41 protein-coding genes (2 of these 41 cut by a window edge) are annotated in these 57,671 nt (G+C 41.4%); 25 read left to right on the top strand and 16 right to left on the bottom strand.

The annotated features are described in order from the left end of the window. Together H6H03_RS20535 and H6H03_RS20540 are read left to right on the top strand one after the other, a co-directional pair. Nucleotides 1–42, top strand: the final stretch of a protein-coding gene (locus H6H03_RS20535; RefSeq protein ID WP_190956937.1) for an SDR family oxidoreductase. It extends 732 nt beyond the left edge of the window; 42 of the gene's 774 nt are visible here — the last part of the coding sequence; its start codon lies off the left edge, out of view; it ends in the stop codon at nucleotides 40–42. Nucleotides 43–250: 208 nt separating this feature from the next. After that, nucleotides 251–1,291 (top strand): zinc-dependent alcohol dehydrogenase family protein, encoded by a 1,041-nt coding sequence (locus tag H6H03_RS20540; protein ID WP_190956938.1) that lies wholly within the window; start codon nucleotides 251–253, stop codon nucleotides 1,289–1,291. 258 nt (nucleotides 1,292–1,549) lie between these two features. Here the strand turns inward: H6H03_RS20540 and H6H03_RS20545 are convergent, their stop codons facing one another. From H6H03_RS20545 to H6H03_RS20560, 4 genes are all read right to left on the bottom strand, one after another. After that, complete coding sequence (locus H6H03_RS20545; protein WP_190956939.1) at nucleotides 1,550–2,467, bottom strand: YsnF/AvaK domain-containing protein; 918 nt, start codon at nucleotides 2,465–2,467, stop codon at nucleotides 1,550–1,552. Between the two features lie 96 nt (nucleotides 2,468–2,563). Further along, nucleotides 2,564–3,475: a DUF2382 domain-containing protein gene (locus H6H03_RS20550; RefSeq protein WP_190956940.1), complete on the bottom strand. Its 912-nt coding sequence runs from the start codon at nucleotides 3,473–3,475 to the stop codon at nucleotides 2,564–2,566. Between the two features lie 419 nt (nucleotides 3,476–3,894). Then, nucleotides 3,895–4,731 (bottom strand): YsnF/AvaK domain-containing protein, encoded by an 837-nt coding sequence (locus H6H03_RS20555; RefSeq protein WP_190956941.1) that lies wholly within the window; start codon nucleotides 4,729–4,731, stop codon nucleotides 3,895–3,897. Nucleotides 4,732–5,164: 433 nt separating this feature from the next. After that, a complete protein-coding gene (locus H6H03_RS20560) occupies nucleotides 5,165–6,829 on the bottom strand; it encodes an NAD(P)H-hydrate dehydratase (RefSeq protein WP_190956942.1) in 1,665 nt (554 codons plus the stop codon). A gap of 145 nt (nucleotides 6,830–6,974) precedes the next feature. Between H6H03_RS20560 and H6H03_RS20565 the strand changes: the two genes are divergently transcribed. Beyond that, nucleotides 6,975–7,163, top strand: coding sequence for a hypothetical protein (locus H6H03_RS20565; RefSeq protein ID WP_190956943.1), 189 nt, complete (start codon nucleotides 6,975–6,977; stop codon nucleotides 7,161–7,163). Nucleotides 7,164–7,196: 33 nt separating this feature from the next. Here the strand turns inward: H6H03_RS20565 and H6H03_RS20570 are convergent, their stop codons facing one another. Further along, nucleotides 7,197–8,018 carry a hypothetical protein gene (locus H6H03_RS20570; protein WP_242065744.1) on the bottom strand — a complete coding sequence of 274 codons (822 nt, stop codon included), beginning with the start codon at nucleotides 8,016–8,018 and terminating at the stop codon, nucleotides 7,197–7,199. Nucleotides 8,019–8,455: 437 nt separating this feature from the next. Between H6H03_RS20570 and H6H03_RS20575 the strand changes: the two genes are divergently transcribed. Further along, nucleotides 8,456–13,117, top strand: coding sequence for an Hsp70 family protein (locus tag H6H03_RS20575; RefSeq protein WP_190956945.1), 4,662 nt, complete (start codon nucleotides 8,456–8,458; stop codon nucleotides 13,115–13,117). A 245-nt stretch (nucleotides 13,118–13,362) separates the two neighbouring features. Next, nucleotides 13,363–14,418 carry a tRNA 2-thiouridine(34) synthase MnmA gene (gene mnmA / locus H6H03_RS20580; RefSeq protein ID WP_190956946.1) on the top strand — a complete coding sequence of 352 codons (1,056 nt, stop codon included), beginning with the start codon at nucleotides 13,363–13,365 and terminating at the stop codon, nucleotides 14,416–14,418. A gap of 32 nt (nucleotides 14,419–14,450) precedes the next feature. Here the strand turns inward: mnmA and H6H03_RS20585 are convergent, their stop codons facing one another. Further along, nucleotides 14,451–14,783 (bottom strand): hypothetical protein, encoded by a 333-nt coding sequence (locus tag H6H03_RS20585; RefSeq protein ID WP_190956947.1) that lies wholly within the window; start codon nucleotides 14,781–14,783, stop codon nucleotides 14,451–14,453. Nucleotides 14,784–15,165: 382 nt separating this feature from the next. Here H6H03_RS20585 and H6H03_RS20590 point away from each other — a divergent pair, with 382 nt between their 5' ends. The 3 genes from H6H03_RS20590 (at nucleotide 15,166) to H6H03_RS20600 (ending at nucleotide 18,536) form a co-directional block, all read left to right on the top strand. Next, nucleotides 15,166–15,393 carry a hypothetical protein gene (locus H6H03_RS20590; RefSeq protein ID WP_190956948.1) on the top strand — a complete coding sequence of 76 codons (228 nt, stop codon included), beginning with the start codon at nucleotides 15,166–15,168 and terminating at the stop codon, nucleotides 15,391–15,393. A 420-nt stretch (nucleotides 15,394–15,813) separates the two neighbouring features. Next, the gene (locus H6H03_RS20595; RefSeq protein WP_190957001.1) at nucleotides 15,814–17,460 is read left to right on the top strand and encodes a DUF1565 domain-containing protein; all 1,647 of its coding nucleotides are present in this window, start codon (nucleotides 15,814–15,816) and stop codon (nucleotides 17,458–17,460) included. Nucleotides 17,461–17,819: 359 nt separating this feature from the next. Further along, a complete protein-coding gene (locus H6H03_RS20600; RefSeq protein WP_190956949.1) occupies nucleotides 17,820–18,536 on the top strand; it encodes a hypothetical protein in 717 nt (238 codons plus the stop codon). Between the two features lie 143 nt (nucleotides 18,537–18,679). Here the strand turns inward: H6H03_RS20600 and H6H03_RS20605 are convergent, their stop codons facing one another. Continuing rightward, nucleotides 18,680–20,755, bottom strand: coding sequence for a tetratricopeptide repeat protein (locus H6H03_RS20605; RefSeq protein ID WP_190956950.1), 2,076 nt, complete (start codon nucleotides 20,753–20,755; stop codon nucleotides 18,680–18,682). A gap of 249 nt (nucleotides 20,756–21,004) precedes the next feature. On the opposite strand from H6H03_RS20605, the gene H6H03_RS20610 reads away from it, so the two are divergent. The 4 genes from H6H03_RS20610 (at nucleotide 21,005) to H6H03_RS20625 (ending at nucleotide 25,779) form a co-directional block, all read left to right on the top strand. Beyond that, the gene (locus H6H03_RS20610) at nucleotides 21,005–21,265 is read left to right on the top strand and encodes a hypothetical protein (protein WP_190956951.1); all 261 of its coding nucleotides are present in this window, start codon (nucleotides 21,005–21,007) and stop codon (nucleotides 21,263–21,265) included. A gap of 353 nt (nucleotides 21,266–21,618) precedes the next feature. Continuing rightward, nucleotides 21,619–22,011 (top strand): VanZ family protein, encoded by a 393-nt coding sequence (locus H6H03_RS20615; RefSeq protein WP_190956952.1) that lies wholly within the window; start codon nucleotides 21,619–21,621, stop codon nucleotides 22,009–22,011. A gap of 219 nt (nucleotides 22,012–22,230) precedes the next feature. Then, on the top strand, nucleotides 22,231–22,890 hold the full coding sequence (locus H6H03_RS20620; protein WP_190956953.1) for a class I SAM-dependent methyltransferase: 660 nt from the start codon (nucleotides 22,231–22,233) through the stop codon (nucleotides 22,888–22,890). A 375-nt stretch (nucleotides 22,891–23,265) separates the two neighbouring features. Beyond that, nucleotides 23,266–25,779 (top strand): CPBP family glutamic-type intramembrane protease, encoded by a 2,514-nt coding sequence (locus H6H03_RS20625; RefSeq protein WP_242057933.1) that lies wholly within the window; start codon nucleotides 23,266–23,268, stop codon nucleotides 25,777–25,779. Between the two features lie 306 nt (nucleotides 25,780–26,085). Here H6H03_RS20625 and H6H03_RS20630 read toward each other — a convergent pair whose 3' ends face one another. Next, a complete protein-coding gene (locus H6H03_RS20630) occupies nucleotides 26,086–26,868 on the bottom strand; it encodes an ABC transporter permease (protein ID WP_190956954.1) in 783 nt (260 codons plus the stop codon). Between the two features lie 135 nt (nucleotides 26,869–27,003). Between H6H03_RS20630 and H6H03_RS20635 the strand changes: the two genes are divergently transcribed. Together H6H03_RS20635 and H6H03_RS20640 are read left to right on the top strand one after the other, a co-directional pair. Next, entirely contained in the window at nucleotides 27,004–27,609 is a 606-nt protein-coding gene (locus H6H03_RS20635) for a DedA family protein (RefSeq protein WP_190956955.1), read from the top strand. An 810-nt stretch (nucleotides 27,610–28,419) separates the two neighbouring features. Next, nucleotides 28,420–30,147: an ABC transporter ATP-binding protein gene (locus tag H6H03_RS20640; RefSeq protein WP_190956956.1), complete on the top strand. Its 1,728-nt coding sequence runs from the start codon at nucleotides 28,420–28,422 to the stop codon at nucleotides 30,145–30,147. A gap of 240 nt (nucleotides 30,148–30,387) precedes the next feature. Here H6H03_RS20640 and H6H03_RS20645 read toward each other — a convergent pair whose 3' ends face one another. The 3 genes from H6H03_RS20645 to H6H03_RS20655 all read right to left on the bottom strand — a co-directional run bounded on the left by H6H03_RS20645 (nucleotide 30,388) and on the right by H6H03_RS20655 (nucleotide 32,682). Next, complete coding sequence (locus H6H03_RS20645) at nucleotides 30,388–31,845, bottom strand: protein adenylyltransferase SelO (protein ID WP_190956957.1); 1,458 nt, start codon at nucleotides 31,843–31,845, stop codon at nucleotides 30,388–30,390. 86 nt (nucleotides 31,846–31,931) lie between these two features. Next, the gene (locus tag H6H03_RS20650; protein ID WP_190956958.1) at nucleotides 31,932–32,507 is read right to left on the bottom strand and encodes a GNAT family N-acetyltransferase; all 576 of its coding nucleotides are present in this window, start codon (nucleotides 32,505–32,507) and stop codon (nucleotides 31,932–31,934) included. Between the two features lie 7 nt (nucleotides 32,508–32,514). Further along, complete coding sequence (locus H6H03_RS20655; RefSeq protein ID WP_190957007.1) at nucleotides 32,515–32,682, bottom strand: hypothetical protein; 168 nt, start codon at nucleotides 32,680–32,682, stop codon at nucleotides 32,515–32,517. Between the two features lie 209 nt (nucleotides 32,683–32,891). On the opposite strand from H6H03_RS20655, the gene bioB reads away from it, so the two are divergent. Next, on the top strand, nucleotides 32,892–33,902 hold the full coding sequence (bioB, locus tag H6H03_RS20660) for a biotin synthase BioB (protein ID WP_190956959.1): 1,011 nt from the start codon (nucleotides 32,892–32,894) through the stop codon (nucleotides 33,900–33,902). A 75-nt stretch (nucleotides 33,903–33,977) separates the two neighbouring features. On the opposite strand, the gene petL is transcribed toward bioB, so the two are convergent. After that, nucleotides 33,978–34,073, bottom strand: coding sequence for a cytochrome b6-f complex subunit PetL (gene petL / locus H6H03_RS20665; RefSeq protein ID WP_138503491.1), 96 nt, complete (start codon nucleotides 34,071–34,073; stop codon nucleotides 33,978–33,980). Between the two features lie 368 nt (nucleotides 34,074–34,441). On the opposite strand from petL, the gene aroB reads away from it, so the two are divergent. Next, nucleotides 34,442–35,554 carry a 3-dehydroquinate synthase gene (gene aroB, locus H6H03_RS20670; RefSeq protein WP_190957003.1) on the top strand — a complete coding sequence of 371 codons (1,113 nt, stop codon included), beginning with the start codon at nucleotides 34,442–34,444 and terminating at the stop codon, nucleotides 35,552–35,554. Nucleotides 35,555–35,623: 69 nt separating this feature from the next. On the opposite strand, the gene H6H03_RS20675 is transcribed toward aroB, so the two are convergent. Further along, nucleotides 35,624–36,694, bottom strand: a complete 1,071-nt coding sequence (locus tag H6H03_RS20675) for a hybrid sensor histidine kinase/response regulator (protein WP_190956960.1) — start codon at nucleotides 36,692–36,694, stop codon at nucleotides 35,624–35,626. 12 nt (nucleotides 36,695–36,706) lie between these two features. Next, nucleotides 36,707–42,517: a PAS domain S-box protein gene (locus tag H6H03_RS40440; RefSeq protein WP_242057934.1), complete on the bottom strand. Its 5,811-nt coding sequence runs from the start codon at nucleotides 42,515–42,517 to the stop codon at nucleotides 36,707–36,709. Between the two features lie 776 nt (nucleotides 42,518–43,293). On the opposite strand from H6H03_RS40440, the gene H6H03_RS20720 reads away from it, so the two are divergent. From H6H03_RS20720 to H6H03_RS20760, 9 genes are all read left to right on the top strand, one after another. Continuing rightward, complete coding sequence (locus tag H6H03_RS20720) at nucleotides 43,294–43,779, top strand: hypothetical protein (RefSeq protein WP_190956961.1); 486 nt, start codon at nucleotides 43,294–43,296, stop codon at nucleotides 43,777–43,779. 28 nt (nucleotides 43,780–43,807) lie between these two features. After that, the gene (locus tag H6H03_RS20725; RefSeq protein WP_190956962.1) at nucleotides 43,808–44,215 is read left to right on the top strand and encodes a hypothetical protein; all 408 of its coding nucleotides are present in this window, start codon (nucleotides 43,808–43,810) and stop codon (nucleotides 44,213–44,215) included. Nucleotides 44,216–44,535: 320 nt separating this feature from the next. After that, nucleotides 44,536–48,420, top strand: coding sequence for a PAS domain S-box protein (locus tag H6H03_RS20730; RefSeq protein ID WP_190956963.1), 3,885 nt, complete (start codon nucleotides 44,536–44,538; stop codon nucleotides 48,418–48,420). Between the two features lie 214 nt (nucleotides 48,421–48,634). Next, nucleotides 48,635–49,369, top strand: coding sequence for an ATP-binding response regulator (locus tag H6H03_RS20735; protein WP_190956964.1), 735 nt, complete (start codon nucleotides 48,635–48,637; stop codon nucleotides 49,367–49,369). Nucleotides 49,370–49,445: 76 nt separating this feature from the next. Beyond that, nucleotides 49,446–50,546 (top strand): hybrid sensor histidine kinase/response regulator, encoded by a 1,101-nt coding sequence (locus H6H03_RS20740; protein ID WP_190956965.1) that lies wholly within the window; start codon nucleotides 49,446–49,448, stop codon nucleotides 50,544–50,546. Between the two features lie 301 nt (nucleotides 50,547–50,847). Beyond that, nucleotides 50,848–51,960 (top strand): hypothetical protein, encoded by a 1,113-nt coding sequence (locus H6H03_RS20745; protein WP_190956966.1) that lies wholly within the window; start codon nucleotides 50,848–50,850, stop codon nucleotides 51,958–51,960. A 133-nt stretch (nucleotides 51,961–52,093) separates the two neighbouring features. Further along, nucleotides 52,094–52,396: a threonine dehydratase gene (locus tag H6H03_RS20750; protein ID WP_190956967.1), complete on the top strand. Its 303-nt coding sequence runs from the start codon at nucleotides 52,094–52,096 to the stop codon at nucleotides 52,394–52,396. A gap of 256 nt (nucleotides 52,397–52,652) precedes the next feature. Then, entirely contained in the window at nucleotides 52,653–54,182 is a 1,530-nt protein-coding gene (locus H6H03_RS20755) for an acyl-CoA synthetase (RefSeq protein WP_190956968.1), read from the top strand. Between the two features lie 21 nt (nucleotides 54,183–54,203). Then, nucleotides 54,204–54,371 carry a hypothetical protein gene (locus tag H6H03_RS20760; RefSeq protein ID WP_242057935.1) on the top strand — a complete coding sequence of 56 codons (168 nt, stop codon included), beginning with the start codon at nucleotides 54,204–54,206 and terminating at the stop codon, nucleotides 54,369–54,371. A 268-nt stretch (nucleotides 54,372–54,639) separates the two neighbouring features. Here H6H03_RS20760 and H6H03_RS20765 read toward each other — a convergent pair whose 3' ends face one another. Beyond that, entirely contained in the window at nucleotides 54,640–56,910 is a 2,271-nt protein-coding gene (locus H6H03_RS20765) for a DUF1796 family putative cysteine peptidase (RefSeq protein WP_190956969.1), read from the bottom strand. 510 nt (nucleotides 56,911–57,420) lie between these two features. Beyond that, nucleotides 57,421–57,671, bottom strand: the 3' portion of a protein-coding gene (locus H6H03_RS20770) for a hypothetical protein (RefSeq protein WP_199339014.1). The gene runs 79 nt beyond the window's last position; only the last 251 of its 330 coding nucleotides appear in the window; its start codon lies off the right edge, out of view; its stop codon occupies nucleotides 57,421–57,423.

Raw genomic sequence — 57,671 nt, forward strand, 5'->3', positions numbered from 1 at the left:
GGACACGCCTTGGTTGTCGATGGCGGTCAAACGGTGCAGTGAGTGGAGATCCCGCGCTTCCCTGAAAAAGGAACTTTACATTGTTCCAGGGGCCGGGCACGTCGACCTTTATAACCGGGTGAACCTCATCCCCTGGGACAAACTTCAGTCCTTCTTCACTCAGCATCTCAGCAAGTAAGCGAGGAACTGGCAAAAGCCACAGGTAGAAGAAAATAAGGCAAGCATTAGTTTTTTACAAGGAGATTGTTTGATGAAAGCAACTGTTTACTATGCCCCTGGTGATGTTCGGGTTGAGAATGTTCCCGATCCCACAATTCAACAGCCCACAGATGCCATTGTTCGGATTACTCACGCCTGCGTTTGCGGATCTGACCTCTGGTTCTATCGGGGTGAAGAAGAGTGGCAACCAGGCTGGCGAACAGGACACGAATGGATGGGAATTGTAGAAGAAGTTGGCTCTGATGTTCGCACGTTGAAGAAGGGCGATCGCGTCCTCGCTCCCTTTGCCTTTTCCGATGGCAGCTGTGAATTCTGCCATAAAGGAATTCAAACCTCTTGCGTACATGGTGGTTTTTGGGAGGGAAGCACAAACGATGGTGGACAAGCCCAAGCCATCCGTTCGCCCTTGGCGGATGGCACATTAGTCGTCATTCCGAAAGCCGTTGAGAATGATGATGACCTCCTCACCGCCATTCTGCCGCTTACCGATGTGATGTCTACCGGACATCATGCTGCCATCTCAGCGGGTGTCCGCACAGGTAGCACAGTTGCAGTCATTGGCGATGGGGCTGTGGGTCTGTGTGGCGTGCTTGCCGCCAAACGACTGGGTGCTGAACGCATTATCATCTTGGGACGGCACGAATCGCGGCTAGAGATTGCACGACGGGTTGGTGCCACGGATGTTGTCAGCAGTCGAGGTGAGGAAGCGATCGCCGCTGTGCAAGAGATGACCCAGGGTGGCGCAGAGTCGGTACTTGAATGTGTGGGCAGTGAGTCTGCAATGGCAACAGCCATCGGCATTGCGCGTCCCGGTGGAGCGATCGGGTATGTTGGCGTGCCGCACGGTAGCGGCCATAGTTTCAATCTGGGTCGTTTATTTATGAATAACATCACATTGCGAGGCGGTGCAGCACCCGCCCGTACTTACATTCCAGAACTGCTAACCGATACTGTGGCAGGTAAACTCGATGCCTCTGCTGTTCTCGATTTAACCGTCGATCTCGACAGTGTTCCCAGAGGGTATGCCGCAATGGATAGTCGGGAAGCAATCAAAGTCATGGTACGCCCTTAAAGAACCTGACTCACCAGATCCGGAGGGGTTAGGAAGCAATAATGAGATCTTCTTGTCGCAAAAAGATACACGCCTCAGAGGAATTTATAGAATCCAGAATAGCAGCCCTAAATTATGGGCAAAAAAATAGGGCGTGCAATGCTCGCCCTACTGATTTATCTGCTAGAAACTTATTTACAACAGATTTCAAGTTGCTGAAGTACACAAGATTAGCCTTAGTAGTTTTCAAATCTGTTTTACTTCTAAATTCTGTTGTATTTATTCAGGCTTTGGTTGCTGACCTTTGGAACAGCGGTCAAACCACTCCTGGTATTTTTTTTGATGCGATTCATCTGCAACAGAAATTGCTACTCGCACCTTATTGCATCCGTGATTTTTCTCTAGGGCGATCGCATTCAATAATAAACTAGCAATTTTAGGTGAAGTAAATTCCCCGTTGACTGTTAAGCCACCGTCAAAGTGTGTAAGTTCGAGTGTTTCTACTTCATTCAACTCCAGCCCAGAAATTTCACCTCCGCTTAAATCAATTTCTGCAAGTTGCTTGTGTTCTGGACTGACTTGTTCGACGATTAATTTCTCACGGCGTACAGGAACTTGTACCATCCGGGTTTCGATTTCTTTGCGAACAACTACTTCACCTACTTTATGCTTGTTGCTTTCAACAACTAGCCGTTCTTCTAGTAAACGAATAATCTTTTCTTCACTAACGTCTTCTAATTCTGCTGGCTCAACAGAGTTATTTGTAGTTTGATTATAAGCTAGTTCTTTAGTTGAGTTTTGTGATAGTTCGGATTTGCGTAGGCTCAGCCCGTCGTAGACATCGCCTGGTGTTTCTGCTTCTAAATATTCCGGCATATACTCTATTTCTGATTTATCTAAGTCTATGAAAACAGATTTATTCGGATTGTCGATTTTTTTGACTCTCTGGCTCTGCACCCAGAATAAAGAAGCATGTTTATCGGTTAAATGCTGATTAGATACGAGAATTTGTTCATTCACTCGGTTAGATATAACTAAGTTTAACCGATGATTACTATCTACAATCAAATCCTGAACCTTTCCTACTAGCTCACCTTGACTATCAAACACAACAAAATTTTTCACCTTGTGTTTTAAATTTGCTAGTAAGGTGTTAGTGTGACTATTTGAGCTTACCTGTCCAATGCTTCTTACCATCGGTTAGCTATTAGTAAAAGGGACTGAGTACTGGGGGGTGGGTATTGGGGACTGGGTATTAGGAAACAGTCCCTATTTCCCAGTCCCTATTTTCCCTTAGCGTTCTTCAATGGGAAGGTTAGGAGCATTTACGTCTAATTCTTCACGGCGTACAGTTTCTTGAGCTTGAACTGTTTCTTGATCTACGACTTTTCTAACTCTAACTTCTTCCCGCAAAACTGCTTCTTTGCGAATTTCAGGAGTTTCTTCATGGAGTTCAACACGAGCAAATTCGCCTTCACGGAAGTCTGCTTCACGTGCAGAAACAGCTCTACCTGCATCGGTTGGAGTTACACGTTCAATCACAATTCGCTCTTTTTCAATTGGTACTGAGACTCGTGCAGTGTCGGTTTCAACGTGTTTACCAATTGTTACTTCTCCAGTTTTACGGCGTTGTTTGCCGGCGATTAGTCGTTCTTCATACAATCTCAAAGTTTGGTGATCTTGTTCGTTTAAATTGTATAAAGAAGGCTCATGTTCGTATTTGTAACTATCGCGGTTGTAAGTAGGAGTAGAATAGGTCGTATCTAATGGCGCTGGTGCTGCTGTTCCTTGTAGAGATGTTGATGATTCGAGAGGTGTTGACGCTTCTACTGGAGTGGTGTATTGTCCGGGCTGGCGATATACTCCACGTACCCGTTCTTCGTAATCGTAGTCAAGGGCCAGGCGTTCGTTGAACTCAGGTAGATCTTCTGCTTGCTCTCTAGTCAAGCCAATGGTGTAAACGCGATCGCTATTATAGTCAATACGAGCGCGACCAATTGGTAGTAATACTTTTTTACCAAAAATCCAGAAACCTAAGTCAACAACTAGATAACGGATATGGCCATCTTCGTCAACTAAAACATCGTTGATAGTACCAATTTTTTCATCAGTTCCTTGTGTATAGACACCAAGTCCCTTAATATCATGACCATCAAAACTATCGCGATAGTTAGGTTCAAAATCTTCTAACTTGTAAAGAACCATTCTATTTAGCCTCAAAAAATTTATTTACATTTACTTGTTACTAAGGTAGACATTTATTTACTCTTTCGCCTCCTTCTGTCGAAAGAAATTATTTAATAAACAATTATCCAAAGTTGTAGGATTTCCTAAATAGTTTTTAATTAAATTTATAAAAATTTAAATTCAAATGCAGGCAAAGTTAATTTTTATCTTTGCCTGCTATAATTTATAAATTTACAGCAAAATTCCAGACTAAAACAGATTTTATCTCTAACTATCAGAGCTACTTTGCCTAATTCACCAACATAAATAGTTAACAGTTAGTAGATGTATTTTTAACTGATACAGCAATTTGCAGGTAAATGAGATATACATCTAAAAATGATAAATTTTGCCGTTATCTATCTCATTTAAATCAAATGTGCTGTAACTGTTAACTATTAAACAGTTTCATGTCTTATCTCATCGGTTTCCTGCACGTGTAACTCGCCGGCAGTATCAACATTTAACTCTTCTCGACGAATCGTGTCTTGTGCTTCCACAGTGTCGCGTTCTATTACTTTCTTAACTCGAACTTCTTCCCGCACAAAGGCTTCTTTACGTATTTCGGGCGTTTCTTCGTAAACTTCTATCCGTGCTACTTCCCCTTCTTGAAATTTAAGTTCGTTCGTATCAACGGTTCCTGCTTCAGTGGGTACAACTCGTTCAATCAGAACTCGTTCTTTTTGAATAGGTACTGTGACACGTGCGGTTTCAGTTTCAATATGCTTACCTACAGCTACTTCCCCAGTTTTGACCCGATGTTTGTTAGCAATTAATCGTTCTTCATAGAGCCTAAAAGTTTGATTATATTGCTCGTTCAACTCGTATAAAGCTGGTTCTTTTTGGTAATTGTATGTCTCATTATAAGCTACGGTACTGGTTGAAGGACGAAATACACTACGTACTTTTTCTTCGTAATCGCTATCAATATTTTCGATTTCTTGATGATCGGGTAACCTTTCTATTTGCTCTCTGCTCAATCCATCAACATGGACTGTTCGTGCCGGATAATTGATACGGGCAAGACCAACTGGTAGTAAGATTTTTTTATTAACAGAATCTAGGTTGGTGTCAACAATTAAATAGCGAAAACGACCATCATCGTCAACTAAAACATCAACAACTAAGCCAACTCTCTGTCCCCCTTCGGTATAAACATCAAGTGCTTTTACATCATCTCCGCCAAAAGTTTCTCGATAATTTGGATCGAAATGTTCAAGTTTGTGAAGAGGCATATGCTGTTTCCAAGTTTTCTGTAATCTTTATTAACTAGTATAAAAAATACTAGAGTCAATCTCCTCCTGCTGGCGACTGAATTAAATGAAGACATTTCAGGGTCTATAGCTCATACTTTATGATGGTAAGATTCAATTTGAAGACTATCGATCATCAATAGAGATAGAACTAAAGTTATAATCAAAGCGTTAGAGACCAGACTTATTGAAGAAGTCGGCTATCTTTTTCATAGAAAATTGTTGATGATTGATATGTAGTAGGGAACAGGTTGAGGCAATAGGCAACAGGGAAATTCCCTTGGTGGGGGTTTAACGATTAGTTTATGTCTTAACCTAGCTGATAACTGCTATATAATTTCTTAGCTGATTTAATTGTAAGATTATTTACATTAAAAATTACTTTGTTCAGCCCAAGGTAGGATTATTGTCAGTTTTATCTTTTAAAACTACTGAGAGTTTTTATTAAATATTGTGCCAATGTAAACGCATTTACACCCAACTCGGTGCGTTCTTGGGCTGCTAAAATACCTGCTTGGGAGTGCCACCAAGCGGCAGTCGCAGCGATATCTTCTACTGGGATATGTTTAGTCACTGCTTGCGCTAACAATCCACCCAATAGCCCAGTTAACACATCACCGCTACCTCCACGTGCTAAGGCGGGTGTACTTTCTGGGACAATCCAAACTTCACTTTGGGGGTTGGCGATCGCAGTTCTCGCACCTTTTAACAATACTACCGCCCCGCTTTGTGCTGCTGCTTGTTGTACTGCTTTCACTCTGTCATGTTTGGCATCGGCAATGTGGGGAAACAACCGCTGGAATTCACCTGCGTGGGGTGTAAGAATGGTTGGCGCTTGGCGTTTTTGTAGAGTGGGGATAGTTGCAATTTGGGCAAGTATATTTAAACCATCGGCATCAAGAACCAGAGGAACATCGCTTTCTATGACTTCTTGGACAATGGGACTAGCATCTGTTGTTAAACCAGGGCCACAAGCGATCGCACTAAAAGAACTCAGATTAGTTTTTGCAGGTAGTTGCAATTGACCAATCGCACCGGTTTCCGTTTCTGGACAACCGACAATCAGTGCTTCTGGCAAATGCGACACCAAAAGAGATTTTAAAGATTCTGGTACAGCAACCGAAAGCATTCCCACACCACTAAAGAGCGCACCCAAAGCAGTTAGAATTGCTCCACCTGCATAGCGCCGCGAACCACAAATCAGCAGTAAATGTCCTTCCTTATATTTGTGGGTAATTGCTGGACGGGGTAAAGGTAAAGTCGAAAGTGCCGTTGCTGGTGTAATGCGTTTAATTTTGGGTGTGTTTCCCAGAACAGCTTCGACATCAGCCAAAGGAATATCAAAATCAATTAACTCAGCTTTACCGACAAATTCCAGCGCCTGGTCTTGGAAAAAAGCCAACTTCCATAAACCCAAGCAAAAGGTTTGAGTGGCGCGAATCGCGGTTCCTAATACTTCGCCTGTGTCGGTGTGCAATCCCGAAGGTAAATCAATACTCAAAATTGGTACAGACAATTCATTTAAGCGATCGATTGCAGAAGCGATGGGATCGGTGAGATTTTTTTCTAAACCAAATCCAAACAACCCATCAATCAACAAATCAGAACTCGGCAATTGCTCAATTTCTTGATAAATTGGTATACCTAAACTTCGAGCATACTGCAAGTGCTGTGAAGTTAATTCTTTGAGCTTAGAAAAAGGCGAATAAATCCAAATTTCATAACCACAAAAATGTAATTCGCGGGCTACTACCAAAGCATCTCCGCCATTGTGACCGGGGCCAACGAGAATGCCGATACGAGAATTTGAGGAGAAGAAAGAAGAAGACGCGGAGACTGGGAGACGATCTGACGCGGGGAAAGGAATCTCCGTGTCCCCGTGTCCCCGCGTCCCCGTGTCCTTTTCTTGTATTTGTCTTGGATTTGGATAAATATTTTGAATGCGACGGGCAATTAAGCCTGCTACCTTTTCCATCAAAGCTACTACAGGCATTCCTGCTGCAAATATCCGCGCTTCAATATCGCGCATTTGCTCAGCAGTTACTACTACTTGTGAAATTTGTTCTTGCCTATCTGACATCAGTGCTGAGTGAAAAGTTAGGAGTTAGGAATTTGGAGTTTAGAGTTAGGAGTTAGGAGTTAGGAGTTAGGAGTTGTGAGTTTAGAGTCAGGAGTTAGGAGTTAGGAGTTAGGAGTTTAAAGTTTGGAGTTTAAAGTTTGGAGTTATGAGTTTTATATTACTGCTAATTGCTAGCTTTAACCCTGGCAAGGTGGGTAGAATTTCTGCACTAGAACTTCTCTTGACACCTAACTCACAACTCCTAACTCCCCTGCCAATGCCAGTGCTGAACCATCTGTGGCTCCTAGAACTTCTCTTGACACCTAACTCACAACTCCTAACTCCTAACTCCTAACTCCTAACTCTAAACTCCTAACTCCTAACTTGTTCACTTGCCGTAATAAACCCTAGCATTCTTGTATCCGATGTTTCGGAGATACTTGTTCCATTCTTCTGCTTGTACTCGGTCAGCGAAAGGCCCTACTGCTACGTGTGGGCCTCGTGGTTGAGTTCTTTCGAGGACTCCACCAGATCGTCCTAAATTTTGGCTGAATTGGGCTAAAGTCTGTCTAATTTGAGCAGCGATCGCAGGTAATTCTTGTGAAGTGGTGGGAATGGCGACAAAATATCTAGAGACTTGTTTTGGGACATTTGCAGAACGGCGATCGCTACCTCTATTACCTCCATCAAAGTAGCCGGTTTCCTGTCCGTTAGCAAAGCTGATAATTCGTGCGCTATAAATGCCTCGTGACTGTAGCTCATTTACCCGTTGTTGGGCGTTAGATACTCTGCTAAAAACTCCTGATTGAATGACGTTACGTCCTTGATATTGTCGAACGTAAGCACTAGGTTCAAGCCGACGTATTTGTTGTAGGGTCTGGAAATCGCTAGCATCCACAAAAACTAAGTAGCGTTCAAAGTTTTGGTTATATTGACTAAACTGTGCTGGTTGAGAAGGCTGAAAGTTTTGTTCGGGTTGATAATTTTCTAGTGGTTGTGACGGCTGAAAGTTTTGCTCTGGTTGATAAATTTGTGCTGGTTGTGCCGGTGGTAACTGCGGTGATTCTTGACCAAAGGGAACTGGCGGTAAAGGTTCAAATTCTTGAGCCAGTAGCAGGTTGCTATGGGAGATTTGTGCTTGTGCTGGAGTAGAGTTTGCAAGCACCGCTAAACATCCTCCCATTAACAAGGAGAAGATTTGAAATCGCATAAACTGACTTGGTATTGCACTAGACATATTAGTTAGAAAGAAATCTAAATATTTATTTTTTGGCAATTTCCGTCAGGAACTAATTAGTTTGCTGTTGTAGCAACTATGGTAATGTGCTTTGATTTTTGAACTTATTTGCTCCTGACGGCTAGTATAAACGCGATAAATCGCGCCTGTACAGTTAGGAAATCAGCCTTTTCAAGCTGAGGGCAAGTTTTTTCACGCAATATATAGGAGTTCTATGTATAGCGTTAGTGATAACTTACCTCATTTAGGTTCTAAACAATACATCTGTTACTAATTTTAGATGAGTATTTCAAAAATAAGGGTAATAAATAGTACAGGCTTACTGATGATTGAAAAAGTTAAAAATTGTTACAGGGAGTGTCAGAAGTAATAAATTCCGTAGATTTACTATAAAGGTTTCCTACAAAAAAATGTCTAATTGGCACTTGAATTTGAAGAGGTTATTTCAGGCTCTATTCAGACCTGTTAGCAGTTTGTTAAGAAAGCTACAGGGATGGGAAAATCCCCACAAACAGTTAGCCAAGACTTGCGAAAAATTACAAAAGCAACTAGAGAATTCCCATACGACAGACAAAGCTTGGCAGACTTATACGCAAGCTTTATTTCTAGCTACGAAATGCGATCGCCACGAACTCACTCAAGTAATTTTCAAATTCGATCCGCTTTTTGGCGAACAAGCTCCTAGTCCTAGTTTGGCGGTTGGACAAGCACTCTCATTTCTGCTAGAAGCAAAACCTCAAACCGCTCCAAATCTGGATGCAGCATGGCGACTATCGCAAAGATTGTCCGAACATACATCCATGCGGGAAGTACAGCAACAAATATGTCTGCAAGCGGCAAGGATTGGTGAGAGCAATCTGCTGTTAGCTAAGTTACTCAAGCGGCGCAATCAAGGAAATTTACAAAGACCAGAACTCTGGGAAATTGTCAAGATATTTTTAGAAAATCATACTTTTCAACTAGCTGATGCCTGGAAGTCTTTTTTTGGACAGTTGCAGCCAGATGAACTACCGGCAATACATCAAGTTTACGCCGTTGTCGATCGCTACATTGAAGCCGCTGATCTAGCCGAAGCAGCTAAAGACTACCGCAGTGCGATGCGTTACCTTATGCCCTTAGCGGGACGGGAAAACGCGTTGCGCTTGTTGACGTTGGCCAATCGCTTAGGTGATGAAAGTGCGATCGCTCAGGCTCATGAGAAAGTAGCAGAGAGTTTCTGGCAGGAAAGTAATCATGCCGCAGCCCTCACACATTTTCAACAAGCAGGAAATCAGGAGCGTGTCAGCGATTGTCACCAGAGACTTGGCGAACTAGGGCTGGCCATTCGTAACCGTCGTACCATTACCCCTGAGTGGATGCAGGAAATTCGGGATGCATTAGAGAATACAGTTAGGTTGCACATCGAGGGTAAGGAATTTTTAGCAGCGGTTGGCTTACTAAAGTCTGTAGCCGAAGCATGGCAGGAAAAATCCCAAGTAGCTGAAGCCGAACGGACACAACGTCTTTTATCAGAGGCAGTCAAAACAGCTCGCTTTGCCTTGAGTGCTGAATTGTCAGGCTGTGAGGGACAATCGGCAATAGACTTGTTTAAGCGTTGGAGTCTTGTAGAAGGGGCGGCGGGAAATTATCTCGAAGCTGGACTGCAAGCTGAGAAAGCCCAGGATTATTTTGCCGCTTCTGTGCTGTTTGAAAAAGCAGGTGCGTTTGGGCAAGCTTTAGTCGCCTTATCTGCCTCTGGTGAAGCAGTTGATACTAGAAAAAAAGCCCAGTTGCTAGAAGAAGGCGGCGACTTCTTTATGGCTGCATTGCTCTATGAACGGTTGGGAGAAACTGAGCAGGCGATCGCACTTTACGCACAAGCCGGGGAGTTCTTGCGGGCGGCAGAGTTACGCCAACACCAACTAGGTGACGAGCAAACAGTGTTCGATCGCCAATTCCAAGAGTTGCTACAAAAAGCTGGACGAGTGGAGCAACTAGCTGATTTGTGTGCAGCCAAAGCAAACGCCACAGGACAATCTCCCAGCCAAAAAGCACAATTGTGGCGGCGGATCAAAGATTTGGCAGAGCAAGGTTTACTGGGGCAAAAATGGCTAGACTTGGTAGCGATTGAGCTTCCTGGCATAGAAGTCCTAGATCGTCGCCGCTTTGAGGAGCAGGCAACAAGATGGGTAACAGATGCAACTAGAGAAGTTTTAGCAGAGTATATTGATGCCATCGGTTTGGATTTAGGCACTAGTAACAGCGTGGTGTGTCTTTACAACAAACGAGAAGCAAAGCCGGAAGTTGTGGAGCGACAAAGACGACGGCAGATCCCCTCAGTATTTGCCATCGACCAGTCAGGACGGGAATTAGTTGGAGTACCCGTTGCCGAGTTGTTGGGCAAGTCTGTCCGCGCCATCATCACCAAAGCGAAACGGGAGATGGGAACAGACCGAAAATTTCGCGCAGGTGGTCAAGAATATCGAGCCGAAGAAATTTCCGCCCGGATTATCAACTGTGGGCGTGAGTTTGCTAGGGAGTACCTGCAAACAAAGATTGCAGCCAAAGTCTCGACCATCGCCGCCAAGAAAATGGCATCGACTCCTCCAACCGATTGGGTGAATGAGTTTCTAGCGCAGCATCCGCCCGTCATTCCCTTGAACAACATTGTCATTACTGTACCTGCCTACTTTAATGAAGCTCAGAAACAGGCAACTAAAACTGCTGGATTTATGGCAGATATTCGCGTACTGCGATTGATCCACGAGCCGACGGCGGCTTGTCTTGCCCAGCGTATCCATGAATATAAAACTGAAACCATCTTAGTCGCTGACTTAGGGGCAGGAACTTTCGACCTTTCCATCATTCAAGCTGGTGAGGGTGTGTTTGAAGTACAGCAAATTGAGGGTGATAATGCCCTTGGTAGTGCTGATTTAGACGAAATCATTTACACTCACTTTAGTGAATTTGTCAAGACCCAAACAGGACAAGAAATTCCGCGCAATAGTCAAGCCGCAACCCGCTTGCGTCAGGCTTGTGAAGAACTCAAGATTGAACTGTCTACACAAAGCGAATGGACAATCAATTTGCCTTATTTGATTGGCGATGACACAATCCAATTAGCCCTGACACGAGCAGAACTAGAACGATTGGCATCCTCTTGGCTAGAAGGAATTCGTTTCACCTGCCAGAAAATTCAAGAAAAACCCAGTCGTGTCCTGCTGATTGGCGGGGGTGGACTCATGCCGGCAGTTCGCCGATGTATTGGCGAGGCATTTCATCTAGAACCTCATTCTGCTTACGATCCCTTGACAATTGTTGCTCGTGGTGCAGCATTGCAGGCGGCAATTCTCATGGATGCTGTCCAGAATACCCTTTTGCTCGATGTTGTACCGTTCAGTTTAGGGATTAAATGCCGAGTTGCACCTGGTGAATTTAAGTTTGATCGTGTGATTCGCAAACACACCACAATTCCCACAGCCAAAACCCAGCGATACACTACCACTGAAGATAACCAAACTCAAGTCAGAATCGAGGTTTTTCAGGGGGAATCATCCGTTTCTGAAGAGAATTTCAAGATTGGCGAATTTATCCTCCAAGGAATTCCCATCGCCCAAGCAGGTGTACCGCAGATTGATGTCCAATTTGACATTGATGCTAATTGTTTGCTCACGGTGACGGCTCGTGATGTCGGGACGGGTAACGAGCAAAGTATTACAATTGCCGATTCCCATTTGCTCACCCCCGCACAAATGACTTCGCTGCAAACTCGATTCCGCGACTCACAACTCTACCAGGGATCGCTAACTAGTCTAGAAAAACTCAGGGCACAGTTGCAAACAACTCTGCATGAGGTAGAGACAGCAGACATTGTTGCTTTGTCATTACGTTTTCAAGACCGCATCCAGACTTACGAGGGACATCGGGAACGTTATTCGCCAACATCTACAGATAATAATACACTGCTTGATATTTATCGCGATCGCATTCAACTAGAGAACAAAACCAGACTCGCACTTGATCGATGGGACACACTAAGCCGCAGTATTCGCCTGTGGTTAGATCTTTATGGATCTTTAGATTGGCGGGCTACGGAAATTGCCACGCAAGTACAGCAGTTGTTGGAGGATGGCGATGGGCTACTGCAACGCGCTCAAAATGCCAAAATGGATATCATCGACATTGCAGCCAATTATCAAAGATGGTTGAGTGTGCTGGAAAACTTGCCCATTAACCCTGAAGGCGATCCTCAAGAGCTAGCACAGCATTTTTTACGTCTGCAACGTTACTCAGAAGCTTTGACTCAATTTGAGCGATTAGCTGCACCTCTGTCTTCCCAGCAAGTAGAACTCGGTTTAGAAATTCTGGCTCGCGATCGACAACACGAAGCTTACACAGCCTTGTTGCACGAACATCAAGTTATGCTGGGAGTTCACCAACCAGATTTTACCAGCCTCAATCATACTGTCCGCATTTATACCTCCTCAGTCGTTTGGATACAGGTTAATTTCGGTAATTGGGCTGCCAGTGGCAGTGGTTTTTTCATTAGTTCCCATTACATCGCTACCAATCGCCACGTACTCATCGACGAGACAACAGGAAACTGCGTTGCACCCCAAGCTGTGCAGGTGACAACCACAGAGGGTACTTTGCAAGTCATATCGATTCATTTGCCTAGTTGGGGTGCAGACGATGTTGCAATTTTGCAGGTGCAGCCAGCATCTAACTCGCTGACACCGTTGCGGTTAGGCTATTCGGAACTGGTTGAAGTCGGAGAGCGGATTATGACCATTGGCTTTCCGTCTCCTGAAACTGGAGGATTTGCTGAGAATCTCTACTGCAATACAGGGTTAATCAATCGTGTTCGTTCCAGCCCACTTTGCTCCCAGCGAGTGTTAGAGGTGAGCATTCCTCTGCAAGGCGGGATTAGTGGCGCACCTATCTTAAATCAATTGGGCGAAGTGATTGGCCTATTAACCTTCTGGTTAGAGCGCAGACAGGAGTTGGCTAGCGGACAAATTCGTAGCGAGCAATCATTTTATGCCATTCCGGTAGAACTGTTACGGCGCTTGCAAGGCGAAATTAATAACTAAAGGGCATGGGGCATTGGGCATTAGGAAGGGGGAAAGGGAAAGGGGTAAGGGGGAAAGGTTAAATTTATCCCTTTACCCTTTAACCTTTTCCCTTTACCCTTTACCCCTACCTCCCCATCTCCCTCATCTCCCAATACCTCAGTTACTATTTTTGAATGCAACTTGAGATGAAGTGCTTTACTGGCAAGGCTTTGAAGAGTCTGTGCTACAATTGGACAACCACGCAACTACCGTGTTGGGTTTGTATGAAAAAAGTCGTCGTTGGTCTTTCGGGTGGTGTTGACAGTTCCACCGCCGCTGCTATCCTGCACCATCAGGGCTATGAAGTAATTGGTTTGACTCTTTGGCTAATGAAAGGCAAAGGTCAATGTTGCTCTGAAGGTATGATCGACGCGGCTGGTATCTGTGAACAACTGGGCATTCCCCACGAAGTTGTGGATATTCGGGATGTCTTCCAAACAAATATTGTCGATTTTTTGGTGACTGGTTACAGTGCTGGGATCACGCCTTTGCCATGCTCTCAGTGCAATAAAACGGTGAAGTTTGGGCCAATGGTGCAGTATGCCCGCGAAAAATTGGGATGCGATCGCATTGCCACTGGTCATTATGCCCGAATTAACTATGACGAAGCTACTGGACGTTATCAGTTACTAAGGGCTGTTGACCGCAACAAAGACCAGTCTTATTTTCTCTATGATTTGTCTCAAGATTTGCTAGAGGCAAGTATATTTCCTTTGGGCGAATTGGAAAAAACTGATACGCGTCGCATCGCTGCTGAATACGGTTTACAAACAGCTGATAAGCCGGAAAGTCAAGACTTGTGCTTAGTGGAAAGCAACGGTTCCATGCGGGCATTTCTAGATAAATATTTAGCTCCGAAAACAGGCGATATTGTGGATACCACAGGCAAAGTTTTGGGACAGCATGATGGCGTTCATCACTACACAATTGGACAGCGCAAAGGTTTGGGAATTGCTGCTCCTGAGCCGTTGTATGTGATTGAATTAGATGCGGTGAATAATCGAGTTGTTGTTGGCGATCGCACTAAGGTAACTCAGCCAGAATGTACTGTAGGGCGAGTAAATTGGGTTTCTATTGCCGAACCATCTACGCCAATTCAGTCCGAAGTGCAAATTCGCTATCGTTCCACACCTACACCAGTGACGGTGATTCCTCTAGAAAACTCCCGCGTGCGTTTGGTGTTTGATGAACCCCAATTCAGCATCACACCCGGACAAGCTGCGGTGTGGTATGACGGAGAAAAAGTCTTAGGTGGCGGAATTATCGAACAGTTTACCTAATGTAAAGACGTTGCAATGCAACGTCTTTATTCTTATACCAAGGAATCATCTTCGGAATTGCGATTCTGTAAAACATCAAGAATGCGGCGATTCTCGGTTTGTAAACCGCGAACTTCTGATTGCATTTGCAACATATCAGCTCTCATTTCTTGCATATCAGTACGGATGTCTCTAATTTCAATGACAATAGTGTCAATTCTAGTATTCGTAGATTCAAAGTTACGCTGCATAGTTTCAAAATTACGCTGTATAGTCTCAAAATTCCGTTGATGCTGCGTCACAGTTTCTAAAAGGGCGCTAACTGCTAGACGCATATCAATAAGTTGGTCTTCCATGCGATTGATACGATTTTTGTCTTCCGTCATTTTGACTGCTTACGCTTGAAGAATAATAATTTTATTGTATTTGAAATTGACTTTGACTTGCAGTGAGAATAATTTGTGTTTTGCAAATATTAATTATAGAAATTAATTTTGTTTTTAGTAATATTCACAGTCAATAAATTTATAGTTTTTGAATGGCGATCGCTCTAATTATATTGATAAAAATATTTCAAAAAAATGCGACAGATAGACCACTTGTAGAGACGCGATGAATCGATTCTTGACCTAAGGATATGTTGCAATCATTAATTGAATTGGTATATAGCAAGGGACTGAGGGCTGGGTAAAAAGTCTTTTTGTGTCTAAGTTTTATCATCTGTTGATGTCCTAACCACCTTGGCTTTTGCTATACATCGAAATCCCATTGCAGGACGATGCAACTCAATTGCAAGTCGATGCAACTCAATTGCAAGTCGATGCAACTCAATTGCAAGTCGATGCAACTCAATTGCACGACGATGCAACTCAATTGCATGGCGATGCAACTCAATTGCAGGACGATGCAACTCAATTGCAGGACGATGCAACTCAATTGCAGGACGATGCAACTCAATTGCATGGCGATGCAACTCAATTGTATGGCGATGTGTAAGCATAATTGCTTAAGATGCTTGCGTACACCAGCGTAACCTTCCGTAAAGTAGGAAAACTAGAAGGGTTGTGGAAAGTAAGTTTATTAAATTCAGATTTTATAACAGTTGAAGCATAATTTAAGACGTAAACTGACCGTAAAACCCAGACACCAACAGACTTTCTTTGCCTGTTGCCTATTGCCTATTGCCTATTCCCTGCTCTAGTTACTTGAAATTTTGAGCTTGCGAACTGAGAATGCCTAAATGAGAACTTGGAATGTTGCATGAGAGTCTATAACTTTTGTGTACAGATTATCTGCTTGGAAGAAAACTGAAAGCAGATACATTTTGTACACATAGGGATACTAGTTTCCCAAAGTTTGGTAGAAGTAGTGTTATTTATGATTGTCATAATTAAAACAACTGACCCTCAATCATCAATGGTGAACTCTACCCTTGTTCTCACACTCTATGTCAACCCTATGACAGGGAATGATACTAATATCGGTTCCAAGTTAAGCCCGTTTAAAAGTCTCACCCGTGCTTTAAAAGTAACTAAAATCCCTACAATCATTCATTTAGCATCTGCAATTTACAGCGTGGCTAGTGGCGAGGCATTTCCTCTAGTTATCCGTGGAGGAGTGAAGGTTGTAGGTAATGAAGCTAACAAAGGAGCGGGGATTGTAATTTCTGGAAGCGGTCAGTATCAAAGCCCCAGCTTTGGAATGCAAAATATCGGGCTGCTGTTGTTAGAAAATGCCAGTATTTTAGGTGTAACTGTCACGAATACCTCAGCAAAAGGTACTGGTATCTGGATTGAATCGGGTGCGCCCACTTTAGCCAACAATACTTTAAGTAACTGTGGACGTGAAGGCGTATTTGCCACTGGGGCTGCTAAACCAACAATTTTTGATAATGTTTTTGTGCAAAATACTGCCAGTGGGTTAGTGATGGCAGGCCATAGCCAGGGCGAAGTCTTGGGAAATATATTTCAAAGAAACCCTTTGGGAATAGTAGTTAGTGACTTTGCGGCTCCAACGATCGCCAATAACAAATTATCAGAAAATCGCACAGCGATCGCACTTTCTCGCAATGCCCGTCCTGTGCTGCGTGAAAATCTCATTGCTAAAAATACTCAAGGTGGTCTATTTGTCAATGGCAATGCAACCCCCGATTTAGGTAGTAGCGAAGATCCCGCTGACAATATTTTTCGTGATAATACTGAATTTGATTTACATAATGTCACTACACAAAAGCTTGTTTGTGTAGGTAATCAGTTGAATCCTGCTTTAGTCAAGGGATTGGTGGAATTAATTGGTCTTAAAGAGGACAGGGGGACGCGGGGACAGGGGGACGCGGGGACAGGGGGACGCGGGGACGCGGGGAAATGGGGAGATGGGGAGATGGGGAATTTATCACAAACACTCTCCGCGTCCCCGCATCCCCCACTCTCCGCGTCCCCGAATTCTCCACTTTCCGCGTCCCCGCATCCCCCACTCTTTGCGTCTGTTCTAGATAGCCATTGGGCAGAACCATTCATTCAGGCATTGCGGAGTCTGGATTTAATTCACGATTTGCCTGATGATACGTACCAGCCAGATAAACCGATGACTCGCGCTGAATACGCGGCTTTGGTGGCGGTTGCTTTTAAGCCCACTGCTAAACGCCCAGCAGCGGATTTTGTCGATGTATCCCAAGATTTTTGGGCGTATAATGCTATCCAAATTGCGGCTAGGGGTGGCTTTGTTGGTGGATTTACCGATCGCACTTTTCGCCCCCATCAAAATGTCAAACGGCTACAAGTAATTGTCTCTCTAGTTAACGGACTGGGACTACCGCAGGCTGATAACAATGTTTTAGAAGTGTATAGCGATCGCCATACTATTCCCGACTATGCCGAAAAAGCTGTTGCAACTGCAACACATAAAAGGATAATTGTCAACTATCCAGACCCAAAAGTGCTTGCACCTTTACGTCCGGCAACATGCGCTGAAGTTGCGGCGATGGTTTATCAGGCGTTAGTTGCCATTGGGCGAACACCTGCGATCGAATTGGCGACCAGCCAACAGTTAGTAGGGGATTTATAAGGTTTGGAGTTTGGATACAATGCATGGTTAGGGCATACAACAAATGTAAAATACAAAAGACAAGTTAAAAACCCCGATCAAAACCTGATAAAAACAGGCTTTTCTCTCCTGCCTCCTGCCTCCTGCCTCCTGCCTTCTATTTATCAATCAGCGAACAGTGGACGATGAAGACTGCTAAGTAATAAAGATAACTGTTAAATCACTCTATAGACTCTTGCATTTGAGCAGTTGACAAGTAGAATGGGAAACACTGCCTATCGACTTGAGAACTGTGGTAAAAAACCATGTAGTTAAAAGCACGATACGCTATATGCGATGGGTGAAAAATCTTAGACCTATTGCCAAAAGCTAACAGCCTCATGTTAACAACACTTCCAGACACCTCTGCCAATTTGGCGATCGCGTTATTAATTCACTATAGTTTTGATCTCAGTGGGTATACTGCCAATGAGTTGGTTGAACGTTGGCAAACGCAATACCCACTCAATTGGCTACACCTGGCAGTGATTGAAGCACTATATCAAGGTCGTTATAAAGCGGTTTCTGTGCAGCAAATTTTAGTATTTTGGCAGCGTCGGGAACAGGCTACATATCATTTCAACATGGAATTTGAACGTATGGTTTGTAGCAAGTTTCCTCAAAGCCTAACTTCATTGGCTGCACCAGCGTTACCGCCAGCCAAGAAAAATCCAGTTTTTGAAAAAGTAACGAAACCTCAATTACCACCTGGGAAAGTTAGCAATGGTCATCAAAAAAGTAATACTACAACCCTACAACTGAACGGTCACAAACAAAAATCATCTTTAGAGCAACAAGAAGCTACGGAGGATAAAAACGGCCTCAAGTCTACCACTGCAAGTGACTTAACTTCTTTGGCAAGACTTGGACTACCGTCTGCTGTTAGCCAAAGGCAAACTTCATCAGAAAGTGCATCATCAGTCTCTCATGAACCACCAAAACTGCTACCACCTGCGGCTATTCGTCCCCCAATAGGGCAATTTACCCCAGAAAAAAGCGATCGCTCTGAGTCTTTTACGTCTAAACTCAAAGCGATGTCTGGGGAACAGGGGCAATAGGCAGGGGGCAGGGGGCAGGGGACAGGGAGGCAGGAGGCAGGAGGCAGGGGGCAGGGGGCAGGGGGCAGGGGGCAGGGGGGGGATAATTCCTCAGTCAACATTCAACACTCAACACCCAGCACTGCTTCCATAAATTAGACAAATTAATTCTGAATTCTGACTTCTGAATTCTGAATTCTGTCAGATATTCCAATTAATTGCTGAAAGCGCTGATCTTGGGCGATATCATCAAAATCTAGGTCGGTTGCGGCTTCTTCTTTGTATCTGGGATTAAGTTCAATTGCTTGTTGCAGAGTTACTAGAGATAGTTCTATTTGTCTTTGGAGTGCGTAACAGGTTGCTTTGTTGTAATAGGCGCTGGCATAATCTGGTTTAATTTCTAATGCTTTATTAAAACTAGCGATCGCTTCATCATCGCGTCCCAGTCTGACTAGGGTATAGCCGTATTTATCCAAAATTTTGGGAGAATTTGGTTGTAATTCTAGAGCTTTTTCTAAAGATGGAATCGCTTCTTCATATTGTTCCAATGCTATTAGCGAAAGACTGCGATTCAACCAGGCAACTGCATCGTCAGGCTTGATTTGTGTAGCTTTATCGAATGAGTCAAAGGCTTGCTGATGCTGTTGTAAATAACCAAAAGCAACGCCGCGATCGCACCAAGCTTGGTGATATTCTGGTTGAATTTGAATAGCGCGTTCGTAAGAGGCGATGGCATCTTTGTAGCGTTTTAATCTGCCGAGGGTTAAGCCGCGTTTTAACCAAATAACAGGGTCATCAGGTTGGGTTTTAACTGCTTGGTTATAAATGGCGATCGCATCTTGATAACGTTTTTCAGAAAACAGCGCATCTGCTTGTTTTACATATTCCTCAGCCGTGAATTCCGGTTGTTGTGGCTGTTCTTCTTTTGTTTTTTCAACTTCCTTAGGAATAGATGCAGATGTCATCTCAATCAATTCCTGAAGAATGAGATCTTTTCTTTGTTGAGCATCCAATTGTAACTCAGATAACTGAGAGACAAACTCTGTTTCTAATTTTTCTAACTTCTCTAAAATGAGAATTTTTTGTTGTTGGGCGTTGAATTGTAATTCTGAGAATTGCGAACTAAATTCATAACCAGATTTCTCCAAATTCTCAATGATTAACTCTTTAGATTTTTGAGCGTCTACTTCTAATTGAGATAAGCGATCGCTAAACTCTAATTGCAATGCTATTAAATTCTCAATAAGTTTATTTTTTTGCTCTTGAGCATCTGCCTGTAAGTCTAATATTTGAGATTTAAATTCATTATCTAATTTCTCAAACGTGGCATTTTTTTGCTGTTGAACATCTATTTCTAAATTTGATAATTGCGAAACAAATTCTGACTGCAATTTAGTTAAACTCTCAAGAATTATATCCCTTTGCTGTTGAGTATCAAATTGCCATCCAGACAGTTGAGATGTAAACTCAGACTTTGATAATTCTAAATCAGCAACCGCTAATTCTTGCTGTTCTTGTATACCCAACTTTAAATTAGACAGTTCTTCAGACAAACTAGATGCTAATTTTCCGAGATTTTCCAGTGCTAAATCTTTTTGTTGTTGAGCTTCCAATTCCAACTTAGATAACGCCGAAGCAAATTTTAACTCTAAAGATGCTACATTTTCTTGAGATTTTTGAATTTCCGATTCTAACCGATTTAATATTTGTGTTTTAACTAAATCTATGTCAGATGTTATAAGAGATAAACTTTCTGCTTGATTTTTAATTTTTTCTTGAAGACCAGCAGTTTCCTGTTCTAGATCGTAATTTATTTTTTTAGCTTCTTGAATCAGATTTTCCGCATCTTGCTTAACATTAATTAATTGATTTTGTAATTTTTCTACACCCTCTAATTGTTGCATTGCTCGCTCAACAATTTCACGGATAATAGCTCGTCGCAATAGCCAAAGTAAAGCAATGATAGCCAAGGGAAATAAACTTAATATAACTAGCCAGATATTGATTAAAATAGTTGTACGGCTAAAAGCACTCTTCAAATCAGATTGAACTTGCTTTTCAGCTCGTAGTCGCGTTAATTCTTCACGTTCCTGATTTGATAACACCGCAGCAGGAGATGTTGCTGGTTTGGATAATGGCGCAGATTGTCCACTGGCAATATCAGCAGATAATAGTAAAGGTGAAAAGATAATAGCGCTTTTTACAAATAAAGCGAAAATAGCTTGATTTTTACTCTTCATAACAACCATCTCAATCTTTTGGTCAGTTCTTGAAGCGGCGTGCCTCTCTCCAATCTATAACAAAATTAAGTAGTAATCTGGTGAAATATACTAAAGGATAGGCATTGAGTTCATCTTGTCACACCTGATATCTCAGTAACTACCTCTTTTGGGATATCTAATTTTTTACAATATCTACTTAAAATTGAGATCTTCATACTCTTGATTCTGAATTCTCAGTTCTTCTTCAATTAACAAAGGCGGTAAAAAATGGGTCGCATTAATCCTTATACGCTGCAAATGCAGATTACCCGAATGTTTGAACAGGGACAATCATTATTTGCCACAACTAAAGTGCAGGAATGGTTGAAAGAACGCCAACACAATCCACTAGATTATGATATTATTTTCCATCAAAAACCTGCGCCTCCTGGTTCAAAACAAGTAATGGTAGTGGAAATTGAATTACGCCGCAAAGATGGACAACCAGTAGATCCTTGGTTGCAAGAACAAGCCAACCTTCATGCGTGATCCAATTTTGGATTTTAAATTCTGGATTGTGATGTAGGGTGTGTTACGCCGGAGGCTAACGCACCCCGACATATAATATCAAGATGATGCAGCGCTTGGCGACAATGCACCCTACTCTTGTTTTGTGTTGAATCTTGCAATCTTTTTTAAATCCGTAAAATTCACATTATCTTAACAGAATTTACGAAAATCAAGCATTCCCAATTGCGGAATGCTCTTTGTTATGTTTGTAGGAATTACATAAGAATTCAGAATGATTGGGAAATCTAGTCTGCTATGGCTTATTAACTTTTTGAAGCTGACTAATTCCGAGTTCTGGATTCCGAATGGCAGTACTGTTTCAAATAATTAAAATGAAATCTAATTGGCTTTGGGTTTTTGCGTTTTGGTTTTACTTTGGAATTTTAATGTCTATTTCCATATCAGCTTACTTAAAAATCATTCCAGTTGAACTTTCTCAATTTCCGTATTTCGATACAATTATGCATTTTTTATTGCTAGGAATCGCTGCATATTTGGGACACTTAGCATTAAACAAACGTAAGGTTGAAATATTTAACATTTCATTACCGTTGACACCATTTATTGTCATCTTTTTTTGTATCATCGATGAAATACTTCAATTATTTTCACCCCATCGCAGCTTTGATTTAGTTGACTTAGTAGCTGACTTATGCGGTGTTATACTATTCACCTGGCTAGCAGAAAGACAAAATCTGCACAAATCTCAAAAGAGTGAAATTTAAAAAATCAATAGGCAATAACTTTTTTGATGGAATTCTATATGTAGGCAAATTGCAGTTATGATTGAGGTGTATCTTGCAGTAAATATCCATCTAAATTAGTGAAAATCACCCAATCAGGTGAGTCAAGTGGGTGAAGTAGGACAAAAACAAATATCATATCTTGAGGCTATAAATGGTTAACTGATACACCAATTTATAGCCTCAAAAATTAGGAAGTGGATGATGAGTGTAAACCAAATTTGTGGAGAATTACCAAATCAATTTTATGTAAACTTTGGTAAAAGTTTTGTTGGCTGGATGATGGCTAAACGTAGCAGTATTTATCATAAAGAGCTAGGCGATCGCAAACGCTCTCTTTTTGCCAATCTCGAAGGTAAAGTATTAGAAATTAGCCCGCGAGACGGTTCTAACTTACGCTACTATCCTCCCAATATCCACTTAATAGGAATGGAGCCAGATCTACAGATGCATTCCTATCTCCGAAAACAAGCAAAAGAACTGGGTTTAAACATCGATATCCGCTTTGGTAATGGTGAATGGCTAGACATTGAAGATAACAGCGTTGATACCGTTGTCACTACATTACTTTTATGCTCAGTGCCGAATATCAACTACACATTACAGGCAATTTTAAGAGTACTCAAACCAGGTGGACGTTTTTTATTTATTGAACACATCGCCGCACCTCAAGGAAGTTTATTGCGAAAAGTGCAAAATACTATTAGTCCAGTTTGGAAAACGTTAACCGATAATTGCTATCCAAATAGAGAAATTGACATTGCCTTAGAAAAAGCTGGTTTTACCAGCATCAATTATGAGTATTTTCAAGTCAGATTGCCGATTGTCAGTCCTCATATTATCGGTATAGCAACAAAATGAAAAAAATATATTTTTAATAAACATTTTTTGATGTAGCGATTCCCAGTTAAGTGAGGTACAGAACCAATGTTTTTAACGCAGAGGAGCGTGATGAAGTTAAACCACCTATACGTATTCCAAGAATATGCAACCTGCTGTAAATTTAGCCTCTGAGAACCCCACCCCCAAACCCTCCTCGGATACATCTATCGAAGCAGGTGTAATTCCCCTTAGGATGCGCCAACTTCCAGCGTTTGGAACTTCCCCCAAGGGAGACACGGTGAGTTTTTTCAATCGGTAATTAGACGGATATGATATAAATCATCAGCCACCATCTTTTTCACCCTTAAAATGGAATTAATATATTAATTACAAATAGCTACTAGGTATATTCCCTTGATTTGGCCTCGATTGCGTCGAAAAAACACGTTAGGATTAACAATATTTTTACTGCTACTGTTCATAACATTAGTTGCGGTGTTACAACTTTCCCCAAAACAACCGCAGCGAGTAGAACACAACAGCAATTATGCGATACATATTCAACAAGATTTTAATCAACCTAGTTTTTATCCCGTTACAAAAATTCCCCCTGCAAATCTTTATAAACCTATTGCAGACTGGGTAGGAAGATTGATTTTACCAACAAAACAGCAATTAGCAGATAATTTAGATTGGGTGTGGCTAGAAGTACAACATGCACCACCGACAGCACAAAGTTTAGTAGGAAAGATTGTGCGTCTGGAGTGGAAAAAAAATCAAGATTTACTGGCTGAAGTTCAAGCTGTAACGCGAGATGTAAATTTTACTAGCCAAGTAATTAAAAGTCAAAAACAAGGAAATATTCATCCCTTTCGACTCAATGGAATTCATCAGGTAGGGAGGCTACGTTCTTTGGCTGGGGCGAATCCTCTTGACGATACAATTGTTGCTTTAGATTCCCATACAATCATTACGGAAAGTCAAGGAAAACCGCTTTTACAAATTGAACGCGAACCTGTTTTAGTGACTGGTAGATTTTATGGTTTGGTAAAAATTATTAAACCCGATCGCACAACTTTTTCCTCAACCAAAAATCAAAAAAGTACTGACTATTTTTTGGTACAGCATTACAACCCTACTTCTAAGAAGTTTGATGGTGTTTCCGAAACTATTCGCATTCCCCAACAAGTTATAGATACGCGAAATTTTGCCCCTTCAAGTCCACAGCAAATTGAAAGGTCACCTGCGGGTAGTGAAGGATGGTATATTTACGGTGCTGAAGATATCAATGGTGTATTTACTGTGGGGGCGATCGCACCTCGTTCTCTCTTTCGCATCCAACCCAATCAAAGCATTACTGGCAAAGAATCAGTACTGAATTACATCAAAACTGCAAATTGGCAAAATACGGAGAAAAATAAAGGCCAATTTAATACTCTTTTGTTAAACCCAGTAGAAACTGGTAATTTACCCAATCAATCGATCTCAAAATGGCAAGAAGGCGACAAAGCGATTTTGCTGCACCTATTCGGTGGAATTGGGGGACGTAAAGCTGAAACTCTCGGAGTACCTTATACTGTCACCGGACATTTTGCTTTTGGAATTGCAGAAGTTGTCCGGGACGAGTTTACTAACGAATTACGCTTCGAGGCGAAATATCATCAAATTTATGCCCATAATCCGGATGGAATTATTGCTGGAACGCATACATGGGCTGATTATATGGGTAACTTACAACGCGGCTGGCTAGCGACGCGTCCGGTATCAGATATTCTGATCGAATTTGACCCTGTAACCCAAGATTATGATTTTGATGGAGTGAAACTTTCGCCTTTAGACCAGTTACAGCAAAAATTACAGATGAAAATGGCCCGTTATCGGGTTGGTGATGGTACTGGTGGGGCAATGGTATCACCTGCAACTTCCTGCATTCAGGACTCTAGCCAAGCGCTGTATGCAGCGATACTAGCAATTAAAAATCAAGTCGCTACAAGTCCTCAAATTCAAATTTGGTTAAACACTAACCCTAATCATCCACAAACCTTACGCTTTCAACAGTTAATTAAATTAGGTCAAGCTTTAGAAAAACAATTAGCACCTTTGGGGATAGTCCGGGCTGACTGGCAGAGTCAAGCAAGTATACTCGCAGGTACAGGAATCGGCAAAACCACGGAACCATTTCAAGATGGGAGTATTTGGGCTGGTTTGACAACATGGCGAACAATTATGCCAAGACAAGCACAGGACGAACTCGCCGCAATATTTTTAAAACACGGTGCAATTATCCAAGTGTGGCGAACTAATCAAGTAGGCGGTTGGCAGGCTGATATCGTCCCCATTGCCCCAACAGTAGTTTTCGGACAAATCCAGATTCCCTTTACCAATATTTCACCACTATCAATTCTTTTGAATCGTTTTTTAGCATCGTTAGTAATTCCCAGCTTTCAAGACTGGTTACTTGTTGTTTTGCTGTTGGGAATTTATAGTGCGATCGCCATACCTATTGGCTGGAAATTTGAGTTTTTACAGATACAAATCTGGTCTGGAAATTGGCTCGATCAAAGCTTATTGATATTGCGTTGCTTATTTGCACCTGCAATTTTAGAAGAGTTAATTTTTCGAGTTTTTCTAGTTCCTCATCCAACAGAAAATATCAATTTTTCTGATTGGTTATTGTGGGTAACTATCAGCTTGTTATTATTTATTCTGTATCATCCATTGAATGCTAAGACATTTTTTAAAGCAGGATTATCCACATTTTTTAATTTGGTTTTTCTGAGTTTAGCTGCATTATTAGGAATTACATGTACAGTGGCCTATGCGCTTACAGGTTCGTTGTGGGTAATAGTTTTAATTCACTGGGTTGTGGTAGTAGTTTGGTTAATTGTTTTTGGAGGGATGGGAAAATTAGCAGATTCCTCTAAATAACTTGAAGAAGGCAGGAGGCAGGAGGCAGAAGGCAGAAGGCAGGAGGCAGGAGGCACTTATGTTTCGTAAGAAAGGGGGAAGCTACGCAACAAATGGGGATTCAAAACCAACCATACCAAAGCCACCAAATTGGAAATTTGGTGGGGGTTTTAAACCCTTGCTCCCAAGGCGTCGCACTTTTACGGTGACGCTCCTGCGTCGTTGGACATTTTAAAAACTTGAATGCCAGGCATAGTAAGACTTTTTACCTCCTGCCTTCTGCCTCCTGCCCTCTGCCTTTCTTGATAAATCAGCCCTCAATCCCCATTAACTCGAAGCACTGGTATAAAACCGCAACGCAAATCGCCAAAACCAAGTAGAAACAAAAAATAACACCAGTGCCAATACTCCTGCACCAATCACCCAGGTAATTTCACCTCGACCTAGCATCGCTTGGGCTGGTATTGTTGTTAAAAAACTTACTGGTACTACAAAGGTGAAGAAAAACCGATAAACAGTTGGAAAAGCTGTGATTGGATATCTTCCAGCTTCTAATAAACTACGCAATACTTCAGTAACGTTGTATATTTTTACAAACCAAATAGTAAAAGAGCCAAGTATAAACCATAGGCTGTATAGAATTACTAAGCCAAACAACAACGGCACTACACTGAATAAATACTTGTCTATTCCTACACCCAGACGTTGGCCTGCGTAGCCAATGATGATGGAGCCAAAGATTAAATCTGGTACTCCCCAAGGTGAAATGGTGTGGGTGGAAAGCCAAAACTGACTGCGAATGGGTTTCAATAATATAAAGTCAAGAGTGCCTTCTTGCACATGGCGGACAATGCGATTTAAGTTCGGTGCGAGAAAAGTGGCGGAAAACCCCTGCAATAAAGTAAAAATTCCTAGAACTACTAAAGCTGCTTCCCATGACCAGCCAGCAAAAGTGTAGCCGGTGCGGTAAAACAAGAATAGTCCAAAGAGGCTACCAACAAGATTCCCCAAGCTGCTGAGGCTAGCTATAACAAAGTTGATGCGATACTCTAACTCAGATGCGATCGCCGCACTCCAAAATAATCTTAGTACTTTCAGATATCTTTGCATCCTGCACCCCTGAGCCGATATTGACTTTAAAAAATAACAAAAGAACTTTACATAAATTTAATATTACTTTTTATTCAAAAAAATTGCACAACGTTAAGATGTTCTGGATATATCTATTCAAAGCTGGGAAATTTTATGCATTTTGATTTACCACAACTTATTAAATCCCTTGGCTACTTTGGGGTGTGGGCAATTATCTTTGCTGAATCTGGCTTGTTAATTGGTTTTTTTCTGCCTGGGGATAGTTTGTTATTCACTGCTGGATTTATTGCATCTCAAAATTTACTCAACATTTGGGTTCTGATTTTTGGTGCTTTTGTTTGTGCAGTCTTGGGTGACAATGTTGGCTATTTTACTGGGCATAAATTTGGCAGAAGACTATTTCAGAAGGAAGATTCGTGGTTATTTCATAAAAAACACATTGTTAAAACCCAAAATTTTTACGAACAACACGGCAAGAAAACGATTGTTCTAGCACGTTTTTTACCAATTGTACGGACTTTTGCGCCAATTGTAGCGGGTATTGGTGCTATGCATTACCGGACATTTATGTCTTATAACTTAATTGGTGGCTTTATTTGGACTTTTGGCATCACTTTGTTAGGATTTTTCTTAGGAAAATCTTTACCGCCCGAACAGGTAGATAAATATTTATTACCAATTATTGGATTAATTATTGTTATTTCTTTAGTGCCATCAGTTATTCATGTCATACAAGAAAATAGAGCAAACAAAGATTGAAAATATGTAATAACTTAGAATTGAGAAGTCAGAATTCAGGAGTCAGAAGTGAGAAGGTAGAATTCACAATTAAAGGATAAAGCGGCTTGGGTTTTTAGACTAGCGGCAAGATTTTATGTTTTTCTGAAACATCAATCTCCATCTATTTCTAGAAAACCTGATTTTTTTCGCAATTGCTACACTTTTTATTGTGGTTGTGAACAAGGGCTGGAAAAAGGCCAAAACCTACACTTTGCCTTTACTGTTTACTATTTGGTATAAAATTTAGTTTGGCTAAGTAGAAGTATTAGGAATACTACCGCCCTTATTAGTAATGTTATTGTGGGGTGTATGGTGGAGCGATGTCTACGATCGTCACTGAGCTTGTCGTACCCCTACGGGGAAGCAAGCTACGCGGAGCGTCTCGTAGAGAAGTGCGGGCTACGCCTACGCGCTGTTTTAGCTGTATTTAGCTCGTATTTTATCGCATTAGGCTGACAAATCATTGCCGAGAGGGTCGCCTACAAAGACTTGCAAAATGTAATGTGGGCGATGATTCCTTATATATACTTACCGTACCGTTTCTGCCAGTTATATTAGAGTTTAAGAATTTTAGGTTCTGAAAGTAACTTACTGTCAATGTGATATTTATTAATTTTTCAATTGGTGCAGTGGATTGTCAATTACCCTATAAATGTATCACCATTGCCTTGGCTGTTTCCCTGGGAAGTCGAACAAAATATAGATGGGGAGAATAATAACTCCTCACTCACTAGTCAACAGTCAACACTTCCTGTTTAGCCAATGCCCTATTCTTCTGGACGTTAGAGTTTGAAAAAGCGTTATAATTATTGGCTACTGCTACCTTATATCCGACCCCAGTGGCGAACCATCACTAAGGGATTTATTGGCATTTTTGGATATGTGCTGGCAACATTAGTGTTAATCAATCTTGCCGGGAAATTGGCAATTCCCTTCGGACAAGGTAATGTAGTAGCGATCGTCCAAGTAACTGGGATTTGTGCCTTAATCTTTCTTGTGAGAGCCTTGTTCCAGTCTATACAAGATATGTACATGGCGAAAGCTGCTTTAAAAGTTGCTTTTCATCTCCGCCAGCAATTATACTCACATCTCCAAAAGCTAAATCTCAGCTATTTTGAAACAACAAAAGCAGGTGATTTATCTTACCGCCTCACTGAAGATGTTGACCGAGTTGGTGAAGTGGTAAATAAAATATTTCACGAGTTTATTCCCTGTATTTTGCAGCTGGTGGCAATTGCAATTTACATGATTTGTTTGAATTGGCAATTGACATTAGTAGCGGTGATAGTTGCACCACTAATCGCTATTTTAATCACCTGGTTTGGTAAACACTTAAGCAAGTATTCTTTAAAAAGTCAAAATCGGGTGTCGGGTTTATCTGCTATTATCTCAGAAATTTTTACCGGTATCCGTTTGGTACAAGCTTTTGCGGCGGAAAATTACGAAATTGCCCGTTCTGGTTCTGAAGCAGAACGCAGTCTGAAAGCAAAATATTCCGCCCAACGGATAAAAGCAATGAAAATTCCCATTGTGGGATTTTTAGAAACCTCAATTGTCTTATCTTTATTGATAGTGGGGGCGTGGCAAATTTCCCAAGACAATTTGACAATAGCTAATTTTTTTAGTTATCTGGCGGCGGTAGTGCTGTTAATCGATCCCATCAGTCACATTAGTAAAAACTACAATCAATTTCAGCAAGGCGAAGCATCTATTGGCCGGGTTTTTGAGTTAATGGCAATTCAACCGACAGTGATGGAAAAACCAAATGCGATCGCTTTACCTCCAGTCAAAGGGCAAGTAGAATATCGTCATGTTTCTTTTGGCTATCAACCAGGGGAACGTGTATTAAAGGATATCAGCTTTTTGGTATCACCGGGTGAAGCGATCGCTATTATAGGAACTTCTGCTGCTAGTAAAACCACATTTGTAAATCTCTTACCCCGTTTTTACGATCCTAAAGTTGGTCAAATCTTAATTGACGGTATTGATATTCGGGATGTGAAGTTAAATAGTCTGCGGCGACAAATTGGCATTGTTCCCCAACAAAGCATCATCTTTTCTGGAACAATTGCCCAGAATATCGCTTTTGGGCAAGACTTTTTTGATATGCAAGAAGTGACAGCAGCAGCAAAAATTGCTAACGCCCATGAATTTATTAACGAATTACCAGAAGGTTATCGTACTTGGGTGGGCGAAGGTGGGGTAAACTTATCATTAGGGCAAAGACAAAGAATTGCGATCGCTCGTGCCGTTCACCTCAACCCACAAATTTTGATTCTTGATGAAGCCACATCTGCATTAGATTCCGAGTCAGAAGCTTTGGTGCAGCAAGCGTTAGAAAGACTGATGGAAAACCGGACAGTGTTGATTATTGCCTATCGTTTATCAACAATTAAAAGGTGCGATCGTATTTTAGTTCTCGAACAAGGAAAAATTATCGAATCAGGCAGCCATGAAGAATTATTAACCATAAAAAAGGGTCGCTATGCCCAATTTTATGGTCAAGAATTTAGTTAAGCTGAACTGCTTAATAAACTACGGAATGCAATCAGAAAAGACATTTTTTGTAGCTTAGCGACCGGTCATTTGCTCCAGCTTTTCTGGATACCGAGCGCCTTGCACCGCAATCACCGCACCTGCTACATCTTCAATTGGTACGTTCGGGTCAACCCGGTGCTGGCAAGCCAACAGAGACGAACTGACTGCGCGTTAATATTCTGTGCATCTTCATGCAGAATTGGTATTAATGTGATTTAACTATTGTCGAGATTGAATTTGTTTAACTAAATCATAAAAAGGTTGCCAGTTATCTTCTTGAAAAATTGCTTCCCAAATTGATTCGATTACAGGTCTTAACAATGCTGTCTTTGGATTATAAAAAGCTAGAGTTTGAGCAATTGTTTCTAGGCGATCGCTATCTAAATCATTTAATATTTTATGGTACAATATACACCAATCATCAAAAATTCCTGATGCTCCCGGTACTGGGACAATATCAGAAGTATTCATCACAAAGCCTGGTTCATCTCGCCATTTAGCTGAAAAGGTGCGAGCCATCTCATAAAAAAATTCGTGATACCCGACTTTGCTATTGCCCAAAAATTCAATTGTTAAATTCAAAAGTTCTTTCGCCTGTGGATGTGGCAACTCTATAAAACCCAACTTTTTCAACATCAAAGAAGCGTATTCTGCTTGATAATATTCATTAAACTTCGCTAATCCAAAATTCAAATCGTCTTTCTCAATAATCGCCTTTAAAGGTTCTTGGAGCATTTCTAGATTTAACTGGCAAACGGTTGGTTGATTAATGTAACAATAGCGTCCGTAATAATCAAAATATGCAGCTATAAAGTATGGATCGTAGTGAGGAATAAACGCATAAGGGCCATAATCAAAACTTTCTCCCGTAATCGACATATTGTCAGTATTGAGAACTGCATGACAAAAACCAGCAGCCATCCACTGGGCTGCTAATTCTGCAACTCTTTTAACTAATTCGGCGTAAAATAAGGCATATTTATTTTCTTGAGCATCCAAGTCTTGATAATATTCCTTAATTACGTGGTCTAATAGCTTCTGAGTTAAATCTGGGCGCTGCAAGTAGTGTAGGCGCTCAAAAGTACCAAAGCGAATATGAGAACTGCTCATCCTCACCATTACAGACGAACGAGTCGGTGAAGGTTCATCCCCCCGCCACAGTGATAAACCTGTTTCAATCATGGTGAGACACCGCGAACTACGTACACCCAAGTGGTGCAGTGCTTCCGCAGCCAAAACTTCCCGCACTCCACCTTTGAGCGTCAGTAAACCATCGCCACCACGGGAGTAAGGCGTTCTTCCAGAACCTTTTGTGCCAAAATCGTATAATTGCCCATCAGTACCGCGTACTTGTCCGTAGAGAAAGCCTCTGCCATCACCCAATAATCGGTTATATTCACCAAATTGATAGCCGTGGTAACGCATTGCCAAAAAGGGTTTGCGCCCCTCGAATTTGCCAAAAGCTGTGATGAAATCTTCATCTTTAACTACTTGGGGATCGAGACCTAAACGTGGTAAAAGTGCATCGTTACGCCAACGCAAGATGTGTTGGGGAAATTCTTCTGCTGCAACCTCATCATAGTAGTCATCGCCTAAAGATTCAAAGGCGCTTTCGTAGTTAAGGCAGAGAAAAGGATTGCTAGAATTTTTGTTGTTTGCGGTTTGGGCCAGAGTCATTATAAAGAAAACTTAATTCATTCTTTCTCTTAATACTACCTCTGGCTTCAGCATTAGCATCGATATATTCTCGATTACGAATTATTTTAAGATTTGGGTAGTTGCCAATTAGGATTGGTCAGACTTGTCAAAATATGATCTTCCCACTGTCCATTGATTAATAAATAGTCTCTAGCATATCCTTCAATGACAAAACCGAGCCTTTTGAGAACATTGCCGCTGCGTCGATTGTGAGGCATATAATTAGCCATGATGCGGTGAAGATTTAATTCTTGAAAGACATATTGAGTCGCTACTTGTAACCCTTCTGTCATATATCCTTTACCTTGCTTGGTTTCGGCAAGGCTATATCCCACGTAACAAAAATGAGCAACTCCGCGAACAAAATTACTAAAATTGATAGTCCCAATAATTACAGTTGGATTTTTTTTAGTAAAAATAAATAGCTTTAAGGATTGACCATTGACAAATTCCAAAAAATTGTTCTCTATTTGATACTGCCAATATTCTTCAGTGAAAAAACCATCAGCCCAAAGAGGGTAGAATGGAGTCAAATAGGTTTTGTTATCAGTAAAGTATTTAATAATTTGAGGTATATCCTCTTGAACTGGCGATCGCAATAACAAGCGATCGCTTCTAATTAATGGCAATTCTAATTTCATACACTACTTAATTGGGCATTGGGTATTGGGTATTGGGCATTGGGCATTGGGCATTGGGCATTGGGCATTGGTCATTTGTCATTATTTTTTCCCCGCGTCCCCGCGTCCCCGCGTCTCCCCATACTTCTCTACGAGAGGCTGCGCCAACGGCTCCGCTCAGTACAAGTCTCCCCACCTCCCCACCTCCCCACCTCCCCACCCCCCTTCAAAAAATAGAATCTGCCAATCAACGAAAATATTGATAAGCTGATGTCTAAATATCTAGGCGCAAGGATTGAGAGCTAATGGGTGATTAATAACTTCAATATCCCTTTGCCCAAACGCTGTACCAGAGGAAATTTAACCAAAAGACAGCCTTCATAAACCTAGTCTACAGGAAGGATAGTGACGGTGGGAATACGCTACGATTGGCAGGAATTAGAGATTAGGGCGATATATAACACGTCTTTGCTAGAGCTGATTTATCAAGCTGCTAGCGTGCATCGCCAATATCATGACCCAACAAAAATCCAAGTTTGTAAGCTCATATCTATTAAAACCGGAGGTTGCCCAGAAGATTGTAGCTACTGTGCCCAATCTTCGCGCTATCAAACAGAGGTAAAGCCGCAAGCACTCCTAGAAAAAGAAACGGTAGTTAGTATTGCCCAAAAAGCGAAAGAAACTGGTGTTAGTCGCATCTGTATGGGTGCTGCTTGGCGTCAAGTGCGGGATAACTCACAATTTGAGGAAGTCCTGGAAATGGTCAAGGATGTGACGGCAATGGGTTTGGAAGTATGCTGCACTCTGGGAATGTTGACACCAAATCAAGCCAAGCGATTAGAAGAGGCAGGGCTTTACGCCTATAACCATAACTTGGATACCTCGGAAGAATATTACAGCACAATTATTACCACAAGGACTTATGGCGATCGCCTCAACACAATTGAGAATGTTCGTCAAACAAACGTCACTGTATGTTCCGGCGGTATCCTTGGTTTGGGCGAAACTGTGGATGACCGTATTGCAATGTTGCAAACTCTAGCAAGCTTACAACCGCATCCAGAATCTGTGCCAATTAATATTCTTTCTCAAGTACCAGGCACACCCTTAGAAAATCAGCCTGATGTCCCCATTTGGGATGTTGTGCGGATGATTGCCACAGCCAGAATTGTCATGCCAGGTTCCGATGTGCGTCTCAGCGCTGGTAGGGCTAGACTTTCTGAAGTTGAACAAGCTTTGTGCTTTATGGCAGGAGCTAATTCTATCTTTTCTAGCGATGACAACAAAATGTTAACCGTGACAACTCCTTGTCCAGATTATGATAGCGATCGCCAAATGCTGAATTTACTCGGTTTACAAATGCGTCCGCCTTCCCAAAGAGAGGAGAAAGCCGCCAGTCCAGCATTTGTGGGATAAATCTCTTGTAGGACGGGCGTCTCGCCTGTCCCAAATCCAAGGGCAGGCATCTTGCCTGCCCCACAATAATCTTGGTTAAATTATCTTAGCAGTCCGCAGACCGAAAAACAGACCAAGAGCTATACCAAAGAATAAACCCAAGAAGACGATGTAAGCTACAATTGCAAACATTTATTTTTCTCCACAATAGTTCCTAAATCTATTGAATCATTAGATGTTGGATATTGGGCATTGGGCATGGGGCATCGGGAGGTGTGGGAGGTGTGGGAGGTGTGGGAGGTGTGGGAGGTGTGGGAGGATGGGGAAGAAATCTTTCCCCCCTCTCTCCCCACACTCCCCACACTCCCCTCTCTCCCCTCTCTCCCCCATCTCCCCACACTCCCCACACTCCCCTCTCTCCCCACACTCCCCACACTCCCCACACTCCCCACACTCCCCACACTCCCCACACTCCCCCATCTCCCTTGTCCCCTGCCTCCTGCCTCCTGCCCCAGATTGCGATAGAATACACCCCACGGGCGCTTGTTTGGGGTTGGGCAATGACTTCTGTAATTAATGTGAATTTACCAGGGCAGTCTTATGAGATTGCGATACCTTCGGTGAGCTACGCTAACGCACCTTCAAGCCTAGATGGACTCGGCCAACACATGGCCAATCTAAAGCTAGGCAAGAAGGTACTGCTGGTTTCTAATCCGACGATTTTTAAGCATTTTGGCGAAAGAGCCATTGCATCGCTGACATCTGCTGGCTTTGATGTTGCTAGCTGCACCCTACCACCTGGGGAACGCTATAAAACCCTTAATTCCATCCAAAAACTCTACGATGTCGCCTTGGAAAACCGCCTAGAACGTTCTTCGACTATGGTGGCTTTGGGGGGAGGCGTGATTGGTGATATGACTGGTTTTGCAGCTGCAACTTGGCTGCGGGGCATTAATGTCGTACAAGTGCCTACCTCTCTGTTGGCAATGGTAGATTCGGCAATTGGGGGCAAAACTGGTGTTAATCATCCCCACGGGAAAAACTTAATTGGGGCGTTTCATCAACCACGCTTGGTTTTGATTGACCCAGAAGTCTTGAAAACTCTGCCGATGCGCGAGTTTCGGGCAGGGATGGCAGAAGTGATAAAATACGGTGTGATTTGGGATGCCGAATTGTTTGCCCAGTTGGAAGCCAGTAAACGCCTCGACCAACTCCGCTATGTCAAACCAGAATTGATAAGCAGCATATTAACGCGCTCTTGTCAAGCGAAAGCTGATGTTGTTAGCAAAGATGAAAAAGAAGGTGGATTAAGAGCGATTCTCAACTATGGACATACCATCGGTCATGCAGTGGAAAGTTTGACTGGTTATCGGCTAGTGAATCACGGAGAAGCAGTGGCGATCGGTATGGTAGCGGCTGGAAAAATTGCTGTGGAACTAGGAATGTGGCAGAAGGAAGACAGTGAACGTCAAAATGCTTTAATTCAAAAAGCAGGTTTACCAACTCAGTTACCAGCTGGGGTGGATATTGAAGCACTTATTGAAGCATTGCAGTTAGATAAAAAAGTCAAAGACGGGAAAGTCCGGTTTATTTTGCCAACACAAATTGGTGTAGTGACAATTACTGATGAAGTGCCATCAGATGTTATTCGCCAAGTGCTGCGGGAGATTTGATAAAAATCGGTAATTACTGAAATAAATGAATAAAAAAGTATAAAATCAAGGATAAAACTCTTACCAGATTTAAAGCAGAACTGTAAAAGTACTACCTTTTGGATAGTTATCTTCAACAATAATTCTGCCATGATGTGCATCGATCGCCATTTTGCAGAAAGCTAATCCTAATCCGATTTGTGACACTTGTGGGTTAACAGTTCCAATTTCATACTTTTCAAAAATGCTTTGCCGCAAGCTTTCAGGAATTCCCGAACCAGAATCAGCAACTTGTATTTTCGTACCTCCTGCTGCTAAATTTTCTGCCCGCAAGATGACTTGAGAATTGGAGGGTGAAAACTTAATGGCATTGGATAGCAAATTATCTAAAACTCGGCGAAAGATAGCTGCATCTACTTTCACGGTATCGCCTGGTTTGGGTAATTCACTGATGAGAGTGAGATTTTTTTGATCTGCGATCGCTTCAACATCCGCTAAGGCTGAAATACACAGCCCGCAAAGGTCTACTTCTGTATAATTGAGAACCATTTTGCCGGATTCTAATTTTGCCATGATCAACAAACTATTAATCAAGGATTGCAACTGTTGACAGGCGATCGCAATTTGTTCAATTTTCTGCTGCTGTTTTTGAAAAGACAAACCAGGAAATCGCAGAATCTCAGTTGATAGGACAATACTAGTGAGAGGATTTCGCAAATCATGGACGATGGTGTTAACCATATCTTCTCGTAGTTTGAGTAAAGCTTGGAGGTTATCATACTGTTGCTTAATCCGCAACATCGAATTCACCCTAGCGCGTAACTCTAAACTGTTGATGGGCTTACTAATGAAGTCATCTGCACCTGCGCCCAAACACCGAGCCAGATCTTCTTTGGCAGTTAACGCTGTCACCATGACGACGGGAACTGTTTGCCATTGCGGATCGGCTTTGATGCGCCGACATACTTCCATCCCATCCAAATCGGGCATCATTACATCGAGCAAAATCACATCGGGCTGAAAACTACTGAGGCGAGTTAGGGCTTGTTGACCGCTAGGAGCATAGTGTAATTGATATCCTTCCCCATCTAGTAATGTTTCAATAACATCAAAATTATCTGGTTCATCATCAATTACTAAAATAGAGGGTTGAGTGTCCATTAAGAATTTCCACTATTTTCCTAAAAGTTGTTGAATTGTGGCAGTAAGCTGTTTGAGTTTTACGGGTTTAGTCAAATATTCGTTGGCTCCGGCTGCTAAACAACTTTCGCGATCGCCGGGCATGGCTAGGGCTGTGAGGGCAATAATTGGCACATCAGTAAATTGGCGATCGCCACGGATGCGGCGTATCGCTTCTAGTCCGTCCATTTCTGGCATTTGAATGTCCATAACAATTAAGTTGGGTTTTTGACTTGCAGTCAGTTCAATGGCTTGTTGTCCATTGTTTGCCAAAATTAAACGATATCCTCGACTTTCAAGATAGCCACACATTGTATCAATGTTTGCCTGATTGTCTTCTGCCAGTAAAATTACGGGAAATGCCATCGGTGACGGTAGGATCGCATCTGCTAAATGAGAACGGTTAGGATATTGCAGTTTTTCTAAAGTTGCCCGAAACTGAGCGCGAGAAATTGGTTTAACCAAATATTCAGCAGCTCCGTAAGCAAATCCTTTGGTACGTTCGTCTAGCACGGAAGTGATGATAATAGGAATTTCTTTGGTTTGTGGGTTTGTTCTCAGTTGAGCGAGTATGTCCCAACCCGATAAGTCAGGCAATTGTAGATCCAGGACAATCAAAGCTGGTTTCAGACATAGGACTTGCTCTACAGCTCCTTCACCTTTTGAATAGACAACAGGTTGCATTTTCATTTCGCTCAAGTAGCGAGTAATTTGTTCAGACGCCGGAACTGAGTCTTCAATCACCAGAACCTGAGCATTTTCGGCAAGAAACTGATAACTAGGCAATGGATTTTTGACGACGGTTGTGGAAACACCATCGCTGGTACGGTAGGGAATCTGCACTGTAAAACAACTACCCACTCCAACTTCACTGCTAACCAAGACCGTTCCTCCATGCAGAACAGCAATCCGTTGTACTAGTGCTAGTCCTAAACCGGTGCCACTGTACTGACGATTCAGGCTACTGTCAAGCTGGATAAAAGGCTCAAACAACTTGCCAATGTCCTCAGCAGCAATGCCGATGCCGGTATCAGTGACAGACAAGCAAAGGAGGGATGGGGAAGAAGACGCGGGGAGGAGGGGACGCGGGGACGCGGAGAGTGTTTGTAATAAATTCCCTGTGTTTGCGTGTTTCCGGTTCTCCCTGTCTTCTTTCCCCGCGTCCCCGTGTCTTTGCGTCCCTGCGTCCTCTTCCCCTGCTTCCAACCAGACTTTTAGAGAGACAGACCCTTGTTCTGGTGTGAATTTGATGGCGTTGCTCAGTAGGTTGATTAGTACTTGACGTAAACGGCGATCGTCTACTTGGATGGTGCTGAGGTTGGTGGCGATGTGAGTATTCAGGCGAATATTTTTTTTCAATGCCATGTGTTTGACGAAGGCGAGGCTGGCATCACACAGGGTTTTCACTGGAACGTCACTCAGCTGTAATTCCAGTTTGCCAGATTCAATTTTAGACAAGTCTAAGATGTCGTTGATCAGTTCTAGCAGATGTCTGCCGCTACGCTCAATGGTGGCGATCGCTTTTGCTTGCCGTTGATTAATCGAACCGAACACGCCTTCTACCAAGCCTTCTGACATGCCTAAAATTGCATTCAGTGGGGTTCGCAGTTCATGGCTCATGTTGGCAAGGAATTCGTCTTTGAGGCGAGTGGCGCGAGCTAGCTCGACGTTGGCGTTGGCAAGTTGCTCATTGGTTTGCCGCAGTTGGACTTCGGTTTGTTTGCGATCTGTAATGTCTTCGTGGGATACCAAGATACCAATCACGTCGCCTGCACTATTGGTAAGGGGAACTTTATTTGTTCGCACCCAGAGTTCCTCGCCATTAGGCCCTTCCAATGGCTCTTCATAGCCTAGCTTTGGGGTTCTAGTATTCATCACTCTGGCGTCATCTGTAGAGTAGAGATGTGCCCACTTTGCCCAAGGTAATTCAAAGTCGGTCTTGCCGATGATGGCATCGGGGTCTATTTGAGAATCGCGAGCAAATGCCGGATTGCAGCCGAGAAACCGCGACTGGCGGTCTTTCCAGAAGACACGTTGGGGAAATGTGTCCAGTACCGTTTGCAGCATTTTGCGTGATTTTTCTAGTTCTTGCTCGGCTTGTTTGCGATCGCTAATATCAAATAGGGTGGCGCGGTTGTAAAGATACCTGCCATCGGCATCTCTGACGGCAGTGGCACTGATTAATACTGGCAAAATTGTGCCATCTTTACAAACCATTTCATACTCCAAATCTTTTACCCAGCCTCGTTCTTGGAAGCGGTTATAGTTAACCCAGAAGGCCAAGCAACTGGCTTCTGTGAAAAAATTCACTAAGGGTTTGCCAATCATTTCTTCACGGGTATAGCCCAACAATTGCAGTTCTGTCTCGTTCACCTTGATAAATCGGCCATCGCTATCCAGGGAATGGTAGCCACAGGGAGCATTATTGTATAAATCTTCGACTTCACTGGCATATTTCGCCAGTGCCTCTTGTACCTGTTTGCGATCGCTAATATCAGTTACCCGGACTAAATTCATGGTGCGTCCGGCGACAGTAATCGGCTTGGCTGCAATGTTCCCCCAAAAAATCTTGCCGCGAAGAGTCACATATTCAATTTCCCGACTCCAAACACCTTTGGTTTGCATATCTGCGACGATGGCATCCGTTTCGCTGGCAGTGAATGGATGATGTTGGAGTGTCTGTCCATCTATTTCGAGTAATTCGGCTTTGTCAGCGGCCTCAAACAGTTCTACTGCTTGCCGATTACAATCTAGAGTCAGCAGCGTTTGAGGATCGACCAGAAAAATCGCATCGGCTGATTCGTTAAAAATTGCTTCCAGCAAATCCCTGTTGCGAATAAGTTCCTGTTCTGCTTGTTTACGTTCGCTAATATCAAAGTTAACCCCAATCATCCGCACAGGTTCGGCCTGTTGGTTACGCTTGATAATACCGTAGCCTTTGAGGAAACGAATTTCTCCACTGGGTTCAATGATACGAAACTCGACATTATATTCTTGTTTACCTTGGAGAACTTGCTCAGTGACTTCCAGGATATAAGAGCGATCGTCTGGGTGGATGCAGTTTAACCAGGCATCAAAAGAACTGTTAAAATCCCTATTACTTAATCCGTAAAGTTCGTACATTCGCTCATCCCAAATCTGTTTGTTTTGGGCGAAATCATATTCCCAAATGCCGAACCCTCCAGATCTTATTGCTAGGGTTAGCCGTTCAGAAATGTGATGCAGCTGTTCTTCGGTTCGTTTGCGATCGCTGATATCCGTAAGTGTACCGACGTAGCCGATAAGATCGCCACTAGTGTTGATTTCGGGTAACACCTGGACATAAAACCAATTAATGGTACCATCCGGTCGCACATGCCTACCCTCGCTTTCATAAAATTCTGTGGGATTAACACGTCCTTGCTGAAATTTGAGAGACCATTCTAGTCCCAGGCGATGACGGTCTTCTGGGTGTAGCGCTTCTAACCACCCCATACCCAATGCCGCTTGTGTTGGCCTCAGAGTCATCTGACTCCAGCGATCGTTAACATAGATACATTGACCAACAGCATTAAGCTGGAAAATTGCCACGGGAGCGGCTTCTGTTAAGGTAGCATAGCGGCGTTCGCTCTCTAGTAGCGCTGACTCTGCTTGTTTGCGTTCGGTAATATCGGTGAGGGTGCCAATGTAGCCAATCACGGTGCCAAAGGGGTTAGTTTCCGGTAGTACTTGGATGTAGAACCAACTGATACTGCCATTGGGGTGCAGATGCCTGCCTTCGTTGCAGTATAGTCCTGTTGGCCAAAATCCTTGAGACCATTGCAACCGCAGGCGTTCGCGGTCTTCCGGGTGTATTATATTTAACCAACCCATTCCTAATGCCGCCTGTGTTGGTTTACGTGTCATCTCGCTCCAGCGATCGTTAACATAAATACATTGACCAGTAGGATCGAGGCGGAAAATTGCCACAGGGGCGGCTTCTGTCAGGGTTGCATAACGCCGTTCGCTATCTCTGAGGGCTGCTTCTACTTGTTTGCGATCGGTAATGTCTAAGATAGTGCCGACCAAGCCCACGGCTCTGCCATCTGCATCAAATATCGCTTCTCCTCTGGAAAATAAATAAAGCAATGCCCCATCTGAGCGATTTGAGCAATATTCCATCTCATAGGACTTTCCCTGTTCGATTGTTTGCTGCACCAAAACATCGTGACGAGTCCGAGTTACTAAATTCATTAACTGACGAAACTCCTCGTAGGTTGGCGTACCAGAAGCAGGATCGCGTCCAAAAATGTGAAAGACCTCTGGCGACCAGATGATTTCTTGAGTTTGTAAATTTAATTCCCAACTGCCCAAATTGGCAATTCGTTGCGCCGCCAGCAGATGCGCTTGGATCTTGCAAAGGCGTTCTTCGCTTTCACGTAAAGCTGCTGTGCGCTGTTCCACTCTGGCTTCGAGTTGTTGATTGAGTTGTTGCAATGCCTGTTCTGCAAGCACTCGCTCCGTAATATCAGCTGCAACCCCACCGACTAGGCATTGCCCGACAGTTCCCAAAAGTGGGAATTTGTAAACTAGAAAATAGCCTAGCGTACCGTCTATTCTGGGAGCTTGTTCAATCACCTCAATGGGTTGTTGAGTCTGTGCAACCTGGCGAATATTGTCCACAAACTGCTGAGCAATTTCAGGGGAATATATTTCAAAGACTGTCTTGCCGATTAAATCTTCTCTGATTTGGCTGTGAAGTTGAAATTTTTGTAGATAAGTTTGACTCAGATAAACCAACAAACCATTTTCATCAGTAATCCAAGAAGCTGTAGGACTATTATTCATGAATGCCACAAAGCGAGCTTCACTTTCGAGTAAAGCAGCTTGTATTTGTTTGCGTTCTGCTAATTCTGCCTGTAGCTGCTCATAGGCATTTGCTTGTTGAATGGCGATCGCTATTTGTACGGCAAGTCCATCTAATAAGGAAAGCTCTACCGATTCCCAGTGACGAGATGCCGAACATTGGTGGGCAATTAATAATCCCCATAATTGCTCTGCTACCAAAATCGGCACCACCAGGTTAGCTTTGACTTCAAATTTTTCCAAAAGACGCAGATGACAATTTGTTAAGCCAGCTTGGTAAACATCGTCTATTGCTCGTTTTTTTCCCTGGCGATATTCGTTTGCAGCTCTATTTTGAAGGCAGGTGTCGTGAATTTTCTTCCCCAAAGCCACAGTCCAACCATCAAGCACTGACTCCGCCACAATGATGCCGCTCATATCTGGCTGAAATTGATGAATCACTACCCTGTCTGTCAACAGAAATTGGCGCACTTGTGTTGCAGTTTGGCGTAAAATTTCTTCGAGGTTGAGCGACTGACGAATCCGCAAAGCGATCGCGGCAATAAGTTGTTGTTGTTCTTGACTTTGTTCTAGCCGCCGCCTGAGAAGAATTGGTGCAACTGCGCCATCGATTGATTGTTGGACAATTTCAGGGGTGAGCTTGCCTTTAATTAAATAATCCTGGGCACCGCTTTTGATGGCACGGGCGGCGCCCAGTTCATCTTCTTCTGTGGTCAGCAGAACGATCGCCGATTGGTTAGTACTAAATTGTTTCCTAAATTCTTGAACAAACTTTAACCCATTGCCATCAGGCAACAAAAAATCCAGCACGATGGCATCTGGTATTTCTTGCTGACACCATTTCATGGCCTCTGTCGCCGTGCCAAACTCAAAAATCCGATAATCATACAGCAACTGAGGCTGCAAACAGCGACAAATTTCCATCCGCTCTTGAGCGCAATCATCAATCAGCAGAATGGTAAGGGGAGAACCATGACTCATAGGATCAAAAATACGAACGCGATCGCGTTTAAACGCATTTCAACAAAATTGTATCTCTTTAACTATCATGTTAATAGCATGACTTATACTAAGTTATACCTCGATAGGAGTTGAGATACACAGCAGAGGAAATGCCTGAGATATTCTCATATTGCCCACATTCAAGTTACAGTATGTAATTTCAAATTGGGTATGTTTCAAAGATAGGGGGAGCAGGGGAACTAAATTCTTCCTCATCTCCCCATCCTCAATCCTCTGTGCCCCCTCTAGTTGTCTTGCATCTACTCTTGCGTGTTATGCAAGAATGCGATTCGCAATTTTACGTAAAAAGCTCTGGAGTTTTTCAGTAAATTTGCTGTTACTCAAATTCATACCCTTGGAGCTAGACGAACAGTATCAAAACCTTGGTTTGAGAGCGATATCTTTGCTCTATGCTTACCTACACAGTAGTAGTTTTTCAAATTAGCTAGATTCTACCAACTTTTTTGAATAACCAACTGACGCACTTTTCAAGTAATTCAGCTTCACCAGTTCCCTAGCTTCCCTCAAATTTCCATGAGTTATGGAGTCATAACTCAGTATTTATTCTTAAATTTTCAATAGAAATATAAGTAAATACTCTCAAATTATTCTGCAAAAAATTAGTGCTTTTCCTCGATTATTTTTTGATTTAAAAGCTGAATAATAAAGTTATTCCCAACCACAAGAAATTCCAAACTATTTGGAATGTTTGAAGATAACAGTGAAATTTATCAACTTAGTGTTACATACAAACTATGATCGAAACGCAATCGCTTAATTTATCTTTTGAAAAAATTTGGAATCAGATAGATCCAGAAATTAAAAATACTTTTGATGAAGAACAAATCAAAGCTATCAAAAAAAGCTTGACTGCTAGTAGTAAGAGTCCTCACTATTTAGATTTACGAATTTCAGTTCCAATTGCGAAATTAAGTTTTTATCTAGTTTTGTTGGGAGGTAAGGAACGTCGCTCGAAAAAGCGTTTGCAATATGAAAAAAGTTTGCATCCTTTATGGACTCCAATTAATAGTTTGTTTTTAATCGGGGCTTTGATGATTTTATCAGCTTCTATCTTAGCTATCTTTTCTGATGTACTTTCTTCAGTTAGTTATACATTTTCATCTCTTGAAGAAAACCCTACATCAATTCCCTGGATTGACAATGAATTCGACTGTCAATATACTCGTAGAACTTGGCGCGATAATAAATGTTGGGATTCCGAACATAATCCGATGTTCTGAAGCTAATTTTTACTGATAGTTAAACAAAATGTCTAGAAATAATTTAACCAAATTTTCTGCCAAAACCGAGCCTTTTGTACAACATTTTTTAGCTCGTATTCCTCCTGAAACAGCATCAAAATTTACTAATACTCAATTAACAGAATTCAAAAGAGTATTGAGTAGTAAAATTACTAAATATCATGCTGTAGACATCAGAATTTCTATTCCCTTTCTGAAACAACAATTTTATGTTGTTTTACTGATTGGTAGAAAAAAACGTTTAAATAGCCGTGCCACAAAATCAATTTTTACACCTGTTAATAATGTTGGCATCATCATAATTTTTCTGCTTTTGACAGTTACTTTAATTAGTCTGTTCGAGATTGTGAAAAAATTGCCTCACAAGGATTACTTCAACAAAATACAGGCATTACAGCAATATTTAGAAAAATAATTTTAAATTATTGCTTCGTTTAAGTTCAGGTGCTCTACTAAATAATAATTTCAAATTAATTTCTACAATACACTATGTGGTTAAGTCAATCAAATTTAAAATACTTCTAATATATTTTTTTAAATATAGGACTCTTATTTAATTTTTGAACAAAACTCCGTAACCTTTAATTTTCTATAACCCTCTTGCCTACCCAGATAGATAAGTTTATCAATTAAAGTGGACTGCTATAAATATAATATTGTGATTTTTTTTAATTATTAATTTATTACACATTTAAACTAATGTTCATTAACTCTCTCAGCTTTGAAAATTTACAGATGACTATTATTCGTCATCCTCTAATAGTTAGCCCCGAAGTTTTACTTTTGGATGTTGTGGCACTAATAAATAAACGACAAATTAGTTTTGGTCATTGGTTAAACAAAGATTACGAATCTTTGGAATATTCGCCTAAAGAAATGGACAGTATTACATCTCAAGCCGACAGTTGTGTTCTAATTATGGAAAACTCACGGTTGGTCGGTATCTTTACACAACGAGACTTAATTAAGCTGACAGCAGAAAAAAATAGTTTAGAAAATATCAGTATTCAGGAGGTGATGACAACAGACCTAGTAACTCTGAAAATAGCAGAATTTAAAGATACTTTTACTGCTTTAAATTTGCTAAAACAACATCGAATTTGCCATCTGCCAATATTAGGGGAGCAAGGAGAGGTGATTGGATTAGTCACTCCTGCAAGTTTACTTGGAGTTGCAATTCAACAAGCAAGACTCTATAATTATGCACGAGTTAAACTCGCAGAACGTCAGAGAATTGAAAGTGAACTGCGCTTAGAACGTAACTTTGTTTCTGCGGTTTTGAATGTTGCAGATGCTCTAGTTATTGTGCTGGATTGCCAGGGAAGAATTGTGCGCTTTAATCATACTTGTGAACAAACCACAGGTTACTCATTTGATGAAGTCAAAGGCAAGTTTATCTGGGATGTTCTACTATTACCTGAAAACATTGAATGTATCAAAGCTTTATTTCAAAATTTTGCATGTAAAGAATTACCTAACCGATACGAAACTGACTTAATTACTAAAGATAGCGATCGCCGCATAATTTCTTGGTCAAATAAAGTCTTACTTAATAACCATGACGAAGTTGAGTATATTGTCTGTACAGGAACTGATATTACCGAGAGCAGAAAAGTACAAGAAGAACTCCAGCAGACTCGAAATTTTTTAGCGTCGATGATTAATAATCTTCCAGTTGCGGTGTTTGTTAAAGATGCAAAACCAGACAATTTTGGGAGATTTAAATTATGGAATCAAACCTGCGAACGCATATTTGGTATCACAGCCGAACAGGCAATTGGCAAAACAGATTACGAATTTTTTCCCAAAGAACAAGCAGACTTTTTTCGCCAAAAAGACCAAGAAGCTTTTTCTAGTGGTATTCCTCAAGATATTTCCCAAGAAACTCTTGACAGCCCTAATTTTGGGCAAAGAATTTTGCATACAACAAAAGTTCCTTTGTATGACAAGAATCAACAACCCGAATACTTACTGTGTATTTCTGAGGACATTACAGAATATAAACAAGCTGAAGCTGCACTCAAAGAAAGCGAACATAAATTTCGCTTATTTACAGAAAATATTAAAAGTACATTTTGGATAAGTGATATTAAAAGAAATACTCGCCAAATTGTCTATGTAAGTCCTGCTTTTGAAGAAATTTGGGGACGTTCTACAGAAGAAGTTTATACATCATCTGATACATTTTTAGAAGCGATTCATCCAAGCGATCGCCAGCGCTTCATTACGGATACGCCAAAACGAACTGAGGGCGAATATGATGAAGAATACCGAATTATTCGGCCAGATGGAGGGATACGTTGGATTCGTAGCCGTGCCTTCCCCATCAAAAATGACGAGGGAGAAGTGTATCGCATCACCGGCATTGCTGAAGACATTACAGAACGTAAACAAGCTGAAATTGCTTTACAAAGTTTGGTAGAAAGCACAGCTTCCACCACAGGAAATGATTTTTTTCCGGCATTAGTTGAATACATTGCTTCTGCTTTAGATGTCTGTCATGTTATTGTCACTGAATTAATTGAAGGACAAGTCCATACTTTAGGATTTTGGTCTGATGGCCAGTTACAACCTAATATTTCCTATGAGCCAACTTCGACTCCTTGCGAAATTTTGCTCAAGCAAGGATATTACTACTGTGCTTCAGGAATTCAACAAATTTTTCCTATAGCTCAAAGATTGGCTGCAATGGAAGCCGAAAGTTTTATGGGAGTTATCTTGAGTGATAATTTTGGTAATGTAATTGGCTCACTATACATAGTAGATAAAAAAACCATAGCTGACCCCAACAAATTTGAGGGAATTTTAAAAGTATTTGCCGCTAGAGCATCGGCAGAACTTCAACGAAAACGCGCACAAGAAGCTTTAGAAAAACTGAATCGGAATTTAGAAGCTATAGTAGAGCAACGTACTTTAGAATTGCAAGAAAGCGAAGCAGAGCTAAGGGCTATTTTTAATCAAGCAGCTGTAGGAATTAAACTAGAAACTTTAGAAGGAAAATTTGTTAAAGTTAATCAGCAATTCTGTGAAATATTAGGTTACTCCCAAGAAGAGTTACTTAAAAAGACATATCAAGATATTACTTATTTTGAAGATATTAAATATCATCATAACAGTTTACAAAAACTTCTATCCGGAGAGGTGCAAACATTCTCAATTGAAAAGCGCTGTTTGCATAAAAATGGCAATTTAATCTGGATTAATTTGACAGTTTCTCTGATTCTGGATGTCTTTGGTCAACCGATTTATTCAATTGGTATAGTTAAAGACATACAAAATCAAAAACAAGCAGAAGAAGAATTAAAACACCAGTTGGCAGTGGTAGAAGCTGCAATTGAACGCGAACATTTAGTGAATGTCATTACTCAACGCATTCGAGAATCTTTAGATATACAAGCAACTTTAAACGTGACGGTAGCTGAAGTTCACAAGTTGCTAAAAGTCGATCGCGTGCTGATTTACCGCACTTTAACAGATGGTACGGGAAAAGTAATTGCAGAAGCATTAACACCAGGATATAAAAGTATCCTTAACGAATCTTTTCCCACTGAATGTTTTCCCAAGGAATGTTATTTGCGTTATCTCAAAGGTGAAATTTATGCTCTTTCTGACCGCAATTTGCGCGAATCTCCCAGCTGCCTAATCCAATTTATGGAGGATATGCAAATTTGTGCCAAGCTTGTGATTCCAATTATTCAGCACGGTGTGTTATGGGGCTTATTAATTGCTCATCAATGTTCGCGTCCTAGAGAATGGAAATCAGGAGAAATTGAGTTGTTACAGCAATTAGGAAATCAACTAGCGATCGCCACACAACAATCAGGACTATACGCCCAATTGCAAGTAGAATTAAATGAGCGCAAAAAAGTTGAAGAACAAATTTTTAAAGCTTTAGAAAAAGAAAAAGAACTCAGCGATTTAAAATCCCGTTTTATTTCTATGACATCCCATGAATTTCGTACTCCATTGGCTGTGATTGCTTCTTCTGCGGGAATTTTAAAAAGCTTTAGCCATAAACTAGATGAACAACAAAAACAAAGGCATCTTCAATGTATTCAAACTTATATTCAACATACTACTCAACTTTTAGATGATATCTTGCTAATTAATAAAGCTGAAGCAGGAAAATTAGTATTCAAGCCAAGTTCTTTTAATTTAGTTGATTTCTGCCAAACTTTAATAGATGAACTACAACTGAGTTCTCCTAATCATCACCTCGTCTTTTCTCCTCAATACCAAGGTAATCTATCAAACAGAAATCACTTCATCATGGACAGTCAACTCCTGCGACAAATTCTGAGCAACTTACTTTCAAATGCTGTCAAATATTCTTCAAGTGGCAGTAATATTCAAATTGATTTATTAATTCAAGATCAAATCGCAGTTTTTCTGATTAAAGATGAAGGTATTGGGATTTCAATAGAAGATCAGCAACACTTATGCGAGTCGTTCTACCGAGGTAGTAATGTTGGTAATACACCAGGCACTGGATTAGGCTTGACAATCGTGAATAAATGTGTATTCCTACATAAAGGACGAATCACCTTTGCTAGTCAAATTGGATTCGGCACAACATTTAGGGTGGAACTGCCGCTGGTTGCTAACGATACCTTCAGTTAAGGACTTCCAACTAAAACAAATATTCCATCCCTGCGGGACGCTACGCGAACGCGTTTAGGGTAGGGGGGAGGAACCAGAAATTCGGATATAAGAATTATTCACTGCAAGTTTACAAAAAATTGCTATAGGGAAATCTAATATGTTATCGATAAATAATTTTGGGAAAAATAAACTATCAGAACTCCATCAACAAAATGAGTATTTAAGTAAAAGTATGAATAAAAAAATATTAGTAATTGAAGATGAAATCCAAGTTTGCTCAAATATTGAACAGATTTTAACTTTGTCAGATTTTAATATTATTACTGCAAACAATGGTTTAGAGGGATTACGGCTTGCGAAAGCAGAAAAGCCAGACTTGATCTGTTGCGATATTATGATGCCAGAATTGGATGGCTACAGCGTGCTAGAAAGCTTACGTAAAGACGTAGAAACTGAGTCAATACCAGTAATTTTTTTGACTGCAAAAGTAGAGCGTACTGACCTCCGTCAAGCTATGGAGTTGGGAGCCGATGATTACATCACAAAACCTTTTTTACCGGAAGAACTCATCAAGGCAATTGAGATTAGATTGGCGCGGATAGAAAAACCAGATTTAATTAGACAACAGTACGAACAAGAGCGTCAACAAAATATCAAGCTGAAGCAACAAATACAAGCAAGTTCACAAAAGCTTGAGGAGAGTCAACAACTAGCAGACATGCATAATGAGGTTTTACAAAAACTTTTACAAGACTTGGGTAATCCTCTTTCTAATATTAATATGGCAATCCACATGCTCAAGCAAACTCAATCAAATTCCGAGCGCGATCGCTACTTGGCTATATTACAGCAAGAATGCTCTAGGGAAATCGAGCTTTTAAATGAAATCAAGAATTTACAAGTATTACTTACACCAGAAAATGCCAAGATTCTGCAAAAATTCAATTTACTCAACCATCACAAGTAAAAGAAGCATTTTGCAGTATTAAACTATGAGACAATTACCAATTTTAAATATAAATAGGATTGAAATATTATAGTAGATGAACACCATTTTAATCATAGAAGATGAAGAACAAATTCGGGAAAATATTGAAGAGATATTACAACTTTCTGACTTTAAAACTTTGATGGCGTCAAATGGTAAAATTGGATTAGAAATTGCTAAAACAAAATTACCTGATTTGATTATCTGCGACATCATGATGCCAGAGTTAGACGGCTATAGTGTACTGGCTGCTCTGCGTAAAAATGAAGCAACAATGAATATTCCTTTGATATTTGTCACAGCTAAAGCTGAACGTTCAGATTTTCGTCAGGGTATGGAAATTGGAGCCGATGATTATTTAACAAAACCATTTACAACAGAAGAATTATTAAAAGCGATCGCTACTCGTCTGCATAAACAATCTGTAGTTCAACGTCAATCTCAAGCTAAGCTAGATGAACTCAGAATTAATATTGCTCATTCATTGCCTCATGAACTCAATACTCCTTTAAACGGGATTCTGGGAATGTCACAGTTGTTAGTTGAAAATTGTAGCATGATGCGTGAATCTGAAGAAATCGAAATTGCAGAGTTAATTTACACCTCAGCTAACCGACTAAATCGATTAACTCAACGCTTTTTACTCTACTCTAATCTAGAACTAATCACACGAGATAGCGAAAAAATTCGAGAACTTCAAGATACTTCAGAACGATGTGTTACTAAAACAGTTATTAGTGATGTTTGTCTTCAAAGAGCTAGAGAATTTTCTCGAACCAAAGATCTAACTCTAGAACTTACAGAATCAATTGTGCAAATGCCAGAAGATAAATTTAGTATTGTAATTGAAGAATTAATAGAGAATGCTTTTAAATTTTCCTTACCTGGTAGCCAAGTGAGAGTTATTAGCAATGTCGATCGTAATAAATTTAGTTTACATTTAGTTGATAATGGTAAAGGAATGCAAATTCAAGAAATTGAAAGAATTGGAGCATTTATTCAATTTAATCGCAAGTTACACGAACAACAAGGCTCTGGACTGGGGCTGAGTATTGTTCAGCACATAATCAAATTATATGGTGGGGAATTGATAATCAATAGTATTCCCGAACAACAAACTATTGTCAGCGTTATTTTACCTTACCAAATTAGCTAAAAATAAAAAGGTAAGATAATAATTCCGGAATCAAGAATCTGAATGTAAAATGATTAAAAAATAAAAGTACTATAGCTTCTTAGTTTTATTTAAATTATTAAGCTTGCTTCTCAAAGTTTTATTAATTTTAATTTATATATTGTGAATTATTAAATAACAATACAAAACATAAAAATATAAAATAAATTGTCAAACTAGTAATTTTATTTGATAATTTTTACTTTATATATACAAATTCATTACCAATTCTTAAATATCACCCTTTATTCTAAGTTTTGTTGTGCATCTTAGAGTGGCTAAAATGATATTTAGAAGAATTTTTCTGGTTGCGATCGGCTTAATTTTAGCAATAGTAGTGAGCAGTTTGACGCAGTTCAAAACAATTGCCCAATCTCTCACAGATTTAGATTTAGCTGCTTATTACGCTCCAATTCACTATCAAGATACAGACAGCACTAAGTATAGTGGAGACTACATCACCAGGTTTGATTATGATAATGATTGGCGCGGAACAAATAACTGGGATAACCTTTTTCAATTTGCTTTGAATGCTCATGGTTACTATTCTGTAGTCGAAACTTGTACTCATTGGTTCATCACCTATTCTTTTTTCCATCCTCAAGATTGGACTGATATTCCCTTCGACCAAGAACACGAAAATGATTTAGAAGGTTTGCTAACAATTGTTCGTAAGGATGGTTCAACTTATGGCAAACTCGAAGGGGTTGTAACTGTATTTCATCGAGACTTTTACTCGTATACACCTGTTGGTAGCCCTTTAACAAATGGTGCAGAAAATATTGATGGAACCCTAACTACGAGTAGCTACAGTGGTTCGCAACATCCGTTGACTTCTCAAGAAGCTAAAGGTCATGGTTTAAAAGCCTGGCCTAATGCTGGCGATTTTCAAGGAGCTAGTAATGAAGATGGAATTATTTATTATCCTTCCAAAACTATCGCTGAAGTTCCTGCTTCTGGAAACGATCGCAGCGTGCAATACTTATTGTTAAATGTATTTGCCTCCAATGGAATATGGCAACATCAATTAAATGAAGCTGCATTGCCAAGTTCTTCATCTATAACTTTTGCTAGTTGGGGAACTTTTAAAGGAGATTCTAGTGGTGGGTGTGGTGCTGGGACACCTACTTGTAGTGAAAATTCAGCCAATGCACCTTGGGGTTGGGATGATTCCAATGATGGTGGAGTATATAAAGGTGAAATGGCTTTAGATCCCGCTCACTTGACAGATGTTTATTTTAATGGTTTAGGTAACTTTGATACAAGCTACATCCGTAACCAATTTATCCAAGATTTGAGAGATAGGGGATATAATTCAGCAAATCTTCCCCAAGGCTGGCCTAGTCAAATCAATCTGAATTCTCTTATTGGTAAACTCAAAAACCAATGTTTCTAAGTATAGGCAAAAGGCAAGAGGCAAAAGGCAATAAGTTTTGTTTAAGGCTTATTTATGATTGCAATAACAGTAATTTCATCTGGGCTTGGGAATTAAGTCACAATAAGAATAGGCAATCATAGAGGATGGTACTATGCTTCCCTTAACTCAAATTATTCGTAACTTCTTCCTCCGCTTGGAAGGTTTTTTATCTGTTGTTTTCAAACCTTTGTTGAATTTTGTCAAAAACTTCTTTGGCTTTTTTACCAGGGTCTTCGGATTGACTAGCTCTAATTATTTCTTGGAATCCGATGGGGCGCAAGGTATAAATAAAGAGCCGATTCAAACGGTTCAGAATACCACTGCTGAAACTCCCGCCCCCAGCCGCCGTCGTGCCAATACCAAAAAAATTGATGCTTACTATATCAATATGGCGCGTGACGTGAAAAACAACTAATCAGCTATAGGGGCGTGTAGTTGTACGCCCCTATATATTTTGTAAAATCATCTCAGTTACAAACTACTGTAATGATTTATCGAATTTCTAAATAAAAAAACATTCAACTTGTCTTGTGGGGTGGGCGTCTTGCTCGTCCGTAAGCAAGGGCAGACTTGCGCTCTACTTACCAATTACTAGTAATTTATTTCTTAGTAATTTCTAGATAAAATTGCTATATCCTTTCATTAAATCAACTCTAACTCAGTAAAAAAACGTGAATCTCCCATTAATTACTCGCGCTCAAGAACACAACGAGAAAATAGCGATTCTCGTTCCGAGAGGCTGCGCCAACGCTACAACCCAAGGAGTATTTACTTATCGAGATTTACTCTACACTTCAGGTCAAATCGCCACCAATCTTCTTGAGAATGCAGATGATTTACACGAGGAACGAGTTGCTTTTCTCATCCCGCCTGGATTTGAGTATGTAGCAACTCAATGGGGGATTTGGCGTGCAGGTGGAATAGCGGTACCTTTGTGTGTTTCCCACCCGCGACCAGAATTGGAATATGTAATTACAAATTCGGGAGCATCGATTATTGTCGCCCATCCTGATTTTGAGGATACATTGCAAGCGATCGCCAAATCACATAATTTGCGATTTATTCTCACCTCCCAAACCCTCCCATCTCATATTGCTAACCTCCCAGAAGTAGATATCACTAGACGCGCCTTAATTCTCTACACCAGCGGTACAACTGGGAAACCCAAAGGTGTGGTTACCACCCATGAAAATATTCAAGCCCAAGTCACTAGCTTGGTTACCGCTTGGGAATGGACATCAAGCGATCGCATTTTACATGTACTCCCATTACACCATATTCATGGAATTGTCAATATACTAACTTGTGCTTTATGGGCTGGGGCAGAGTGTCATATATTGAGCAAGTTTGACGCCGAAGTTGTGTGGAATCGAATTTGTGACGGTGACTTAACTTTATTTATGGCAGTACCGACAATATATGTAAAGCTGATTGCTGCTTGGGAAAATGCAAAAAGCCAACAGCAGAAAAGTATGTCAGCAGGCTGTGAAAAAATGCGCCTGATGGTTTCTGGCTCAGCAGCCTTACCAGTTCAAGTTTTACAAAAGTGGCAAACCATCAGCGGACATTTTCTGCTAGAGCGTTATGGGATGACGGAAATTGGCATGGCGCTATCAAATCCTTTACACGGCGATCGCTTACCAGGATATGTGGGAAAGCCTTTGCCTCAGGTAGAAGTGAGATTAGTGGATGAAAATGGATTAGTTCCACCAGGAACGCCAGGAGAAATCCAAGTCAAAGGCCCGACGGTATTTTTGGAATATTGGCAAAACCCCCAAGCAACCGCCAAAGCCTTCCAAGATGGCTGGTTTTGTACTGGAGATCAGGCCGTAGTTGAGAATGGCAACTACCGGATTTTGGGACGAATGAGTGTAGATATCATCAAAACCGGGGGATATAAAGTTTCAGCTTTGGAAATTGAAGAAGTGCTAAGAACGCATCCAGATATTCAGGAATGTGCAGTGGTTGGGGTTGCAGACATAGAGTGGGGCGAGCGAGTTTGTGCGGCATTAGTATTGCAAGGCTCGCAAACTTTGACATTAGAATCTCTCAGGAGTTGGGCAAAAGAACAATTGGCTGTCTATAAAGTGCCGACTCAAATTTTGATAGTTGAAGAATTACCGCGCAATGCGATGGGGAAAGTGACTAAGCCTGCGGTGGTAGAGCTATTTCGGTCATCTTTATTATCAACGCCGAGTTAGACCGGAAGTTTTAAAATTAGTATGAAAATTGTTCGAGAAGTTTCTTTGATTAGTGTTGGAAATTTTGAAGAATCAAATGATTGGTCTATCATTCGGGCTGAAATTCGTGATGCTATTTCTTTAATTGTTCATACGTACCAAAGATTACTAAAGGAACAGATGGTCGTAGATGGTCGTGCATTAGTCTAAATTTTGCTGCATGAATAGCTATGTGGAGGCGTTGCTGATTGAAAGTATGAATTAGTCTCACGCAAAGACGCAAAGGCGCAAAGATTCGTTGTTTATTAATATCAAACTTTCTTCTCTTTGCGTCCTTCTCTAACGAGACGCTGCGCGTTGGCGGAAGCCTCTCGAAGAGAAGGCGTCCTTGGCGGTTCGTTAAAAAAAAGAGTTTTGACCTTAACTGAACCGTATTGGCGTATACTCCGCTGTTTTCGGTAGACACTAAAAAAAGCCCCTATCTTTTTGCCTCATCCTTGGGAGGATTTGGCGGACACCAAAAAAGGTTTTTGCTGGAGATGCCAAGAGATTGCAAAATTCCCCGCATCACCTGTGTGCAGTACATCCAGTGTCCTAAATCGTCATACATGCGATCGGGATTAAATTCTACGTTGTAATGCAGCACATGGGGAAGGTCTAAAAATTCGTCCGAGGATTGGGGAGAAAGCAGCAGCAGGTGAAATGGCTTTCCCTGGGAATTTTTTTGCAGCTTATTGACTAAATCCATCGCACCACTGCGATCGGCAATGCCTGTGCGGACGAAAATTACTTTATCGCAGTTTTGTATTGTGTACCAAAACCTTTCTGAGCGTGCGCTGTAGCGAAGGCGCATCCGTTCGTGGACGGGAGACATATCGTTTACAGGGTCGTCTGTGTCCTCGACTTCATGGGCAAAGGATAAACTCGACCATTTACTGTGGTAGATTCTGTGTTCATCTGGATTGTAATGCAAAAAGGCAGGATTCCACATGTCATAAAAACGGTTTTCGATGATATCCGCGATGTCTGCAATCTTGGTGGTACGCGTTAAATCAAAGGGAAAGGCGGGGCCGTCATACTCCATTTTATATAGCATCATCCTGACGGCACAGCGATCGCCCAATGGCAGAATCGCAACTCGACTAATATCTGATAATTTACATTTATATTGGAACAGCACCGCTGACTTTGGTGGTGCTTTTACCCGGCTTTCCAGCCCCTTGTTGCCAATCATCATGGTACGGAAGGGAATGTCGGGATGCAGCGGATCTTCATAGACACCGGGAGGCACAGCTTTGAATGCTAGGCGAATCTCCTGCCACATGGGATGGATGTTGTACTCGTTGTCTGATTCGTTAATCACCCAGAGATGGCGTTCGTCGGCTTGTAAAATTCCCAAATGCCCGTCATAAAATAATAGATTTGAGTTATTGGGCGAAAACAGATTGAAGGCGGCGCTGTATTCTAAATCTGCACCGGGGGGGATGTCCACTGTGGTGGCGATCGCTCTATCTTCTTGGACGGCAAAGAACGGCAGTGTCTCTGGTTGAGCAGACTTGGCAATGTAGATACCAGGGAACAATCCTGCCTTGTTTTTCAGTGCAGTTTGGAGTTGTTCCCAATAGGGAGCTATGGTGTAGGTATATTGCGATGGATTGACAATCCGCAAACGCTTCTCTTCAATACAGCTAGAGACATAAAACCCTGCATTGTCAAGGTAGACGATGACTTCATTTGGCTGCTGGAAGCGTTGTTTTTCTTTTGCCAATTCGCTTTTGTCGATGGCAAACAAGTCTAGATTGATGGACTCATACATCAGGCGGTGACCGACGGTGTTGGGGTGAGCCGGATCGAAGGATATCCCATCTTTCCACCGTCCCTGACCATTATCCAATGCTGCCAACCAATCGAGTACAGGAACGCCCCAATTCAACATTCGGTTGTGTGTGTCCTTTAAGAGCCAGTGATGTTCCGGGGAATAATCGTTATTAGGATAAACTCCGCCGAGAATCGGGCGTGCGCCGATGTTCCGCGTCATTTTCACCAGCTGCTGTAAACCACTTTCAAACCGCCGCTGGATTGCCCGACGTTCGTGGGGAAGACAGTAGGCTAACCCTTCGTTACCCAAAGACAAAGCAATAATTACGATATCTGGTTTTTCTGGTATGACGACTGAGGCAAATCGATTGATTGTTCTGGTGACATTGGCCCCGACTTCGGACACGTTTGTGAGTTCATGTCCATATTTTTCCTGCAAAGCCTGTGCTAATAGCCAAGTCCAACCTCTTAGGAGCCAAGCTTTATAACCTAAGGCAACAGAACTGCCGATGACTACGATTTTCAGCTGCTGGGATTCTTCCTTTGGGGGCATCGTGGCAGTAGGTTCTTCAATAAAATATCCAAAGGGATAAGGCTGCAAATAACCGAATGCGCCATCATCCACAACAATTGTTTTGGACTGATTTTGAGGTTCAATTGGTAGCCAGCGGTTCAGTCCGAAAGCTTCCCAGCGGATACTGCCGTTGGAGTCGATACGCACATACTTATATTCAACTGTCTGGGTATTGCCTGACTCCAAAGACGGCGCAAAGTTGATTTCTGTATCTGTCCACCATAAAGGATAGCGATCGGGACTTGTACGGAGAGGGACACATTTTTTGATATCCCACAGCCCCAACTCCACAGTAGAACCTACAATACCGATGAATTCACCAGTTTGAGTAGATGCACTGATCTGGAATCGATACATAAGTTTTTCCCTGATTTAAATATTACGATACCAGATCGAAAAGCTGAATCCTGAAAACTACCTTGACAATATCATATAGAAATTTTGAGAGCAATTGTGAATTCCAAAATTCAGATGTACTATGCTCTGATTTTATTGTTACTATATTTTATCGGATATATTCAAGATATTACCATAGTTTTAGATAGTATTATCTTCGCTTTATCGCTGATGATAACTATAAAATGGTTTTTGTTTAATTAGAAGTAAAGCTATCTTTAATGAAAGGTAAAATGTGGCGATTGCCATCCAGCAGATTTCAAACCCAGTCCCCAGCTTTCAGTCACTTTATAGTTCTGGATTCTCAATTCTGCTGTATTTATTTATCATTCCGAATCAAGTCTTCCTAACAGTTCTTCACGGGATAAATTAGGTAATTCCAGTAAAACTCTAGCAAAGTAATCTGCTGGTAACTGCAAGAAACTATCGATGACTTTTGCAAAGTTTTCACCTACAGAACCAAATCTGAATTTAAACAGATTTTCCAGAAGTTGGCGTCGTTCCTGCTGTATTCCTTGCTGTACTGTGTTCCCATTGTTGATAAGCTTGCGACAAATTCATAATTAGTTCCTGGTCTTCGCCCGTGAAATTTTGTTGTTGAACTAGAACTATCCGCCAATTAGTAATCAATTTGAGAGCATTTTCTCGCAAAAGGTTGTTTTCTGGGAGTGCCAATAATTCGCTAACAGCTTGGGGTTGTGTTTCACCTTTGCCTAAAATCC

This window comes from Nostoc paludosum FACHB-159 (assembly GCF_014698835.1).
GTDB lineage: Bacteria > Cyanobacteriota > Cyanobacteriia > Cyanobacteriales > Nostocaceae > Nostoc > Nostoc paludosum.

Bases quoted from the DNA above. Each gene is read 5' to 3' on its own strand.
- H6H03_RS20555 (WP_190956941.1), bottom strand. From the start codon at position 4,731: ATGCCTCTTCACAAACTTGAACATTTCGATCCAAATTATCGAGAAACT.
- H6H03_RS20595 (WP_190957001.1), top strand. From the start codon at position 15,814: ATGGTGAACTCTACCCTTGTTCTCACACTCTATGTCAACCCTATGACA.
- H6H03_RS20615 (WP_190956952.1), top strand. From the start codon at position 21,619: ATGAAATCTAATTGGCTTTGGGTTTTTGCGTTTTGGTTTTACTTTGGA.
- petL (WP_138503491.1), bottom strand. From the start codon at position 34,073: ATGTTTGCAATTGTAGCTTACATCGTCTTCTTGGGTTTATTCTTTGGT.
- H6H03_RS20585 (WP_190956947.1), bottom strand. From the start codon at position 14,783: ATGACGGAAGACAAAAATCGTATCAATCGCATGGAAGACCAACTTATT.
- H6H03_RS20725 (WP_190956962.1), top strand. From the start codon at position 43,808: ATGTCTAGAAATAATTTAACCAAATTTTCTGCCAAAACCGAGCCTTTT.
- H6H03_RS20600 (WP_190956949.1), top strand. From the start codon at position 17,820: ATGTTAACAACACTTCCAGACACCTCTGCCAATTTGGCGATCGCGTTA.
- H6H03_RS20605 (WP_190956950.1), bottom strand. From the start codon at position 20,755: ATGAAGAGTAAAAATCAAGCTATTTTCGCTTTATTTGTAAAAAGCGCT.
- aroB (WP_190957003.1), top strand. From the start codon at position 34,442: ATGACTTCTGTAATTAATGTGAATTTACCAGGGCAGTCTTATGAGATT.
- H6H03_RS20750 (WP_190956967.1), top strand. From the start codon at position 52,094: ATGCTTCCCTTAACTCAAATTATTCGTAACTTCTTCCTCCGCTTGGAA.
- H6H03_RS20575 (WP_190956945.1), top strand. From the start codon at position 8,456: ATGTCTAATTGGCACTTGAATTTGAAGAGGTTATTTCAGGCTCTATTC.
- H6H03_RS20730 (WP_190956963.1), top strand. From the start codon at position 44,536: ATGACTATTATTCGTCATCCTCTAATAGTTAGCCCCGAAGTTTTACTT.
- H6H03_RS20760 (WP_242057935.1), top strand. From the start codon at position 54,204: ATGAAAATTGTTCGAGAAGTTTCTTTGATTAGTGTTGGAAATTTTGAA.
- H6H03_RS20570 (WP_242065744.1), bottom strand. From the start codon at position 8,018: ATGCGATTTCAAATCTTCTCCTTGTTAATGGGAGGATGTTTAGCGGTG.
- H6H03_RS20545 (WP_190956939.1), bottom strand. From the start codon at position 2,467: ATGGTAAGAAGCATTGGACAGGTAAGCTCAAATAGTCACACTAACACC.
- H6H03_RS20765 (WP_190956969.1), bottom strand. From the start codon at position 56,910: ATGTATCGATTCCAGATCAGTGCATCTACTCAAACTGGTGAATTCATC.
- H6H03_RS20645 (WP_190956957.1), bottom strand. From the start codon at position 31,845: ATGACTCTGGCCCAAACCGCAAACAACAAAAATTCTAGCAATCCTTTT.
- H6H03_RS20740 (WP_190956965.1), top strand. From the start codon at position 49,446: ATGAACACCATTTTAATCATAGAAGATGAAGAACAAATTCGGGAAAAT.
- mnmA (WP_190956946.1), top strand. From the start codon at position 13,363: ATGAAAAAAGTCGTCGTTGGTCTTTCGGGTGGTGTTGACAGTTCCACC.
- H6H03_RS20560 (WP_190956942.1), bottom strand. From the start codon at position 6,829: ATGTCAGATAGGCAAGAACAAATTTCACAAGTAGTAGTAACTGCTGAG.
- H6H03_RS20635 (WP_190956955.1), top strand. From the start codon at position 27,004: ATGCATTTTGATTTACCACAACTTATTAAATCCCTTGGCTACTTTGGG.
- H6H03_RS20630 (WP_190956954.1), bottom strand. From the start codon at position 26,868: ATGCAAAGATATCTGAAAGTACTAAGATTATTTTGGAGTGCGGCGATC.
- H6H03_RS20610 (WP_190956951.1), top strand. From the start codon at position 21,005: ATGGGTCGCATTAATCCTTATACGCTGCAAATGCAGATTACCCGAATG.
- H6H03_RS20620 (WP_190956953.1), top strand. From the start codon at position 22,231: ATGATGAGTGTAAACCAAATTTGTGGAGAATTACCAAATCAATTTTAT.
- H6H03_RS40440 (WP_242057934.1), bottom strand. From the start codon at position 42,517: ATGAGTCATGGTTCTCCCCTTACCATTCTGCTGATTGATGATTGCGCT.
- H6H03_RS20675 (WP_190956960.1), bottom strand. From the start codon at position 36,694: ATGGACACTCAACCCTCTATTTTAGTAATTGATGATGAACCAGATAAT.
- H6H03_RS20565 (WP_190956943.1), top strand. From the start codon at position 6,975: ATGAGTTTTATATTACTGCTAATTGCTAGCTTTAACCCTGGCAAGGTG.
- H6H03_RS20540 (WP_190956938.1), top strand. From the start codon at position 251: ATGAAAGCAACTGTTTACTATGCCCCTGGTGATGTTCGGGTTGAGAAT.
- H6H03_RS20745 (WP_190956966.1), top strand. From the start codon at position 50,848: ATGATATTTAGAAGAATTTTTCTGGTTGCGATCGGCTTAATTTTAGCA.
- H6H03_RS20650 (WP_190956958.1), bottom strand. From the start codon at position 32,507: ATGAAATTAGAATTGCCATTAATTAGAAGCGATCGCTTGTTATTGCGA.
- H6H03_RS20720 (WP_190956961.1), top strand. From the start codon at position 43,294: ATGATCGAAACGCAATCGCTTAATTTATCTTTTGAAAAAATTTGGAAT.
- H6H03_RS20735 (WP_190956964.1), top strand. From the start codon at position 48,635: ATGAATAAAAAAATATTAGTAATTGAAGATGAAATCCAAGTTTGCTCA.
- H6H03_RS20550 (WP_190956940.1), bottom strand. From the start codon at position 3,475: ATGGTTCTTTACAAGTTAGAAGATTTTGAACCTAACTATCGCGATAGT.